Source organism: Undibacter mobilis (genome assembly GCF_003367195.1).
In the GTDB taxonomy this organism is placed as follows: Bacteria; Pseudomonadota; Alphaproteobacteria; order Rhizobiales; family Xanthobacteraceae; genus Pseudolabrys; species Pseudolabrys mobilis.
In genome coordinates this window covers 510,581-565,834 of sequence record NZ_QRGO01000002.1, presented here as the reverse complement: position 1 = coordinate 565,834, position 55,254 = coordinate 510,581, and the positions used below count along the sequence as shown (strand labels likewise).

Here is a 55,254-nt window from a genome sequence, read left to right as displayed (position 1 = left end):
TTAACGATTATCGCGGCGGCGGTCGCTCGTCGGCGCGCGAGACCGCGGCGCGTGTCGCCGCCGGCGCCATCGCCCGCAAGATCGTGCCGGGCCTCGTGGTGCGCGGCGCGCTGGTGCAAATGGGCCCGCACAAGATCGATCGCTCGCGCTGGGACTGGGCCGAGGTCGACAAAAATCCGTTCTTCTGCCCTGACCCGGTGCAGGCGAAATTCTACGAAGAGTACCTCGATGGCGTGCGCAAGTCGGGTTCGTCGATCGGCGCGGTGATCGAGATTGTCGCCGAAGGCGTGCCTTCGGGGCTGGGCGCGCCGATCTACGCCAAGCTCGATGGCGATATTGCCGGCGCGCTGATGGGCATCAATGCCGTCAAGGGCGTCGAGATCGGTGACGGCTTTGCCGTGGCGGAATTGTCGGGCGAGGACAATGCGGACGAGATGCGGATGGGGAACGACGGCAAGCCGCTGTTCCTGTCGAACCATGCCGGCGGCGTGCTCGGCGGCATATCGACCGGGCAGGCGATCGTTGCCCGTTTCGCCGTCAAGCCGACCTCGTCGATCCTGACGCCGCGCAAGACCGTGGATCGCTACGGCACCAACACCGAACTGTTTACCAAGGGCCGTCATGACCCTTGCGTCGGTATTCGAGCCGTGCCGATCGGCGAGGCCATGGTGGCATGTGTCATCGCCGATCACTATCTGATGCATCGCGGCCAGGTCGGCGAAAGCCTGCCGTGGCCGTTCGAAAAGAGATGACGAAAGCAGATATGCGAAAATTCTCGATGTCTGAGCCCGGAGTCCTGTTCAAAGGTCCGGATATGGAAAATTTTTCAATTCGTCGTGATTCAATCCACTTTGAGCGGCTTGAGTTAGCTGTCCGACATGCGGTGGAAAATCTTACGGGCGACGAAAAATATGGTGCGTTTATTCGTATCGGCAATGAAGATATCCGTTTCCCTGAAATCGACGATCTCTATAGAAATTTGAAGCCCGAGCTTTAGTTCTATCTGAGGTGGCTTGGAGTCTTATGTTAAACACCCACAGCAAAGTTGAAGCGGCGATCAAGGCCTTCGCCAAGGGCGAGCTCGTCGTCGTCACCGACGACGACGATCGCGAGAACGAGGGCGACCTGTTCGTTGCCGCCTCGCTCTGCACGCCGGAGAAGATGGCCTTCATCATCCGCCACACGTCCGGCATCGTCTGCGCCACCATCACCGCGGCCGACGCGCAGCGCCTGCATCTCGATCCGATGGTCGCCAAGAACGACGCGCCGCTCGGCACCGCCTTCACCGTTACGGTCGATCTCAAGCACGGCATGACCACCGGCATCTCGGCGGAGGAACGCACCAACACCGTGCGAGCGCTCGCCAACGACAATATCGGCGCCGCCGATTTCGTCCGCCCCGGCCATGTGTTTCCGCTGGTTGCGCGCGAGGGTGGCGTGCTGATGCGCACCGGCCATACCGAAGCCTGCACCGATCTGTGCAAGCTCGCCGGCCTGCCGCCGGTCGGCGTGCTGTCCGAATTGATGAATGACGACGGCACCGTGATGCGCGGGCCGCAAGTCACGGCCTTTGCCGAGAAGCACAAGCTGATCCAGATCTCCGTCGCCGATCTCATTGCCTATCGCCAGGCGCGCGAGAAACTGGTGACGCGGGTCGGCGAGTTCTCGCTCGAATCAGAGATCGGCCCGCTTAAAGGCTATGCCTTCGTTACGCCGTTTGATGAAGTGCATCACATGGCCTTCGTCTACGGCGATATCGGCAATGGCAAGGAAGTGCCGGCGCGATTGCACCGCGCCGACGTGATCGGCGACGTGTTCGGCGGCGGCAAATCGATCCGCGCCTCGCTCAAGCGCTTCAAGGCGGCCGGCCGTGGCGTCATCGTTTATCTGCGCGACGGCACCGCCGGTGTGCCGGTTGCGGCGATACCGAAAGGTGAGGCCACTGGCACCGAAACCGCCCGCTCGCAGCAGTGGCGCGATGTCGGCGTCGGCGCCCAGATCCTCAAAGACCTCGGCATCTCCTCGATCCGGCTGATGACCTCCAGCCAGCGCACCTATGTCGGTTTGGGCGGTTTCGGCATTGAGATCGCCGGAACGGACGTGCTGGAAAGCTGAGACTTCCGTCCAAGTCGGTCTTTCTTCCGCCCCGGCGGCGTGTCAGCATGGCTGTCCTGTGCATCGACGCAGGAGGGCGGCATGAGGCGGTCTCGTCTTTACGGCGCTGTCGGAGGCGGACTTTGCGCCGCCCTGTGCGCCGCCTATGCGCTGGTCGCTTATGCCGCGCCGCATCCGCGCTTCGCCGATCTCAGCCCCTCCGCCATACCGGTTGATGTCGAGCTCGTGCTCGCCGTCGATATTTCATATTCGATGGACCCGGACGAGCAGGCGCTGCAGCGCGAGGGTTACATCCAAGCATTGACCTCGCGCGAATTCCTCACCGCCATCCGCGAGGGCGGCCACGGCAAGATTGCCGTCACGTATGTCGAATGGGCCGGGCCGTCGACCCAGCATGTCGTCATGCCGTGGCGGCTGATCGACGGACCGGAAGCGGCCGATGCGGTCGCCGCCGAGATTGCCCGCCAGCCGACCCGCCGGGCATCGCGCACCTCGATTTCCGGGGCGCTGAAGTTCGCGCGCACTTTGTTCGATACCAGCGGCTATCGCGGCGCACGCCGGGTCATCGACGTATCCGGCGATGGCGCCAACAATTCCGGGCCCTTGGTGGTGCCGACCCGCGACGCGATCGTCGCCGAGGGCATCACCATCAACGGCCTGCCGATCCTGCTCAAGCGGCTCAACTACGCGACCATGGATATCGAGGATCTCGACATCTACTACGAGGACTGTGTTATCGGCGGCCCCGGCGCCTTCGTCATTCCGATCCGCGAGCGCGACAAGTTCATCGAAGCGACGCGCCAGAAATTGATACTCGAGATTGCCGGCCGTCAGCCGGAGGCGAAGGTCATTCCTGCGAGCGCCGACAAGCCGCGCGTTTCCTGCACCATCGGCGAGAAAATCTGGCGCGAGCGCTGGGGTGAAGGAATGGATTTCAGGTAGTTGTCATCACCGAGCCGCGCCGAAGGCCCGGCCATGACATTTATTTCTCGAACCGTCCCACCATCTCGGCATGATGCGAGTGGCGGAACTGGTCGACCGGCGTGACGCTGGCGAGCTTGTAGCCGCCGTCGATGAGAATGCGCGCGTCGCGGGCGAAGGTCGTGGCGTCGCACGACACCGCGATGACCAGCGGCACTTTGCTTGATGCGATTTCGTGGGCCTGGCGCTCCGCGCCCTGGCGCGGTGGGTCGAATACGACGGCGTCGAAGCCCTTGAACTCCATCGCTACCATCGGATTGCGGAACAGATCGCGCGCGCGTGCTTCGACCGGCTTCAAGCCCGGCGCGCTGTTGATGCCGCGTTCCAGCGACTTGATCGCGGCCGCCTCACTGTCCACCGCCAGGACGCGCGCCGTCTCGCCGAGGCGTAGCGCGAAAGTGCCGATGCCACTGAACAGATCGGCGATCCGCTTCGCCTTGCCGGCGTGTTTGACGACGAGTGCGGCGAGCGCCGCTTCGCCCGCGGCGGTTGCTTGCAGAAAGGCGCCGGGCGGCAGCGGCACGTTGGCGCGGCCGATCTTCAGCGTCGGTTCAATGCGCTGCAGCACCAGTTCGCCGTGGCGGGTGATGCGGGCGAGTGAGTATTTGTCGGCGAGTTTCGCCAGTTCGGACAATCGCGCCGACGGCAGCGGGCCGGACCCGCGCACGTCGATATCGAGGCCGCGGTCGCTTGCCGTGGCATGGATATCGATCGGTTTGTTGACAGGCTTCAGGATGTCGGCGATGGCCCACGAGATCGGCACGATGCCGGCCAGTCCGGGCGCGAGAACAGGGCATTCGTCGATGGCGACGATGTGGTGAGCGCGCGGCGCGGCAAAGCCGACCTCGAGCACGTTGCCGTCGCCGCGGCGCGCATGCAGCACGGCGCGGCGGCGGCCGTCGCCATGGGCGTCGACGATCGGATCGACCGGAGCGATGATGCCGGCGTGCGCCAGCGCCTCGGCGACGAGGCCGCGTTTCCAGAGGAGGTATTCGGCATGCGACCAGTGCTGCATGGCGCAGCCGCCGCAGACGCCAAAATGCTTGCAGATCGGCTGGGCGCGTTCGTGGCTGGCCTTGTCCACGCGCAGCAGGCGGCGCCGGTCGGGATGGCCGGCGACCGGTTCGACCGTCACCGTTTCGCCCGGCAGCGTATACGGCACATAGACCGCGCCCGCCGCGGTGTCGGCCAGGCCGTCGCCGCGATGGCCCAGGCGGGTGATGGTGAGCTGCTCGGTCATGGGATGGGACTTAGCTTGCTTATCCCGTCCCTGAAAGGGGCGATCAGCCGTGGGCGTGGCCCGGCGCGTCCGGCATGTAGCCGCGCGCGGTCAGGGCGTTGAAGCGCCAGACCAGAAGCACGGCATAGAAAGCGAGGCCTACGGTAAAGCCGACCCAGATGCCGATCGCTCCGAGGCCGGCCGGAAAGGCCAGCGTGTAGGACGTGCCGAAGCCGATGATCCAGAAGCTCAACGTTGCGAAAAGCAGCGGTACGCGGGTGTCGTTGAGCCCACGCAGCGCGCCGGCAGCAATTGTCTGCACGCCGTCGGCGATGAAGAAGGTCGAACCGGCGGCGAGCAAGGTTGCGGCCAGGGCCAAAGTGGCATCGGCCTCGGCATGGCCGCCGTCGAGGAAGGCCAGCGGCAGGACGTGGCGCGTCGCGAGGATGAGCACCACCATCGCCGCCATGAAGGCGGCGCCGAGTGCGATGGCGGCAAAACCGGCACGCCGCGTTTCCACAGAATCGCGGCGGCCGACCGCATGGCCGACGCGCACGGTGGCCGCCATCGAGATGCCGAACGGCGCCATGAACATGATTGAAGCAACTTGCAGCGCGATCTGATGCGCGGCGAGTGCAATCGTTCCGATCCAGCCCATCAGGATCGCAGCGGCGGCGAACAATCCGTATTCGAGCAGGAACGCGCCGGCGATCGGCCCGCCGATCGTGAGCAGCTTGCCGGTGAGCGGCCAATCCATGCGCCAGAAGCGACCGAGCACCTGATACTTGCGGAAGGGCCGCTGCGTGTAGGCGACCCACAGCGCCGCAGCGCACATGCCGATATTGACGATGGTCGTGGCGATGCCGGCGCCGAGCATCTCGAAGCGCGGCATACCGAACTCGCCATAGATCAGCGCATAAGCGAACAACAGATTGGCCGGGACCGCGGCCATCGTGATCCACAGCGCCGGCTCCGGCCGGTTGACCGCGCCCATGAAGCCGCGCAGCGCGATGAACCACCAGCCGGGGACCAGGCACCAGCACAGGCCGGTCAGATATTGGCCGGCGAGCCGCGCGGCCTGCGGGTCCTGACCGAGTGCCAGCAGAAAATCTTCGCCGAAGAGCATTGCCACCGTCATCGGCGCGCCGATCATCAACGCGGTCCACAGGCCGACGCGCAATGCGCGGCGCACCATGCGCGGCTCGCGCGCGCCATAGGCCTGCGCCGCCAGCGGCGACACGGCCGACATCACGCCCATGCCGAACACGAAGCCGACGAACAGAATCAAATGCGCCAGCGCGGCGCCGGCGATCGCCACATCGCCGAGGCGGCCGATCAGCATCAGGTCGCTGGTCATCATCGCCACCTGGCCGAGCTGCGTTAGCGCGATCGGCAGCGCGAGCTTCACCGTGGCGCGCAATTCGATCCGCCACGGCAGGGCCCCCGCCGGCGCTTCAACGCCGGTGGCGTAGTCTGGTTGTCCTGTCGTCATGGCGGGGACCGTAAACTTTGATGTGGCGCAATAAAGGCTGCGTTTGGCCGCAGGCCGAGTTTGGTCATGTTGCGTGGCGTCAAGGTCACAGGTCGATGACGCAAAGCGATGACAGTTATCGCCGATGTTTATGAAAACGTCGCGCCGATGAGATATTCGACATTGCCGTCGCCGCCTTCGATCGGGGAGGGGACGACGCCGAGGACGCGGCCGCCCAGCGCGGCGACCAGCGCGGCGATCTCGGCGCAGATGCCCTGGCGCACGGCCTCGTCGCGAACGATGCCTTTCTTGATATGAGCGCGGCCGGCCTCGAACTGCGGCTTGATCAGTGCGATCATTTGCATGGGCCGGGCGGCGCGCTCTAGCGCGGCGGGCAGCACCAGCTTGAGCGAGATGAAACTGACGTCGCAGACGACGAAGTCCGGTGCGGGATCGAGCGTTGCCGCATCGAGCGTGCGGATATCGGTCTGCTCGAGCGAGACGATGCGCGGGTTGCCGCGCAGGCTGTTGTGCAGCTGCGCGGTGCCGACATCGACGGCGTAAACGCGCCGCGCGTCGCGCTCGAGCAGCACCTCACTGAAGCCGCCGGTCGAGGCACCGACGTCGAGACAGACGCGGTCCTTCGGGTCGAACTTGAAATGATCGAGCGCGGCGACGAGCTTGAGCGCGCCGCGCGAAACATAGGGATGGGCGGGGCTGGCTTCGATCTGCGCGTCGGTGGCCACTTCTTCGGCCGCTTTGGCGATCACCTTGCCGTTGGCGCGCACCAGTCCCGCCGCAATGGCGTCCTGCGCCTTGGCGCGGCTGTCGAACAACCCGCGCGTCACGAGCAGACGGTCGATGCGGGCTTTGCCAGGCATGATGCCGGCTTACGCCAGCTTCACCGTCTCGGCGGTCGCGTCCTTGCCGAGCGCTTCGAACACCTTGGTGACAATGCCTTTGGCGTCGAGGCCGGCCAGCGCATACATCGCCGCCGGCGTGTCCTGGTCGATGAAGACGTCAGGCAGCACCATGGCGCGGAATTTGAGACCGGCGTCAAAGGCGCCGTGCTCGGCGAGCGCCTGCATGACGAAGGAGCCGAAGCCGCCGACCGAGCCTTCCTCGACCGTCACCAGCACCTCATGCTCGCGCGCAAGCCGCAGCACGAGGTCGAGATCGAGCGGCTTGGCAAAGCGCGCATCGGCGACCGTGGTGGACAAGCCGTGCGCGGCGAGTTCGTCGGCGGCCTTCAGCGCTTCGCCGAGCCGCGTGCCGTAAGACAGCAGCGCCACCTTGTGGCCCTCGCGCAGCACGCGGCCCTTGCCGATTTCGAGCGGCATCGCCGCAGCCGGAATGATCGCGCCGGTGCCTTCGCCGCGCGGATAGCGCACGGCGGAAGGGCGGTCGTCGATGGCCGCGCAGGTCGCCACCATGTTGGTCAGTTCGGCTTCGTCGGCGGCCGCCATCAACACGAAATTCGGCAGGCAGCCGAGGAAGGCGGTGTCGAAGGCGCCGGCATGGGTCGGGCCGTCGGCGCCGACGAGGCCGGCGCGGTCGATGGCGAAACGCACCGGCAGCTTCTGGATGGCGACGTCATGCACCACCTGATCATAGGCGCGCTGCAGGAAGGTCGAGTAGATCGCGCAGAACGGCTTGAAGCCTTCGGTGGCCAGACCCGCCGCGAAGGTGACCGCATGCTGCTCGGCAATGCCGACATCGAAAGTGCGCGCCGGAAATTCCTGCTGGAACAGATCGAGCCCGGTGCCGGACGGCATGGCCGCCGTGATGGCGACGATCTTGTCGTCCTTGCGGGCTTCCTTGATCAGCGCGTCGGCGAACACCCGCGTATATTGCGGCGCGCCGCCCTTGGATTTGGCCTGCGCGCCGGTGGCGACATCGAACTTGACCACGCCGTGATATTTGTCGGCGGAGGTTTCCGCCGGGCCGTAACCCTTGCCCTTCTGCGTCACGACATGAACGAGGATCGGGCCGATTTCGGCGTCGCGCACATTGCGCAGGATCGGCAGCAGATGATCGAGGTTATGGCCGTCGATCGGTCCGCAGTAATAGAAGCCCATCTCCTCGAACAAGGTGCCGCCCATCACATAGCCGCGCGCGTGCTCCACGGCGCGGGTGATGGCGCGGTCCCAGCTCTTCGGCAGATGCTTGGTGAGCTGCTTGCCGACGTCGCGCAGCTTCAGATAGGTCGCGCCGGAGCCGAGGCGGGCGAGATAGGCCGACATGGCGCCGACCGGCGGCGCGATCGACATGTCGTTGTCGTTGAGGATGACGATCAGCCGCTCGTTGCGTGCGCCGGCATTGTTCATGGCCTCGTAGGCCATGCCCGCCGACATGGCGCCGTCGCCGATCACGCAGATGACGTTGTTCTTGTCGCCCTTCAAATCGCGCGCCACCGCCATGCCGAGGCCGGCCGAGATCGAGGTCGAGGAATGCGCGGCGCCGAACGGGTCGTATTCGCTTTCGGCTCGCTTGGTGAAGCCCGACAGGCCGCCGGCCTGTCTGAGCGTCCTAATGCGGTCGCGCCGGCCGGTGAGAATCTTGTGCGGATAGGCCTGGTGGCCGACGTCCCAGATCAGGCGATCGGCCGGCGTATCGAACACGGCGTGGATCGCGACCGTGAGCTCGACGACACCCAGGCCCGCGCCGAGATGGCCGCCGGTCTTGGCCACGGCATCGATGGTCTCCGTGCGCAATTCGTCGGCGAGCTGCTTGAGCTGCTCGGCGGAGAAATTGCGCAGGTCGGCCGGGATGTGGACGCGGTCGAGCAGCGGGGTCTTGGATGGCTCAGACAAAATGGACTCCGGTCGCAAACCGGCAGGCGGTCGCGCACAAGGCCGGCAAGGGCTGGCTTACACCATATTGACCGAACAGGGCAATTCGCCGCGCCCGGGCCTGGGCGCGAGGCCTGATCTGGGCTTAATCCACGTCCAGCGGAACGGTTCCGGCGGGCTTGCCGGAGGCGTCGAGGGTGATCTTCTCGACCCGGGCCTCGGCCTGGCGCAGCAGCTCCTCGCAGCGGGCCTTGAGGACCTCGCCGCGCTCGTAAATCGCTACCGACTCCTCGAGCGGAACCTTGCCTTCTTCCAGCCGCTTCACGATCGATTCGAGTTCCTCGATCGCGCGCTCGAAGGTCAGTTTCTTGACGTCGGTGTTGGAGGCTTCGGCCATGCTCGCAAATCCCGGTTTCGGCGGCATCCTAGAGATCGAGGCCGCCTGAGGATAGTGCGGGGAGCTGGGGTTATTCACATACCTCGTCATTCCGGGGCGCACCGAAGGTGCGAACCCGGAATCCATACTTCGCAGCACAGGGGATATGGATTCCGCGCTCGCGGCCTTTCGGCCGCGCCCCGGAATGACTGGGTTTGATGGCAGGGGAGGGTGAAGTAAGAAGTCCGCATGCCAAATCTGAAAGACAAAATCATCCTCATCACCGGCGCGGCCGGGGCCGTCGGCTCTACCGTCGTCGCTGCCGTGCGCGCGCAGGGCGCTCTCGCGATCGCCACGGACCTCAAAGGTGCGGACCTCGCGCTCGACGTCACCGCGGAAGCTGACTGGCAGCGCGTTGTCGCCGAGATCAGCGAGCGCCACGGCGCGATTGACGGGCTGGTGAATGCCGCCGGCATCGTCGCCATCGGCAGCGTCGAGAAGCTCGACTTCGCGACATGGCGGCGTGTCCTGTCGATCAATCTCGACGGCACTTTTCTCGGCTGCAAATACGTCTTTCCGTTGCTGAAGGAACGCGGCGGCTCGATCGTCAATCTGTCGTCGGTGTCGGGGCTGGTCGGCGGGCACAATCTTGCCGCCTACAACGCTTCGAAAGGTGGCGTGTCGCTGCTGACGAAATCCGTGGCGCTGCTCGGCGCGCGCAACAAGCCACCGATCCGCTGCAATGCCGTGTGCCCGTCGTTCCTCGAAGGTCCGATGGTCGACAACATCGCCCGCACCGCGCGCGATCCGGCCAGTGCCATGGAGAAGATGAGCGCGGAGATTCCGCTCGGCCGCATGGGCCAGCCAAGCGAAGTTGCGGCCTTGTGCGTCTATCTGTTGTCGGACCAGGCGGCGTTCATCACCGGCGCGGATCTGCCGATCGATGGCGGGCTGACGGCCAAATAGCGACGAACAAGTCATTCCGGGGCGCACCGAAGGTGCGAACCCGGAATCCAGACCGGATAGAATGCGTATCTGGATTCCGGGTTCGCTCGCTGCGCGAGCGCCCCGGAATGACGAGTGCTACCCCCGCATCAACGCGGTGACATGCGCGGCGACGGAACGCGCCAGGCCCTGAAGATCGTAGCCGCCTTCAAGCAGCGACACGACACGGCCTTGTGCCGTCTCGTCGGCGATTTCCATCAGCTTCTTCGTCACCCACGCATAATCCGCCTCGACCAGATTGAGGTTGGCGAGCGGGTCGCGTGTATGCGCATCGAAGCCGGCCGAGATGATGACGAGGTCCGGCGAGAAGCGGCGCAGCCGCGGCAGGATCACGGTCTCGAGCGCCTCGCGGAACTGCTCGCCGCCGTCGCCGGCGCGCAACGGCGCATTGACGATGGTGTCGAATTCGCCGCGTTCGCCGATGGCGCCGGTGCCGGGATAAAGCGGCATTTCGTGCGTCGAGGTATAGAGCACCGATTTGTCGGCCCAGAAGATATCCTGCGTGCCGTTGCCGTGATGCACGTCGAAGTCGATAATGGCGGCCCGCTCGATGCCATGCTTTTGCTGCGCGTAGCGCGCCGCGATTGCGGCATTGTTGAAGAAGCAGAAGCCCATCGGCTTGGCCGTCTCGGCGTGATGGCCGGGCGGGCGCGTGGCGACAAAGGCATTGGCCGCCTTGCCGGTCATCACCTCATCGACCGCCAGCACCGCCCCGCCGGCGCAGCGCAGCGCCGCCTCGAACGAGCCCGGCGACATCGAGGTGTCGGCGTCGATGCGCACCATGCCTTCGGAGGGCGAGGCTTCGCGGACCGCCTCGAAATAGTCGAGCGGGTGGGCGAGGCTGACAATGTCGCCATCGGCCATCGGCGCCTGTTCGCGCGCCAGGTTCTGAAACTGTTCGGCGGCAAGCGCTTCCTCGACCGCGCGCATGCGCTCCGGCCGTTCCGGGTGGCCGGACGGCACGACATGATCGACACAGGCGGGATGGGAAATGAGGAGCGTGGTCATTGGCCGAATCTAGTAGCTTGGAAGCCGAGATGAAAGTGCTCAATCGTTGATCGGCCTCATGGTGAGGAGCGCTGTGTAACAGTCTCGAACCATGTGGCCGCCCCTTCCTTCGAGACGCCCGCCATAGCGCGTCGAAGACGCGCGTAAATGCGCTGATGGCGGGCCCCTCAGGATGAGGCGGAGGGGCGCTACGTTTTCATCGCCTTCAAACTCACCCCCGCCGGCGGCGGCATGTCGTCCGGTACGAAGAAATCGACCTGCAAGGGCTGGCTCGGGTTCACCCGATATTGATCGAAGTCGCTGATGCCTTCGGCGGCGAGGAAGGTGTCGTCGATCAGGAAGTGGCCGGTGAACGTCTTGGGTTTCTGGAAGACGCGCCAGGCCGCCTCGGCGAGAATGTCCGGCTTGCGCGACATGTTGATCAGCGCATCGCCGCCCAGCAGGTTCCTCACCGCCGCGGTGGCGATGGTGGTGCGCGGCCACAGCGCGTTGACCGCGATCTTGCCGTGCTGTTCGCCGGCGAGACCGAGCACAACGAGGCTCATGCCGAATTTGGCCATCGAATAGGCGGTGTGCGGCGCGAACCATTTGGTCGCCATGTCGAGCGGCGGCGACAGCATCAATATGTGCGGGTTCGCCGATTTTTGAAGATGGGGCAGGGCATATTTCGACACCATGAAGGTGCCGCGCGCATTGATCTGGTGCATCAGGTCAAAGCGCTTCATGTCGGTCGCGGCGACCGGCGTCAGCGAAATGGCGCTGGCATTGTTGACGACGATGTCGAGGCCGCCGAAAGTCGCCGCGGTCTTGTCGAGCGCCTCTTTGACCTGCGCTTCTTCGCGCACATCGACGATCAGCGGCAGCGCCTTGCCGCCCGCCTTCTCGATATCGTCAGCCGCCGAATAGATCGTGCCTTCGAGCTTGGGGTGCGGTTCGGTGGTTTTGGCGGCGATGGCAATGTTGGCGCCGTCGCGTGCGGCGCGCAGCGCGATCGCGAGGCCGATGCCGCGCGACGCGCCGGTGATGAACAGGGTTTTGCCCTTGAGGGACATGGTGCAGCCTCCCAGCCGTTATTCTTTGCATTGATCGGCCTCATGGTGAGGAGGCGCGAAGCGCCGTCTCGAACCATATGGCCGCCCCATCCTTCGAGACGCGCACTTTGTGCGCTCCTCAGGATGAGGGCGGATCGTTACGCCAACGCCGCTTCCGCGTCGGTAATGCTCTGCGCGCCTTCGGTGACGTTGCGCTCGAGTCCGGTGGCCTGAACCGCGATATTCTCGGCGAAGAACCGCGCCAGCGCCGTGCGCGATGCGCTGTCATCGTTCTCGCGCAGCGCGATCAACGCCTGCTCGGCCAGCATGCAGCCGCCGGCGGCGGTGCCGAACAGCCGGAGATAGGGCGTCGCGCCGGCCAGCGTGGTTTCGGAAGTCTTTTGCGACAGGAGCCATTGCGTCGCGCGTTCGAGGCTGTCGATGGCTTCGTTCAGGCGTGCCGCCGTTTCACCGAATGCCGGATTGTTGCTTGCCTGCACGGCCGTCACGATATCCCGCAACTCATTCATATAGAGGCGGACCGTATTGCCGCCTTCGAGCGGCACCTTGCGGGTGACGAGATCGATCGCCTGGATGCCGTTGGTACCTTCGTAGATCGCGGCGATACGCGCGTCGCGATAGTGCTGCGCGGCGCCGGTTTCCTCGATGAACCCCATGCCGCCATGCACCTGAACGCCGAGCGAGGCGACCTCGATGCCTATATCGGTCGAGAAGGCTTTCGCCACGGGCGTGAGCAGCGAGCAGCGCGCCAGCGCTTTCTCCCGCGCCGCGGGGTCCTTGGCGCGGATCGAGCGATCGAGCGCGACGCCGGTGGCGTAAGAGATGGCGCGGGCCGCGCCGGTCAGCGAGCGCATCGTCAGCAGCATGCGCTTGACATCGGGATAGTCGATGATGGCCTTGCCCATCTGCTTGCGGTCGCGCGCATAGGCCCAGGCTTGCTGCAACGCACGATCGGCAATGGCGACGCCCTGAAGCCCGACCGCGAGCCGCGCCCGGTTCATCATCGTGAACATGCAGAGCATGCCCTTGTGCTCTTCGCCGATCAGCCAGCCGGTGGCGCCGCCCTTGTCGCCATAGACCATGGTGCAGGTCGGCGAGGCGTGAATGCCCATCTTGTGTTCGAGCGAATGCGCGCGCACATCGTTGCGCGAGCCGTCCGGCATGAATTTCGGGACGAGGAAAAGCGAGATGCCCTTGGTGCCGGCCGGCGCGTCGGGCAGGCGGGCGAGCACGAAGTGGATGATGTTGTCGGTGAGGTCGTGTTCGCCGTAGGTGATGAAGATCTTGGAACCGGTGATGCGATAGCTGCCATCGGGCGCGCGCTCGGCCTTGGTGCGCAGCGCGCCGACATCGGAGCCGGCCTGCGGCTCGGTGAGCTGCATCGTGCCCATCCATTCGCCGCTGATCAGCTTTTCGAGATATGTCTGCTTGAGGTGGTCGCTGCCATAGGCGTGCAGCGCATCGACCGCGGCCATGGTCAGCACCGGGCCGATGCCGAAGGCCATCGACGCCGCGTTCCACATTTCGATGCAGGCGGCGTTGACGGCGTGCGGCAGTTCCTGGCCGCCGAAATCGGCGGGCGAGGCGAGGCCGTTCCAGCCGGCGGCGGCCCAGGCGGTGTAGGCCGCCTTCCAGCCGGGCGGCGTGGTGACGTTGCCGTCCTTGAACGGCGTGCCGAACTTGTCGCCGACGGCGTTGAGCGGGGCGATCACGTCGGAGGCGAATTTGCCGGCTTCTTCCAGCACGGAGTCGACGGTGGCCTCGTCGAGGTCGCCGTAGAGGCCCTCGGTCAGGGCGGCTTTGAGGCCGGCGGCGTGTTTGAGGGCGAAGGCGATGTCGGCGACGGGGGCGCGGTATGTCATGGCGGCAATCTAGCCGGGCCGGGGGGCGGGCGGAAGCGGGACGAAGAATCCTTGAGGATCAACGGGCTAGAGCATGTTGCGGATACCGGGCGGCATCGCTATGGTCCGCCCGTCCTGCCGGGTCCATGACGATTCATGACCGAGGGTCATGTGTTGGGGCGTAGCCAAGCGGTAAGGCAGCGGATTTTGATTCCGCCATTCGGAGGTTCGATCCCTCCCGCCCCAGCCAGCTTTAAGCTTTGAAAATCCGCGCCTTCTGGCCTTGACCGATTTTCCATTCTGAACGTCTTCCGACGCCTCATTCTGAACGGATGTCACCGTTTCGTTTGCCGATGTCTCTGCCATCCGGTGAGCGTGCCGCTTGTGAGTCGCTGAGAGCATCCGCTTCGCGGTGCGCTTGGCGTAACCTTGGCAGCTCTGGGTCTTGTACGTGCTGACGTTGGTGACATCTTTGCCGACCTCAGCGCAGAACTTGTGCCCCCAAAGCTGCATCGGCGCATTTTTGGCCAGCATGCTCTTGATGTTCTCGTGTGACGGCACCCGCAATCTGCGAACCTCGGCGGGACGGACATGCTGCTGAGCGATATTTCATTCCGTGCGGCCAAAGGCACGCTGCGCGCGCGGCCGGGCCGTTGCGCCTGAAAGCATGTGGTTGGCGATTTTCTCCGCGATCATCATCGTCGGCGCATTGATGTTGCCCGCCGTGATGACCGGCATGATCGAAGCGTCAACGACGCGCAAACCCTCTATCCCATGCACGCGGCCCCAGCCGTCAACGACCGAACTGTCATCGTTGCCCATGCGGCAGGTGCCGCAGGGATGATGCGTCGATTTGGCGGTCGCCCGGATGAAACGGTCGAGGTCGGAGTCGGTCACGTTTGACGGGCCTGGCGACAGTTCCTCTCCGGACACCGCCGCCATGGGCGCTTCGTCCAGAATTCGCCGGAGCGTTACAAGGCCTTGGCGCAACGAATGGATATCATCCGGTTCCTTCAGGTAGTTGAACCGTATAAGGGGCGGGGAAAGCGGATTGCGATCCCGCAGCATGACCGTCCCGCGGCTTTTCGGCTGCAGGAGCATCACGGCGATCTGATAGCCGTGGCCTTTACCCATCCGGCTTCCGTCGGTCGACGTCAGCATGGGGATGAAACAGTACTGAATGTCAGGTCGCTGGAGCTCGGGCGACGTGCGGACATAGGCCGCTACCTCAAAGTGATTGGTCGCACCCGGGCCGCCGCTCGACAAAAGCCAACGCAGGCCGAGCAGCAGTTTCCTGTGGGGCGCAAGCAGAGGCGACGCAGAAATCGGCGCGACGCATTCTTTCATCAGGCTGACGTCAACGTGATCCTGAAGATTCTGGCCGACACCGGGGAGGTCATGAACCGGCTCGACGCCTGTCTCGCGTAGGTGATCAGACGGACCGATACCAGACAGCATCAGCAATTGCGGCGAATTGATTGTGCCGGCGCTCAGGACGATCTCGTTGGCATAAATCGTGGATGTGCCGCGCGCGGTTGAAATCTCGACACCAATAGCCCGGCCGCGCGACAAGACAATTCTTGTGACCAGAGCGGCCGTACGGACTTCGAGATTGGGGTGCCTCCGCAGCGGAGCCAGAAATGCAGTCGCAGCCGACGCCCGTTCGCCGTGGTCGATCGTCTGGTCCATGGGACCAACGCCATCGGGTTTGGTCGCGTTGATATCCTTGACCTGGGGGAATCCGGCGCTAACGCACGCCTGCACAAAGAGCTCGTTCAGCGCACACGAATATTCTGGCGCAATGACCGAGAGAGGGCCGTTATTGCCTCTCGGGCCCTTAGGCTCGGAGAAACGCTCCAGCGATTTGAAGTGGGGCAGGCAATTCGCATAGCTCCACTGAGCGCCGGCCACCGTGGCCCAGCCGTCAAAGTCAGCCGGATGTCCCCGAACGAAGGCCATTGCATTGATGGACGAACAGCCACCAAGCAAACGTCCGCGCTCGCACGCAATCCGTCTGTTGTCGAGATAGGGCTCGGGTTCAGTGCTGTAGCCCCAGAGAAAACGTGAGTTGCTGCTGACGGACGCGAAGCCCGCAGGCATTCGGATGAGCGGGCTTTGTTCCTGCCGGCCTGCCTCCAGCAGCAGAACACGCCGGCCCGAACGAGCGGAGAGACGGTTTGCAACGACGCATCCCGCCGACCCGCCGCCAATGATAATGCTGTCGTAAGTCTCGGTCGCCATCTACGGGAGAAACCTAACCGGCTGACTGAGGTTCGGCCGCCGGATTTTCCGGCGCCGCTTCCTGCGTGTCCGCCGGATACGCCATTGTCTCAGTGGCTTGCCATTTCAGCCAGACTTCGCTGCCGGGGGCGATCCTCGTCACCGCATCGAGGCGGCCGGTTCGAACGGTCATAGGGCCGGCCTCGGTGCGAACGACGATGCGCGTGGTCGCTCCGAGAAAGTCGATATGCTCGACGGTGCCGGCCAGATTGTTGTCGAATGTGGCATCCGACGCCGTGTCGATGGCGATCGCCTCAGGACGCACCATCACAGAGGCCGGCGTACCGCCGGATTGCTGGCGGTGTGCCGCCCGCAAGGCAATGCCGGGCGCGGTCTTCGGTCGGAGTATCACATTCGATCCGTCCGATCGCTCAAGGCTAACGTCCAGGAAGTTCGATTCACCAAAAAAGCCGGCGACGAAGCGATTTGAGGGCGACAGATAAATCTCCGATGGCGTCCCGACCTGTTGAATGCGTCCATGGGCCATGATCGCGATGCGATCCGACATCGACAGCGCTTCCTCCTGGTCGTGGGTCACATAGAGGATCGTAACGCCAAGCTGCCGGTGTATTCGCCGGATTTCGGTTTGCAGCTGCTCCCTGAGCTGGCGGTCAAGCGCGCCGAGCGGCTCATCCATCAGCAGGACGCGAGGCGCGAACACCAGCGCTCGCGCCAGCGCGATGCGCTGTTGCTGGCCGCCGGACAGCTGCGATATGCGCCGCTGGCCGTAGCCCTGCAGCGAAACCAGGTCGAGCACCCGACCGACTTCGGTCTCAATCTTCGCCTTGGCGACGCCGCGCATTTTCAGGGGAAAGGCGATGTTGTCGAACACGTTCAGATGCGGAAACAGGGCATAGTTCTGAAAAACGACACCGAGATTGCGCTTCTCGGGCTCCAGCGCCGTGACATCGCGGCCGGAGATGATGATCGCACCTTCATCGGGATCGACGAAACCGGCAACGGTCATCAGTGTCGTCGATTTGCCGGAGCCGCTGAGGCCGAGCAGCGTCACGAATTCTCCGTCAGCCACATCGAGAGACACGCGATCGACGACGGCATTGCCGGCATAGCGCTTGGTCAGATTGCGAATTTGGATCGTTTTTTCGGTCGATGTCATAAGGTGCCATTTATGCGCTTGCGTCGTGAGGGCGCGGATGCCGCGTGAAAAAATTAACGGCTTCGGACCCACCGTAATAAAATCATCAGCAGGCAAGAAATTGCGAGTAGAACGGTAGAGGCGGCCGCGACGACGGGGCTGAGCTCGAAGCGGATGCCACTCCACATCTGCACCGGCAACGTCACCGCGCCGACGCCGGAGATGAACAGCGCGATCACAATGTCGTCGAAGCTGATCAGAAATGCGAATAGCGCACCGGCAGCGACTCCGGGCATCAGTTGAGGAAGCACGACGAGCCGGAACGCCTTGAGGGGCGTTGCGCCGAGGCTTCTCGCCGCTTGCTCGATGCGGTGATCGACTTTGCGCATAATCGCAGCGACGTTGATCACGACGAACGGCAGCGCAAGAACGGTATGGGCCACCACCAGGCCGGGAATGGTGCCGATTAGATTTGCCCGCGCGAGCAGGCCGTACATGGCTACTGCGATAACGATTGAAGGCACGATAATCGGCAGCAGCACGATGACATTGACAGGTTGCAGTAGCGATCCTCTCAAGCGCGCCATGCCCAGCGCCACAAGAGTGCCGATCGGCGTCGCCAGCAATGTCGTCAGGCTCGCGGTGATGAAACTGTTCTTCATGGCCGAGCGCCAGGCATCGGAAATGAAGAGTTCCTCGTACCACCGCAGCGAGAAGCCCTGCGGCGGAAACACCACGAAATCGGTGCGCGTGATGGACAGCGGCGCGACGGCCAGCGTCGGCATGACCAGATACACGCAGACAAGCAGCGTAAAGCTCGACAGCAAGGCCGAGGGGATCGGCGACGGCTTCATCGCGCGCTCCAGACCTGCCCGAGTCCGAACCAGCGATCGGCAACCCAATATATGATCAGCGTCGTCGCCAGCAGCAACGTTGCAAGCGCCGACGCGAAGCCGAGATTGAGGGTGCTGTTGATGCTGAATTCGATCAACTGGGCCAGGAACGTATCTTCGGGGCCGCCGAGCAGCGCCGGGACAATGAAAGAGCCGAGGCTGAGCGTGAAGACCAGCACCAGCCCGGCCTGTATTCCGGTTTTGACCGAGGGGATGTAGACGTAAAAGAACGCTTTGATCGGCGAGGCGCCGAGACTGCGCGCGGCTCTCACATGCGTGCGGTCTGCCCGGCTCATGACCGCGGCGATCGGCAGGATCATATAGGGAAGCAAGATCTGCGTTTGTCCGATGAGGACGCCGGCGGTGTTGTAGAGCAGCTTCACCGAAAAGCCGATGCCGAGCATTTCGAGCGCATGGCTGATAACGCCGTTCGGATTGAGAAGCACCATCCAGCTAAAGCCGCGAACGAGCAGGTTCGTCCAGAACGACAAGAATATGCAAAGCAGGATGGCTGCCTTGGCGAGCCCGCTGGCCTGGGTCAGTCGGTAAGCGACGGGAAAGCCGAGCGCCAGGCACAACAGGGCCGTCGCGGCGCTGATCAGGACCGTCCGGAGCAAAACGAGCATGTAAACCGGCGCGCCGGCAATACGCTCATACTGGGTAAACGGACCTGCGCTGCCGCTGAAGCTGCCGGCGACGAGGGAGGCCAGGGGAAAGGCCAGCACCACCGTCAGAAGGGCCAGGCCGGGAAGCAGCAACAGCAAGGCTGTCGCCGACTTGCCCCGGCCTGTTCCAGTACCGTCGGCGATCACCCGAGCTTCCACGCGTCGAACTTCTCGCTCACCATTGCGAGATTCTCGCTCCACCATTTCTCATTGCGGAGCACGGCGCCCTTCATGTGCGGGCCGCCCGACAGCATGTTCTGCCGCTCGACTGGAATGAGATCCATCGCCTTCGGCACAACGGGGCCGTAGGTGTAGATCTTGGCGACTTCGGCCTGAGCCTCCGGCGTGAGCGTATAAGCGAGCAGTTTTTGTGCAGCCGAGGCGTTCGGTGCACCTTTGAGGATCGAAAGCGACGTCCACGACATGATCGACGCGCCAAATCCCAGGTTAACCGGGGCGCCGTTGTTCTTGATGCTCAGGGCGCGGCCGTCGGGAAGCATGCCGACGGTGCACTGGCCGTCCGACAGATACTGCTGGCCTTGCGCATTGGTGGCGTAGAACTGGATATCCTGACGAATGGTCGAGAGCTTCTTGAGCGCGCGCGGGACATCGATAGGATACAGCGCATTCGGCGCGACACCATCGGCCAGAAGCGCGGCCTCGATAACGGTCGCAATCTGCGTGCCGTCGAAGGTGCGCTTGCCGGGATACGTCTTGGTATCGAACATATCGGCCCAGGACTTCGGCGCCGGGTTGAGTTTGGTGCTGTAGGTCATCACATCCGAGAACAGCACCTGCGGGATGGAGTAGGGCGTGATCATGTCGGGGTTGGCGACGACGCTCTTGTCCACCACGGCGTAGTCGATCGGCGTCAGCAGGCCCTTCTTCTCGCCGATGAAGGGGAAGCTGGAAAGGCTTTCGACAACGTCCCATTCGGTTCGGCCGGACGTCACCATCGCTTCGATCTTGCCGTAGGTGTTGCCACTGACGGTCTTGACGGCGATGCCGGTTTTGGCCCGGAACGGCTCGAACCAGGCCTTGCGCATGGCGGCTTCCCAGGACCCGCCCCAGGTGGCGAACACCACTTCAGTGTCAGCGGCCCGCAGAACGGTGGGCGCGGCCAGAGTCCCGCCCAGGGCGGCGGCCCCGGCGAGCAGCGTGCGCCGCGAAATGCCGTTCTTAGTCACGTTGCTGGAGTTACGCATGGAAGCCCCTCGTTGGTTGGTTTTGCTGAATTTGCATCGAAGGCTGGCGTGCCCGGAAACGACCGTCGGCTCCGACAAGAGCGCGCGACAGATGCTGCGGGAGATCGTGACGTGTTAGTAAACTAACGTATACAACTAGGGTACAATTGAAACCTAACTTGTCAAGGCGCGGGCGCGACATATCGCCCTTTGCACACGCTCAGTGTCGTTTCGAACGCAATTAGTTTGTTGCAAGAGCTGTGCCGTGGTGCCGCGATTGAATCGATCGACAAGCACGGACATCCGCCTGCATCGGCGCGACGCATTTCGGAATGCCGTGCGTGCCGGCGATGCTCTTCCTGACTGAAGCGTCGCGATCACGTCATTCGTTCCCGGAGCCGACAGGCGTTTTCGGCGCCAAAGCGGGGAGGGAGATATTGTATGACGGTAGGATTGACCGGTCGTGGCGGGGCTCCTATTCTTTTGACAACCGCCGTGATCCCACAGTGCAAGCGCCGCCACATGACGGGCGTCCTCGCCTGATGGGTCCCGCTATGCGCGGTGGGCGGCAAGACGACACGCTGTCAGCATAAATGAAACGGATTGGATTGGGATGAGCAACGACCAGCCGCTGGCTCTGCAACTCGCCAGCTTTGCGAACGAGACCAAAACCTCCGTTATTCCGTCCGAGGCGCTCGAGCGCGCGAAAATGAGTCTGGCGAGTACGGTCGCGAGCGCGGCGATGGGGCAAAGTATTTCGTCAGCCCGCATCATCCGCGACCTCGATCTGCGAAACGGCGGCGTGCCGGACGCGACGCTCTGGTTCGTCGGCACGAAGCTGCCGGCGGTAGCGGCCGCGCGCGTCAATGCCGTGGCGAGCGATGCCGCCGCGAGCGACGACAGCGACCTGCGCAGCATCGCGCATATTGGCACGATCGTTTCGGCCACGTCGGTCGCGCTCGGCGAGAAGCTCGGCACGTCCGGGATCGACATGCTGGCCGCGATGGTGGTCGGCTACGAAATCGCCGGCCGCATTGATGAGGCGCTGACGCCTGGACGCATGCAGCGCGGCTTTCATGGCTCGGTCTCGACGGTGTTCGGCGGCACGGTCGCAGCCGGCCGTCTTCTCGGGCTCACCACGTTGCAGATGGGACATGCCATCGCGCTGGCGGCGACCTCGATCGGCGGCATGGCGATATCGGCCGACACCAGTTGCGGCCGCGAGTATCACGCCGGTTGTTCGGCGGCGGCCGGACTGCAGGCTGCGTTGGCCGCGCAGGCGGGCTTCGAGGGCGAGCTTGGCGTTCTCGACAAGCCGCGCGGTTTTCTCTCCGCCATGGGCGGTCAGGCGCTTGAGGACATCACGCGCGATCTCGGGGCCTCGTGGGATATCGTCACCGATATGGCGATCAAGTTGATGCCGGGCGCGCATCCGTTCCATGCCACGGCGGAGGCGGCGTCGGATGCCGCGCGCCTTGGCAAGGTCGATCCGCGCGACGTCGACAAGATCATGATCTCGTCGTCCGTGCAGTGGACCAAGTTCAAGGGCGACCCGCATCCGCGCAATCTCGTCGACGCGGCGCACAGCCTTTACTATTTCGTTGCGGCTTCGATTGCCGACGGTCGCTTCAGTTGGGAGCACATGACGGCAGAGAAGATGGCGGATCCTGTCATCGCCGCTCTGCAAGATAAAGTGACGTTCGACCCCAACCCGGCGCCGTTGCCAGATCGTTTCCCGCATCGTCATGGCGGCACCGTCATTATCACCATGAAGAATGGTCAGGAATTCCGCAGCACCTGCAAGGCGCCGCGCGGCTCCGGTCCGCGCGGAGTCGAATGGAGCGATGTCGAGGACAAATATCGTGCGCTGGTGCCGCTATCGGGGCTTTCCGGCAACCGGATTGACACCAGCCTGGCCCTGATCCGCAACTTCGAGCAGGGCAGTCCGTCGGCGCAGCTTACGTCGCTGATCAGCTTGGCCTGACGTCAGGCTCTTGCCGCGGCGGCCTGCTTCGCCGCACGTTTCGGCTTGGCAGGTGCGGGCTCCGGCTGCGTATAGAGCAATTCGATAGCGGCCTTGGCAGCGTTGTGGACATGATGCTCCGCGAGCGCGCGGGCCTTCTTGCCGTCCTTGGCGTCGAGCGCTTCCATCATGGCGGACAGTTCGGCCATGCTGACAGCCGAGCGCCCTGGCGCGCGCAGCGACGTGGCTCGCAACAGCATGATGCGCGCGTTGAGCAGCCGCAGCGTATCGCCGAGCGCCTGGTTGCCCGTGCCATCGACCAGGCAATCATAGAAATGATTTTTGGCGCGCAGGCGCGCCAGCGGGTCGGTGTCCTTGAACGACCGCTTCAGCTTGCGGAAGGCTTCGTGCAGCGCCGCGCGCTGATCATTGTCGGCGAATTGGGCGAACAACTGACAGGCAAGCCCTTCGAGTTCGGCGCGCACCTGATAGACACCCTCGGCTTGCTCGGCCGACAACCGCGCGACGCTCGGGCCGCGGTTCGGCACCACCTCGATCAGGCCTTCGGATTCGAGTTGGCGCAGAGCCTCGCGCACCAGTGTGCGGCTGACGCCGGTCATCTCGCACAGTTCGCGTTCGGTGAGCCGTTCGCCTGCGGTGAAACGGCCAAGCGCAATGGCGTAGCGGATGCTCTCCGTAACGCTTTGGCGCAGCGGCGCGGCGATCTTCTCGACCCGGAAGTCGGGCTTGGCAGAAGGCGCGATCACAGGCCATTTCCTCCAACTATGCGGTCCGGCGAACCGAATCCTTACATCTTTACAACGGAAAAGCGAAAACAGGAATGGTGTCCTCAGGCGTCATCGGGCCTGCCAGCCGCCGTCCATCGGCAGCGTTGCCCCGGTAATGTCTTTGGCGGCCGGGCTGCACAGAAACACGGCGAGGACGCCGACATTCGCGGGGTTGACGAAACGCTCGGTCGGATGGCGGGCCGCCGCGTAGCGACGTTCTGCTTCGGCTGCGATGATGCCTTCGCCGGCTGCCTGTTCGTGAACGCGCGCCAGAAGAGCGGGCGTTGGCACCGCGCCGGGCGATATGGCGTTGCAGGTGATGCCGGTGAGGGCGGTCTCTATGGCGACCGCCCGGGTCATGCCGAGCAGAGCGGTTTTGGAGGTGACATAGTCGATACGATTTTCGGCTCCGCGTGCGCCGAAAATTGACGACATGTTGATGATGCGCCCCCAGCCCTTGGCGCGCATGCCAGGCACCGCGAGGCGGATGCAATGGAAGGCCGCCGAGACATTGACCGCCATCGAGCGATCCCAATCCTCCGTCCTGAACTGGTCGACGGGCGAAAAGTGCCTCACCACGGCATTGTTGACGACAATGTCCACTGTGCCGAACCGGGCCTGGGCGTTCCCGAACATGCGTTCGATGGCGGCGACGTCAGTCAGGTCGGCGCCGTCAAAAACAACGTTACGGCCGGTATCAGAGGACAAGCGGTGGGCGGCGGCGTCGCCGGTAGCCCTGTCCGCCAGGGCGTTCAAAACAATGCTGGCGCCAGCCTCGGCGAGCGCCTGGGCGATGGCGTAGCCGAGGCCGCCGATCGAGCCGGTGACGAGCGCGCAGCGACCTTCAAGCATGGTGTAAATTCCTCAAACTGCTATTCGTTTTTGCATCGGGCCCGCGCGGGATGAGGTCCTTGACCGTCCGTGGTCATTATTTTACATACCGTACTACTATCAGACAATATCGGCCACCCCGGGTGTTCCGCGACAGGAAACGATCCCCGAGCAGAGCCGGCGGTCAAGACAGTGGAGGAGCAACCGATATCCCGTGTCTTCGCCGGTGGCGGCTTGCCCCAGCGTGAAGGCCGGCAGTTTTTCCTCAAATGCTGACCGTTGTACTGAGCGACGCCCCTGGCGGCGCCATCCAGTGCGTTTGAACACCCCAGCAATCGTGAACTCTCAACCAACAGGAAGCGAATATGAGCAGCGAGATGGAGAAAGCGGCGAAAGTGATGTTTGACGAAGGCCTCAAGCACCGCCGCGAAGTGCTCGGCCCGGAATATGTCGACTCGTCGATCGCCAATGCCAACGATTTCATGATGGCGTTTCAGCACATCACGACCGAATGGTGCTGGGGTTACGGCTGGTCGCGCCCGGGCCTGCCGCGCAAGACGCGCAGCCTGCTCAATCTGGCCATGCTCACCGCGCTCAACCGCGGCCCGGAAATCAAGCTGCATGTGCGCGGCGCGATCAACAACGGTGTCACCGTCGAAGAAATTCAGGAGACGCTGCTGCACGCCACGATCTATTGCGGCATTCCTGCCGGCCTCGACGCCTTCAAGATCGCCAACGAAGTCTTGAAGGAAATGGGTAAGGTGTCGGCGACGCCGGCGAAGAAGCCCTAAACCTGACCCTCGGTCATGAATCAGGAAAGCACATACTGATGTCTGCAAAGCAGGAACTGGGGTTCATCGGCGTCGGCCGCATGGGCATCCATATGGCCGGACGGCTGCTTGAGGCCGGCTACGGCGTTACCGTGTTCGATCTCAACGAAACCAACGTCGCCCGTCTCGTGCAACGCGGCGCCAAGCGCGCGGCCTCGCCCGCCGAGGTGGCCTCCACCGCCGAAACGGTGCTCGCCAGCCTGCCGACTCCGGACATCGTCAAGGCGGTGGCGGCGGAAGTCGCCACCGGCTCGAAGGTGAAGACGTTCATCGACCTGTCCACCACCGGTCCGGTGGCGGCCAAGGAAGTCGCGGCCGTGCTCGCGGCCAAGGGCATCGCCGCGGTCGACGCGCCGGTGAGCGGCGGCCCGAGCGGCGCCGAGAAGGGCACCGTCGCCGTGATGGTTGCCTGTCCGAAGGACCTGGCGGAAACGCTGCGGCCGGTTGTCGAGGTCATCGGCAAGATGTTCTGGGTCGGCGCCGAGCCGGGTCAGGGCCAGGCGATGAAGCTCGTCAACAACATCCTCTCCGCCACCGCCGTCGCCATGACGTCCGAAGCGCTCGCGATGGGCGCCAAGGCCGGCCTCGACGCCGACACCATGATCGCCGTCATCAACTCCGGCAGCGGCCGCAACACGGCGACCGAGGACAAGTTCCCACGCTGCGTGCTGAACCGGCGCTTCGACTTCGGTTTCGCCATCGGCCTGATGCACAAGGACGCCAAGCTTGCGGTCCAGTTCGCCGAGTCTCTCGGCGTGCCGATGATCGTCGGCAATGCGGTGAACCAGTTGCTGTCGATCACGGAGTCGATCGAAGGCTTCAACGGCGACCTGACCACGACGGCCCGCACCGTCGAGAAATGGGCCGGCGTCGAGATCAAGGGCAAGGCGGCAAAGTAAGGCAGCGAAGTAACGGCGGCGACATCAGCGCGCCGCCGCGCTGCGGCCATTCAGGAGGCTCCGATGACCGACAAGATCCTGTCGCGCAAGGATGGCGCGGTCGGCCACCTGATCTTCAACAACCCGGAGCGACACAATGCGGTGTCGCTCGATATGTGGGAGGCGACCGAGGCGGTGGTCGCCGACTTCAAGGCCGATCGCAACATCCGCGCCATGGTCGTGTCCGGTGCCGGCGGCAAGGCCTTCGTTTCCGGCGCGGATATCTCGCGGTTCGAGAAGGACCGTTCGACCGAAGAAGCGGTCAAGCGCTACAGCGTCATTGTCGAGCGCGCTTACGCGGCGTTCTATGATTTCCCCAAGCCGACCATTGCCATGATCCGCGGCTATTGCATCGGCGGCGGCATGGCGCTGGCGATGTGCTGCGACATGCGCATCTGCAGCGACAATTCCAAGTTCGGCATTCCGGCGGCGAAGCTCGGCCTCGGCTACGGCTTCAAGGGCATCAAACGGCTGGTCGATGTCGTCGGGCCGTCTTTCGCCAAGGAAATCTTTTATACTGCGCGCCAGTTCACGGCCGAGGAGGCCGAGCGCATGGGGCTGGTCAACCGCGTCGTGCCGTCCGAAACGCTTGAGCAATACGTGGCCGACTACACCGCCACCATGGCCGCCAATGCGCCGCTCACGGTGGACTCGGTGAAGTTCATCATCGGCGAAGTGGTGAAACCGGACAGCGAGCGCGATCTGGCAGCCTGCGAGGCCATGGTGCAGGCCTGCTTTGCCAGCGAGGACTATAAAGAAGGTCGCAAGGCCTTCATGGAAAAGCGCAAGCCGAACTTCACCGGCGCGTAGTGGCCGCGGCAGCGGCCGATCACATTATCGAGGATAACGATGCTCGACCGACCCAACGTGACCCAGCAGCTTGCCCAGTTCGTCGCCGATACGCGGCGCGAGGACATTCCCGCCGACGTCATGCACCAGGCCAAGCGCTCGGTGATGAACTTCTTTGCCGTGGCTCTCGCCGGTTGCCGGACCCAGCCGATCGAGGTTGCGCTTGCGACGCTGGCGCCGTTCTCCGGTGGCCGGCAGGCGACGTTGGCCGGCCGCAGCGAGCGCATCGATGCGCTGAGCGCCGCTTTTCTCAACGCCGCCGGCGCCAATGTCTACGACTTCTGCGACACCCACACCCGCACCGTGATCCACCCGACGGCACCGGTCGTGCCGCCGCTGCTGGCCCTGGCCGAATTGCACCCCGTCAGCGGCCCGGATCTGCTGTTCGGCACCGTGATCGGCAACGAGATCGAGACACGGATCGGTCTCGCGGTGTCGCCAAAGCACTATTCGATGGGCTGGCACATCACCTCGACCTGCGGCGTGCTCGGCGCTGCGGCCGCTGTCGGCAAGCTGATCGGTCTCGATGCGCAACATATCGTCTGGGCGCTGGGTTCGGCGGCGACGCAGTCGTCCGGTCTTTGTGAATGCCTCGGCACCGCTTCCAAGAGCGCCAGCGTCGGCAATGCCGCCCGCAACGGCCTGTTGTCGGCGCTGCTGGCGGAGAAGGGCTTTGACGGTCCGCCGGAGCCGCTCGCCGGCGTGCAGGGCCTCTACAACGCCATGGGTGTGCCGCCCGACCTGTCGTTCCTCACCGAAGGCTGGGGCAAGACCTGGCAGATCATGGAGACGTCGTACAAGCCTTATCCTTGCGGCTTTGTCATCAATCCGGTGCTCGATTGCGTGCTCGACTGGCGAAGCAACAATAGTGGCACCGACGTTGCCAAGGTCGTGGTCCGCGGCAATCCGCTGCTCGCCGACCGCACCGATCGGCCGGTGGTCACGAGCGGACGCCTGTCGCAGGTCAGCGTGCAACATGCCGTCGCCGCCGCGCTCGTGCGCGGCAAGGCCGGCCCCGAGGAGTTCAGCGACGAATGCGTGGCCGATCCCAAGGTCGCGGCGTTGCGCGGCAAGGTCGAAGTGGTGCGCGATCCATCCTTTGCGACCATCGCCGCGGCCGTGGACATCGTGACGACCGACGGCAAGGTGCATCACCTGTCGACGCAGGCGGCGCGCGGCAGCGAAGCCAACCCCATGAGCGACGAGGCGCTGGAGTTGAAGCTGCGCAACGCCGCGGCGGCGTGGAATCCGACGCACGACATTGCGCCGCTCATCGACGCCATCTGGTCACTCGACACCAGCGCCGACGTTGCCGGGCTTTGTGCGATGACCGTGCCGAAGAGGTGAGGGCGTCACCAGCGATTGACGGGCAACACCATCATCTCCGCGACCTGGACATGCGGCGGCTGCTCGAGCGCGAACATGATGGAGCGGGCGATATCCTCGGGATCGAGCGCCATCTTGAACTGGTCGAAATAGGCTTTCGTCATCGCCTCGTCGCCGCGATAGCGGGTCTTGATGATGCCGGTACGCGCCAGCCCGGGCATGATTTCGGTAACGCGGATCGCGGTCTCGGCCAGTTCCGCACGAATGATCTCCGTCAGCATGTGGATGCCGGCCTTGCTGGCGTTGTAGGGCGCCATGTCCGGCACGATGCGCACGGCCGCGACCGAGCTCATATTGACGACGTCGCCTTTGTTGCGGCGGACCATGTCGGGCAGGATGGCGCGGGTGACGCGCATCAGGCCATTGAGATTGGTGTCGACAATGGCGGCCCAGTCGTCGGCGGAGCCGACATCGAAGCGCTTGCGGCCGCCGATATCATGGCCGGCATTGTTGATGAGTACGTCGATCGGCTGGAAGTCCGCAGGCACCAGGTCGAGGATGCGCGCGGTGCGGTCCGGGTCGGTGACGTCGAGCAGCAGCGGCATTGCCGCGCTGCCGAGTTCGGCGGCGAGCGGCTTGAGCTTCTCGGCGTCGCGGTCGGCGAGGATGACGCGATAGCCGCCGGTGACCAGCGCCCGCGCGATCGCCGTGCCCATGCCGCCGGCCGCGCCGGTCAGGAATGCATTGCCCTTGCTGGGCCGGTTCGTGCCGGTCATGGTCGTCTCCCCCTTGGCGCGAGCGTTGTCCTCGCTGCGTGGCAAACATTGTCGCAGTTTCCGCGCCCTCATCTGCCGACGAAAATGTGCTATCTGATATGTCAATTTCGGCAGGCAGGTCGTCCGCCGGAAAATGCCGGGCGCGCGGTTTCATGGACATAAAGCAGCTCAAGGTGTTCTCGACGGCGGCGGCGTGCGGCAGTTTCTCGCGCGCGTCGGTGGCGTTGTCGATCGCCCAGCCGGCCTTGAGCCGTTACGTGAAATCGCTGGAGACCGAACTCGGCGTCAAACTGTTCTACCGCAATGGCCGCGGCATCATCCTCACCGAGGCCGGCAAGCTGCTCGATCAGTATGCCAAGGGCATTCTCGAACAGGCCTCGCGCGCGGCGTCCGAGATCGCGGCGCTGCAACTGAGCCCGCATGGCAGCGTTGCCATCGGCATGCCGCCGTCGGTCGGGTCGGTGCTGACGGTGCCGCTGGTCGAGCGTTATCGCGAGCAGTATCCGCAGATCGCGATGCGCGTCGTCGAAGGTTTCAGCGGCCATGTGCTGGAGTGGCTGCTGACCGGCAAGATCGACGTCGCGGTGCTCTACAACGCGCCGGCGATGAGCAACGTGCTGTCGGAGCCGCTGCTCAAGGATGAACTGGTGCTGCTTGGCGCGGCGAAAGACCCCAACAAGCTGCCGGCCGGGCAGGTGCAGGCCAAGGTGCTGGCCGACATTCCGATGATCCTGCCGAGCCGGCCGCATGGCCTGCGGCTTCTTATCGACCAGGTGTTCGGCAAGGCCGGCATCGAGCCGAACATCGTCATCGAAATCGACGCCATGCCGTCCACGCTCAATCTGGTCGAGAAGGGCGTGGGCTATACCGTGCTGTCCTATTCGACCGTCCACCATCTGGTGAAGGCGGGGCGCATCAAGTGCTTCCCGATCGTGCGGCCGCAGCTGACGCGGCAGCTTCTGCTTTCGACGTCGAGCCAGCGACCGATGACGATGGCGACGCGGGCGCTGACCAAGATCGTGGCGGCGCAAGTGCGCGAACTGGTGCGCGACGGCCGCTGGCATCCGCGCTGAATCAGGTTGGCTTCCGCTCATAAAAAAGGACGGCGGCCCCAGGGCCGCCGTCCTCGTTTTCAGGCGCGATGGCCTGATGTCGTTTAGTGCTGCATGCCCCAGCGCCGGATCGTCATCTTCTCCGCGGTGAGGAAGATCACGTTCTCGACGAACAGGCCGAGCAGGATCACCGTCAGCAGGCCGGCGAACACCGAGGGGATTTCCAGCGAGTTCTTGCTCTGGAAAATGAACCAGCCGAGGCCGCCGCCGCCGGAATTGGCGCCGAACACCAGTTCAGCCGCGATCAGCGTGCGCCAGGCGAAGGCCCAGCCGATCTTGAGGCCGGTGAGAATGCTCGGGAACGCGCCGGGAATGAGAATGCGGATCACGTAACCGATATTGGACAGGCCGTAGTTCTGTCCGACCATGCGCCAGGTCGGGCTCACGCCGCGGAAGCCGGAATGGGTGTTGAGCGCCACCGACCACAGCACGGCATGGATGAGCACGAAGACGATGCCGCCGGTGCCGAGGCCGAACCAGATCATGGCCAGCGGCAACAGGGCGATCGAGGGCAGGGGATTGAACATCGCCGTCAGCACTTCGAGCAGATCGGCGCCGATCCGCGTCGCACTGGCGAAGGCCGTGAGCAGGCCGGCGAGCAAGAGGCCGGCGGCATAGCCCTGGAACAGGATCGTCATCGAGAACCAGGTCGCGGCCGGCAGTTCGCCGGTAACGATCGAACGCCAGAATGCGAGCACGGTGGCGCTGAAGGTCGGGAACAGCAGTTCGTTGCCGAGCCAGCGTGCATAGCCTTCCCACAGCAAGGCGAGCACGGTCAGAACCAAAGCCTTGCGCAGGGCGCCCTGGTTGGCCAGCCGCTGACCGAGCGACAAAGGCCGCTGCACGACGCCGATGCCGGCGGTGCTGACCTGGTAGATGACCTCGGGACGGACGTGAAGAACGGATTGGGCGTCAGCCATGGGACGCACTCCTTTCGCCGATATTCTGTTCAAACAGCAGATGCTCGATGCGCTCGGACAGCGGTCTGCCGTCGGCGCCGATATCGTCGGTGCCGTTGCTGTTGATCTCACCCTTGACCTGACCCGGATGCGCCGAGAGCAGGAGGATGCGGTTGCCGACGCGCACGGCTTCGGTGATCGAATGGGTTACGAACAGCACCGTGAACTTGGTGTCGTCCCACAATTGCAGCAGCTCTTCCTGCATCTTGGCGCGCGTCAGCGCGTCGAGCGCGGCGAAGGGCTCGTCCATCAGCAGGATTTCCGGCTCCATGGCCATGCCGCGGGCAATCGCGACGCGCTGCTTCATGCCGCCCGACAAGGTATGCGGATGATTGTCGGCGAACTTGGAGAGGCCGACCATGTTGATGTAGTGCAGCGCGCGTTGCTCGGCTTCCCTGCCGCCCATCTTGCCGCTCGCGGTGAGCGCGAAGGCGACGTTCTGCTTCACCGTTTTCCACGGCAACAGCTGGTCGAATTCCTGGAACACCAGGACGCGGTCCGGCCCCGGCTTGGTGATAACCGTATCGTTGAGGCGAATCTCGCCTTCGACCGGACGGATGAAACCGCCGACCGCCTTCAGCAAGGTCGACTTGCCGCAGCCCGACGGGCCGAGGATGACGTAGCGGTCCGAACGGTAGATATCGAAACTGACCCGATAGGTCGCGGTGACCAGATGGTCACGGGTCTGGTATTGCAGGGTAACGCCCTTGACCGCGAGAAGCGGGGCGACGCCATTACTCATATTGAAGAAGCTCCTAATGATGGGGCCAGTGGCGGTGCCCCGGGCGCCGCCACTGGCCGAATGATGTCAGATAGCTGGCTTAGTTGCCGCCGCCAATGCCCTTCACGTCGAAGAACAGGTCGTCGAGCTTGGCGGGCTTGTTCTTGAGCGTGCCGATCGCGTGCATGAAGTCGGCGTACTTCATGACGCCTTCCGGCATCGTGGTGTACTTGGTGTCCTTGTCGTCGAGCATGGCGGCGAGTTCGCTCACCTCCCAGCCCTTGCCGCCCATCGACTCGAGCAGCACTTCGGCTGCAGCCTTCTTGTCATTCTTGATGATGTCGAAAGAGGCCTTGAGTGCCGCAACGAAGGCCGCGTAGCCCTTCGGATTTTCGTCGCGGAACTTCTTGGTCGTCGAGATCATGGTGAAGGTCTGCGGGCCGCCCATCACGTCGTTGGTGTTCTGGATGGTGCGGGCGCCTTCCTTCAGTTCACGCTGGTGGAACGGCGCCGAGGCGTAGTGCGCGGTGACCTGCTTGTTGCCGGACAGAATGGCGATCACGGCATCCGGGTGGGTCATCGACACGGTGTACTTGTCGTACTTGAAGGTGGCGTCCGCGCCTTCCTTCTGCCGCGCGTACATCTGCATGATGATCGACGGGATCGACACCTTGATCGCGGTCACCGCGATCTTGTCGTCGGCCTTGAGATCCTCGATCTTGGTGAGGTGTTCGGCCTTGGTGTTGAGATACATCGGGATCGTGCTCATCGCCGCCACGCCCATGACGTCGCCGCGGCCCTTGGTGCGGTCCCACAGGATCAGGAACGCCGGCGGGCCGGCCGAGATGAAGTCGGCCGAGCCGGAGAGCAGCGCGTCGTTCATCACCGACGGGCCGCCGATATTGGCGTAGTTCACCGTGAGCTTGAGGCCGAGCTTCTCGGCTTCCTTCTCGACGAGCTGATACTTCTTCATGACGTGCAGCGGCAGGAAGCCAAAGCCGCCGGCGCCGAGCGGCACGCGCAGCTCGCTTTTCTCGGCCTGGGCCGGGGCGGGCATGAGCGCCGATGTCAGCGTCATGGCGCCGATCGCGAGGCAGGCAATAGTCTTTTTCATGTCGGTCTCCTTACGTTTCCAGTGTCTATACTATGATACCGAAGCTACTAAATTCTCCTGAATAATCAGGACGCAACTGTCGCGGTTCTCGGCTTCGGGTCGGCGTCGAGCCGCGCCGCCCAGCCTTCCATGTTGGGGCGTGCGGCGGGGTAGATGTCGAGCACGATCGGATCGTGACCGGGCACCACATGGTCCTTCGATGTCGCCAGCGCCTCGACCTTGTCGTAACCGGCGAGCACGTCGGCGACGTTGTAGGTGATGGGGAAGACGCGCCGCTGGTCGAGATGGGCGTAGAAATGCGCGACATCGGATGCGAGCACGACCCAGCCGCGCCGGGTCTTCACGCGCGTCGCCTGCAGTCCCTTGGAATGACCGCCGATCAGATGCACCGACAGGCCGGGTGCAATCTCCGCCGCGCCGTCGTGAAACACGACGCGGTCGGTAAAGATCTTGTTCACCATTGCGGTGACGTCGACCGCCTCGAAGGGCATGCGCATCATGGTGTGGCACATGCAGCGCCCGGTCGCATAGGCCATCTCGCAATCCTGCAAGTGGTAGCGCGCATTCGGGAACAGGTCGTGATTGCCGGCATGGTCGTAATGCATGTGCGAGATGATGACGTCCTTCACCGACGCCGGATCGACACCGAGCGCACGCAGGCCGTCGCCGACCGGCTTCGAGATCTGGCGCTTGCGCGCATCCGCCCGCATCTGGTCGAAGCCGGTGTCGAGAATGACGGTGCGATCCTTGCCGACAATGGCCCAGACGAAATAGTCGAGCGGCATCGGCACGTCATGGGTGTCACCGCCGATGAAATTGTCGGGCGACTTGCGTTCGTGCCGGCCGTATTTGACGGCATAGATCTCGTAGATGTCGTCGCTCATGACATTCTCCCGTGGCCCGACGTCACTTCTTGCCGTCGATCTCGTTGAAGACCTCGCGCGCTATGCGGAATGAGTCAACCGCCACCGGCACGCCGGCGTAGATGGCAATTTGCATGAAGACTTCGCGAATTTCCTCGCGCGTCATGCCGTTCCTGAGGGCGCCCTTGATGTGGGTCTTCAGTTCGTGCGGGCGGTTCATCACCGACAGCATAGCGAGGTTGATCATGCTGCGGGACTTCAGCGGCAAACCGTCGCGCCCCCAAACATAGCCCCAGCAGTATTCCGTCAGAAGTTCCTGCAGCGGCATGTTGAAGTCGTCGGCATTCTTGAACGCATTGTCGACGAATTCGGCGCCGATGACCGATTTGCGGATTTCAAGGCCGCGGTCGAAGATTTCCTTGCTCATGATCGGGTCTCCATTCCTTCTGTGATGCCTTACGCCGCGACGTGATCGAGCGCGCCGATGAGATAGGGGCGGAAGTCGGGGTAGTTTTCGATCATGGGGAAGTGGCCCATGCCCTTCATCATCGTATAGCGCGAGCCCTTGATCGAAGCGGCAACCTGTTCTGTCATGGCCGGCGTGCAGGAATAGTCGAACTCGCCGGTGAGCAGCGCCACCTTGCAGCGTGTCGTGTCGATGGTCTTGATGTCTTCGCGGGCATCCCAGTCGTTGCTGTAGAAGTGCACGTCGCCCTGATACACGCCGGGGCCGGACTGGCTGTAGTACCACCAGTTCTCGCGCCGGTTCTGTTCCGGACTGGTCGGCGCGTTAAGGCCGTAGGTGTAGCTCGCGCACAGTTCGCCGCCATGAATGGCCGGATGGTGCAGGAACTCGTTGTAGCGGCCCGGGGCATAAGCCGAGCTTTCCAGCCCGACGATGCCGCGGATTTCATTCTGGTAGTCGGCCGCCACCTTGAGGACGATGGCGCCGCCCATCGAGCAGCCCATCACGATCGGCCGGTCGAGGCCGAGCGCGGTCCACACCGCGCGAATGATCTGCATGTACAGCGCGGTGGTCAGTCGCGGCTTCTTCAGCCACCATTTGTCGGGCGGCGTCGAGCGACCATGATAGGGCATGTCGAAGGCGACGACGCGGAAGCGGTCGGTCAGTTCCTTGTCGTTCATGACGTGGCGGAACTGCCGGCTGTCATTGCCGGCGGTGTGCAGGCAGAGCAGGGGAATGCCTTGGCCGGCTTCCTCGACGAACAGGCGATGCTTCTCGCCGGCGATGTCGACGGTGATGTAACGGCCGACGATGGGCTCAAAATCAGCCATTGGGGGCTCCCGTCTCGCGCATGATGTTCATCATGCGATGAAGTGCGCGTGCGTTCTGCATGGCGATCAGGCTGTCGCCTTCGATGACGAATTCCGGCACGCGCATCAGCATGGCAAAGAAGTCGTGATAGAGCGGCGGCGGGTTGGGGCTGAGGAACTTGCGCCAGACCTCGACCGGTGCGCGGAAGCCGAACGGCGCGCGCACATCGAAACGTGGGGAGGCTATGATCTTGACGATCTTGCCCTTGTCGACGACGAGCGCATGGCGGGCATCGCCGAAGGTCAGCGTGAAGGTCGTGCTCAGCCAGTCGCCGATCACGCCCATTTCGGCATCGGCATTGACGCGCTGGGCGTAGCGGTCGAGCCACGATGCTCCGGGAAATTCACTCATCGGCAGTCCATTCTTCCGTATCGGCCTCGAAAACGCGAGCCTGCTTTAAACGGGTTATCCGGCGGCCACCCGCGAGGGCGACCGCCGGATGTTGTCTTGACCCAGCCGTTACTTCTTCGGCCAGTTCGCCTTGGCCATCGCCAGTTCCGGCGGGTAGATCGTCACCGGCACCGCGTTCTGCCACTGGATGATGGTGAGGCCGGCGCCTTCGCGCCGCCCGTCAGGTCCGAACTTGATCTTGCCCGACGGATAGAACTTCGACGGTCCGCCATCCATGGTGCGGAGCGCTTCGGCAACGGACTCACGATCGGCCTTGCCGGCCTTTTCGAGCGCGTCGCGCATCACCAGGATGTCGGCATAGGTGGAGATCGCGTTCTGCGTCATCCACGGCTCGTTATACTTCTTCTTGAGTTCGGCGATGATGTCTTCATGGCCCTTCGAGCCCCAGCTGCCGACGGCGCCGATCATGCCATCGAGCAGTTCGGGCGACATGGTCTTGAGCATGTCGGGCTCGAACATCGCAATGCCGAAGGCGATGGTCGGGATCCGCCCCTTGCCGAGACCGAATTCGTTCATTTTCTCCAGCACGAGTTTCGCGTCGGAGATCACGGTCGGCAGGAAGAAGAACAGGTCCGGCCGGGTGGTGCGGATCTTCTGCACCAGCGGTGTCGCGTCGGCGAGCGGCGGGGTGAAGGTCTCGTCGACGACGAGTTGCAGGCCGTATTCCTTCAGCAGCTTCTCGCGCATCGGCTTCACCGACGAGATCGAGGCGGCGGTGTTGTCGGTGACGATGGCGACGGTCTTCGGGTTGGCGCCGGCGGCCTTGGCGGTCGCCAGGATGACCGGCAGCGACTGGACGGCTTGCGAGCCGGAAGTCGCCGAGGTCTGGAAGATGTATTTGAAGCCGCGCTCGGTGATCATGTCCGAGTAGGACAGCGTGAGTACGGGGAGCTTGGCGCGCTCGGTCACTTCGGTCACGGCCAGCGTGAACGAGGACAGATAGGCGCCGGTCGCAGCGACGAGATCGGGCTCATCGGCCACCATGCGCTGGGCGGCGTTCTTGGCCTTTTCGGTGCTGTCGCCGCTGTCGAGGACAACGAGCTTGAGCTTGGCGCCGCCGAGCGACTTGATGCCGCCTTCGGCGTTGACCTTCTCGACCGCCATTTCGGCGCCCATGCGCATGACCTGTCCCGGGCGCGCATAAAGCCCGGACAGTGGCGCGATGAGGCCGACTTTCACTTCCTTGGGCTGCTGGGCCTGTACCGTGCCTGTCGGCAGGGCAAGGGCCATGGCCACGGCGGCCGGCAGCAACGCACCTAAACCTAGACTCAATCGTTTTCCGCTTCGCATGTTCGTTCTCCTCCGCGTTTTCCGCATTGTTGCGGGTTATTGCCTCACATTCCGAGGTAAGCGGCGCGGACGCGATCATCCGCGCGTAACGTTGCATTGTTGCCTTCGAGCACGACGCGGCCGGCCTCGAGCACGTAGCCGTGGTCGGCCGACTCGAGCGCTTCGGCGACGCGCTGTTCGACCAGAAGAATGGTGAGCTTGGTCTGCTGCCGGATTTCGATCAGCTTGTCGAAGATGAAGTCGGCGATGGCCGGGGCAAGGCCCATCGACGGCTCATCCAGCATCAAAAGCTTGGGCGAGGAGGCGAGGCCGCGGCCGATGGCCAGCATCTGCTGTTCGCCGCCGGACAAAGTGCCGGCAAGCTGATCGCTGCGCTCCTTGAGCACCGGGAACAGCGTGTAAATCTGCTCGATGTTGTTCTTCCACTGCGCCTGTCCGGCCGGCGTGAAGGAGCCCATTTCGAGATTCTCGAACACGCTCAGAGATGGAAACACCTGACGCCCCTCCGGCACATGCGCGATGCCGAGATGCGGCCGCTTGGCGGCCGGCACCGAGAGCAGGTTGGTGCCTTCGAACGTAATCGATCCCGACATCGGTTTGACGACGCCGGAGATGGTCTTGAACAGCGTCGACTTGCCGGCGCCGTTCGGGCCGACCACCGAGACGAACTCGCCGGTGCCGACATGAACCGACACGCCGTCGAGAACCGGGACCGACGAGTAGCCCGCGATGATGCTTTCGATTTTCAGCATGCGGCTTGTCCGTGATTGGCGCTCCACTTGGCGCCGAGATAGGCCTCGATCACCTGCGGATTGCGTGTCACCGCTTCCGGTTCGCCTTCGACCAGGACGGCGCCGTGATCGAGCACGACGAAGCGATCGACCAGTTTCACCATCGCTTTCATGGTGTGTTCGATGATGACGATGGTGACGCCTTCGGCGGCGAGCTTGCGCACGACGTCGACGACTTCATCCGCCTCGCCGGCGCCGAGGCCGGCCAGCGTTTCGTCGAGCAGCAGGAGGCGCGGTTGCCCGGCGAGGGCGCGCGCCAGTTCCATCAGCCGCAGTTCCTTGGTGGTGAGCTGGGAGGCGACGCGGTCGGCCACGTGCTCGAGGCCGACGCGCATGATGGCGTCATGAGCGAGGTGGCGCGCTTCGTCGTCGGTCGCGGCGCGGACATAAGCGCCGACGACGACATTGTCGGCGACCGACAGGCGCGCGAATGGCCGCATGATCTGGAAGGTGCGGCCGACGCCGATCTCGCAGATCTGGTGCGGCGTCCAGCCGACGACGTTGCGGCCGTCGACCAGCACTTCGCCGGTGTCGGGATGGAGAAAGCCGTTGAGCAGGTTGAACGCCGTGGTCTTGCCGGCGCCGTTCGGGCCGATGATGCCGAGGATCGAACCGCGCCGGACGTCGAAGCTGACGTTCTGCACGGCCTTGAGGCCGCCAAAGCTCTTGGAGAGGCCGCGCACCGAAAGAATGATGTCGTCGGACGAAGGACGGGCGGCCTTCTGTTCGGGGGCGGCCTGCGGCGGCGCGGCCGTGGCCCGGGCAGCGGCGAGTTCGCTGTGCCGGCTGCGCGCAAACAGCTGCGGCCAGCGGCGTTGGATGAACTCGCGCGCCTTCCAGTAGATGCCTTCCGGCGCCACAAGAATAACGATGACAATGGCGAGGCCGAAGATGACGCCCTGAATGCCGGGGAAGCGCGCGCCGAGTTGCGCGTGCAGGATTTCCGAGAGCGGAATGAGGATCGCCGAGCCGATCACCGGGCCCCAGACCGTGCCGATGCCGCCGAACATGGTGACGGTGAGCGCCTGCGCCGAGACCAGCATGCCGAACACCGACAGCGGCGTGACGACCAGCAGCACCACGGCGTAGAACGCGCCCACCGCGCTGGCGATGGCGCCGCTGATGGCGATGGCGCGCAGCTTCCACAGCAGCGTGTTGATGCCGGCTGCCTCGGCGGCCGCCTCGTTCTGCTTGATGGCGAGCAGCGCCATGCCGAAGCGCGAACGTTCGATGACGCGCGAGATCAGCACGATGGCGACGACCATGGCGAGGGCGAGCCACGTATAAATGCGCGGATCGTGGAACTGCATGTAAGCGGCGGCGTTCTCGCGCTTGATCGGCAGCGTGACCTCCTGGTAGCCGAGCCACTCGAACACGTAGAGAATGGCAAGCGGGTAGGCGAGCATCGACAGCGCGAAATAGTGGCTGCGCAGGCGGAACGTCGGCAGACCGATCAGCACGCCGGAGATGCCGCCGAACACCGAGGCGATCGGGATCAGCAGCCACGGCGACAGGTCGAAATGCATGGCGCCGAGCGCGGTGGTGTAGGCGCCGAGGCCGAAGAACGAGGCGTGGCCGAACGAGATCAGGCCGGTGTAGCCGCTGAGGATGTTCCAGGACAGGCCGAAGCTCGCCCACACCAGAACCAGCGTCAGCATCAACTGGTAGTACGAGTTGGTGACGAAGATCGACAGCACCGCATAAGCCGCGGCGAAGGCGATGATCGCGAGATAGGGACGGATCGCGTTCATCGCTTCAGGTCCTCTCCGAAACGCGGCCGAAGAAGCCTTGCGGACGCAGGAACACGATGAGCAGGAAGGCGACGAAGATCGCGGTGTTCTGAAGCTGCGTCGGCAGGACCAGCGTCGAGAGCTGCTGCACGAGGCCGATGGTCATGCCGCCCCAGAACGCACCGATGATGCTGCCGAGACCGCCCAGCACCACGCCGGCATACATGACGATGACGAATTCGAGGCCGACATGCGGCTGGAACGGATAGTTGGTGGCGAGCAGACCGCCGGCGATGGCGGTGATGGCGGTGCCGAGCGCGAAGGCGATGCGGTGGGCGTAGTCGACGTCGATGCCCATATAGGTCGCCGCGGTCGGATTGTCGGCGGCGGCGCGCAGCGATTTGCCGAGGCGCGTGCGCCCGATCATCATGGCGAGCGCGATAATCACCAGCCCGGAGAGCAAGGCGGCGATGGCGCGCGCCTTGTTGACGAAGATCTCGACGAGATCGCCCCACAGCGGGCCGACGATCCAGGCGCTGCTCGACAGCGGCGTGCGCACCGAGACCTGGATCGACCCGAAGACGATCTGGCTGGCGTTCTGCAGGATCAGCGCGATGCCGAGCGTCAGAATGAGCTGCGCGTAATGGCCTTCGCCTTCGAGCTGCGCCGTATTGGAGCCGGACACGCGCGAAATGAGCGTGCGGTGAATGAAATAGCCGACCATGAACAGGATCGGCGCGGCGATCATCACGGCGACATAGGGGCCGACGACATTGCCGAACAAAGTCTGCACGCCGAGAGCGACGAACAGATAATACGTCGCGTACATGCCGAGCATCATGAAATCGCCCTGGGCGAAGTTGATGACGCGCATGACGCCGAAGATCATGGCGAGGCCGACGCACATCAGCCCGTAAATGGCGCCGAGCAGGATGCCGGCCATCAGCGATTGCAGAAAATTCTCGGCGAGAATGGGAAAGGTCATTGGCCGTTCACCGTGGACAGGCGAAAGGCGGCGTGCGTGATGGCGGCATGATCGCCAGCATGATCGCCAGCATGGGCGCGTCGGGCGAGAGTGCTCCTCGCTCGTATCTGTACGGTGTCCCGGCGGCCCATCGTAATCCTCCCCATCGTTGGCTTTTGTTGTTGTCGCCGGACCTCCCACAGTCCGGTCTCAGGCTTCGTCGAGCGATCTGACGCGTCACTCCAGTTGGCCAAAACGGCAGGCCAGGTTTCAGGTCTTTTTGCTGCGGATTTCGACGCCGGCCCATTCCTCGATCACCTTTGCGATCGACGTGAAATCGGAGTCGGGTCCGTATTTGGCGTTGGTGACGGCCAGCATCTGGCGAATGACGGCACCGGCGACCATCGGCACGCCTAGCGCTTCGGCTTCGTCGACGCAGAGCCGCACATCCTTGTAGGAGAGGGCGGTGGCGAAGCCGTAGTCGAATGTGCCGGTCAGGATCGATTTCGGGAACTTGTCCTGCGTCGCGCTGTTGCGGCCGCTGCCGGCATTGATGATGTCGATCATCACCTGAGGATCGAGACCGGCCTTGACGCCCATCGCCAGGGCCTCCGACGACAGCACGATCGCCGCTGCGGCGAGCAGATTGTTGCCGAGCTTGGCAACCTGGGCGAGGCCGGGCTTTTCGCCCGTAAAGAATGTCTTGCCGAACACTTTCAGAATGGGATCGATGGCGTCGGCGATCGCTTTGGGTCCCGACACCATCACGGCCAGCGTGCCTTTTTCGGCACCGGGCACGCCCCCGGAAACCGGAGCGTCGATCCAGTTGATCTGCCGATCGCCCAGCGCTTTCGCGATCGCGGTGGCGGCGCTCGGGCCACTGGTCGACAGGTCGATTACGGTCTTGACCGCGTTACCCTGGCTTACGCCGTTGGGGCCGAGCACAACCGAGGTTACGATCGGCGGCGTCGGCAGGCTGAGAAGGACGATATCTGCCGCAGACGCGACTTCCGCCGCCGATTTCGCCAGCTTGGCGCCGCGTGCGACCAGAGGTGCCGTCGATGCCGGGTTGGAATCGTAGACACACAGGCGGTAGCCGGCGTCGAGAAGCCGTCCCGCCATGGGCCCGCCCATTCGGCCGACCCCAATAAATCCGAGAAGTTGCCCGGTCATTGTGTCCTCCCGGCCGGCACGCGACAGACCGTCGCCAGACCAGCTTTTGTATTATTATATTATTGTAACGCCAAGCCGACGGCGAAAGCGACATGCAAGTTCCGCATATCAGAATTTCACAATCTGGTTTGAGGCCTGCTTTGCTTGCGATTGCGCCGATGGTCTAAGCAAAAGCCAAACAACAGGTCCGGCGCCCCACAGGCCGGGCAAAAATGTCGCATGCGCGCGCATGACGACTGCACCCCCGAGGAAACCTGCCAATGCCGTCCGCTCTGCCCGAATTCGAGCTCTATGCCATCCGCTACGCCACGCGGCCGGCGCAGCGCCGCGATCATTTCATCGGCGGCGATCCGCATGAAGGCCCGATGCCGATGGACTATTTCCTCTGGGCCGCCGTTTCGGCAGACAAAACCTATGTCATCGATTGCGGCTTCACCGCCGAAGTCGCCGCCAAACGCCAGCGCACCTTCCTGCGCGATCCGATCGACGGTCTCAAGCTGATCGGCATCGATGCCGATGACGTTACCGACGTCATCCTCACGCATCTGCACTACGACCACGTCGGCAATTTTCACCGTTTCCCGAAGGCGCGCTTCCATCTGCAGGAGCCGGAAATCCATTACGCCACCGGCCACTACATGGCCTATCCGCGGCTGTCGCATTCCTTCGAGGTCGAGGATGTCTGCGGCATCGTTCGGTTGAATTTCGCGCAGCGCGTCGCTTGGCACTTCGGCTCCAAGGAACTGACGCCCGGCATTTCACTGCATGTGGTCGGCGGCCATTCGGCCGGTTTGCAGTTCGTGCGCGTCCACACCAAACGCGGCTGGGTCGTGCTCGCCTCCGACGTCTCGCATTTCTACGAGAACATGGAGAGCCGCCGGCCTTACACGACGTCGTTTCATGTCGGCGAGATGCTCGACGGCTTCGAGGCGTTGTTCGCGGAAGCGCCGACGCCGGCGCATGTCGTGCCCGGCCACGATCCTCTGGTGATGAAGCGCTACCCGGCGCCGAGCCAGGACCTCGAGGGCATCGTCGTGCGGCTTGACGTGATGCCGAAGGAGGCGGGTTAGACCAGCTCCCGCGTCACGTCGTCGAACAGTTCGTCGACCGACATCAGGCGCGGGATGACCTGCTGTTCGTATGAATAGCGGATGATGGTTTCGAGCGCCTTGCGGTTGGCCTCGACGCCGAACGGCACCGGATCGATGCCGCCTTTCGTGCTGTCGGAGTATTGCGCCTTGCTCTCTTTCAGCACGCGGAAAATCTCGCGCACCACATCGGGCCGCGTTTGTGCGAGTTCACTGCGCACCACGAACAGATGGTTGATCGGCACCATGCCGTTCTTCTTCGACCACTCTTCCGCAGCTCTGTGCGGATCGGGAAAGAGCGGCGCGACGCGCGGCTCGTCGGGCAGGTCGCCGCCGAGAATGGCGCCGTCGAGTTCGCCGTCGACCAGCATCTTCTCGACGTTGGAGCCGGCCGGCAGGCGCACGCAGTTTGACGGGTCTTTATATTCGGCGAGATGGCCGTCGTCGGTAGTGCACCACGTCACCTTGCCCAAGTCGACGCCGTATTCGTCCTTGAGGATGCCGCGCACCCAGACGCCCGTGGTTACGGAGTAGGAGCGGGTGCCGAAGCGCTTGCCCTCGATGTCCTTGGGCGTCAGCGCCCCGCGCGCCACATTATAATGAATGGTGTGGTGCTGGCCGCGCGCCATGACCACGGCGGGCAGCAGCGTCAGCGGCTTGCCGTAAATTTTGGCCTGCAGGAAGGTGACGATGGCCAGTTCGCCGGCGTCGAACTTGCCCTCGCGCACCATCGGCTTGAAGCCCTGGTTGGCGACCTTCGGCCCGGTGAAATTGAAGCGCACCCGATCGGACGTCACCGCACCGGCTTTCAGCGCGCGCGTCACCGGATAATCGGCGAGGTTGGTATCGAGGGTGACGGGGCCTGAGGCGGGGTAGGGCATAATGGTGTCGGTCCGAAGCTGGTCGTCGTATTACGCCGCTGTCGCGCTTGGCGTCAAACTTGCATACAATTCGTGCAGTGCTCTGTACCCGAAGGTTCGCCATGGCCGACAAACTCGACGACTTCATCGATGCCGCAGCCGGGGCGCTCGACCTGCCGCTCGAGCCGGCCTGGAAACCGGCCGTAAAGGCCAATCTCGAGGTGTCGCTGCGCCACGCCGCGGCCTTTGCCGATTTCCCGCTGCCGGACGAAGCCGAGCCGGCGCCGATCTTCAAGGCGTGAGCGGGAGCACAGTCATATGAGTGACGATGTCACCTGGTCGTCGGCTGCGGATATCGCGGCTGCCGTTCAATCCGGAAAAGTCAGTGCGCTGGAGGTGACCGAGCAGATGCTTGGCGTCATCGACAAGCGCAATCGGGTGCTCAATGCCTTCACGGCGGTGACCGACGAACGCGCGCGCGCGAGGGCCAAGGCGATCGATGCCTCGCCCGATAAAGCGAAGCTGTCGCTTGCTGGCGTGCCCTTCGCGGTGAAGAACCTGTTCGACATCGAGGGCCTGCCGACGCTCGCCGGCTCGAAGATCAACCGCGCGCGGACGCCGGCGCCGCGTGACGCCGTATTGATGGAGCGGCTGGAAGCCGCCGGCGCGGTGCTGGTTGGTGCGCTCAACATGGGCGAATACGCCTACGACTTCACCGGCGAGAATGTGCATGACGGTCCCTCGCGCAATCCGCACGATCCCGAGCGCATGACCGGCGGCTCGTCCGGCGGTTCGGGCAGCGCGGTCGGCGGCGGCATGGTGCCGCTCGCGCTCGGCTCCGACACCAACGGTTCCATTCGCGTGCCATCGTCGCTATGCGGCATCTTCGGCCTGAAGCCGACTTATGGGCGGCTCACGCGCACGCGCTCGTTTCCATTCGTCGCCAGCCTCGATCATCTCGGGCCCTTCGCCCGCACGGTGCGCGATCTGGCGTTGAGCTATGACACCATGCAGGGCTTCGACGCCGAAGATGCGGCTTGCGTCGATCGCCCGCTAGAATCGACGACGCCGTTTCTGGAGCAGGGGCTCGATGGCCTGCGCGTCGCGGTGGCTGGCGGCTATTTCCGCAAAGGCGCATCGCCCGAGGCGTTGAGCGCGCTCGACGCCGTGGCGAAAGCGCTGAATGCGCGCGAGGTGGAAATTCCGGAAGCCAATCGCGCGCGCTCGGCGGCTTACGTTATCACCACGACCGAAGGTGCGGCGCTGCATCTCGAGCGCCTGCGTCGCCAGGCGAATGATTTCGATCCGGCGGTGCGCGACCGTCTCATTGCCGGCGCCATGATTCCATCGACGCTGGTCGTCAAGGCGCAGAATTTCCGCCGCTGGTATCGCGACGCGGTGCTCGCTCTGTTCAAGGACTGCGACGCGATCCTGGCGCCGGCGACGCCGGTGACCGCGCCTAAAATTGGCCAGGTGAATTTCACCCTCGACGGCATCGAAATGCCGGTGCGCGCCAATATGGGCCTCTACACGCAGCCGATATCGTTCATCGGCCTGCCGGTGGTGGCGGTACCGGTGCCGCTCAAGCCGCTGCCGATCGGCGTGCAGATCATCGCCGCGCCGTGGCGCGAGGATGTGGCGCTGCGCATTGCCCAGGCGCTGGAGACGATGGGTGTCGTGGCGGCACCGCGGCCCGCTCTATAATTGCTCTGAAGGAACGAAGATGCCCGACATTGATATCCCCGAAGTCGTCGCCGAGGTGCGCAAGGCGTTCGAGGATTATGAGAAAGCGCTGGTGAACAACGAGGTCGACAAGCTCGACGAACTGTTCCGCGACGATGCCCGCACCATCCGCTACGGGGCCGGCGAAATTCTCTACGGTTATGCCGAGATCAAGGCGTTCCGTGCCGCGCGCTCGCCGGTCGGGCTGGGGCGGACCCTGGCCCGGACTGTGATCACCACCTATGGCCGCGACTTTGCCACGGCTTCGACGCTCTATGAGCGGCCGTCGGCGCCGGGCAAGATCGGCCGGCAGATGCAGACCTGGGTGAGGTTCCCCGAAGGCTGGCGGGTTGTGGCCGCGCATGTCAGCCTGATCGACGCGCCGAAAAACTAGGACCTTCACAAACAACGAGATTTTTGCGATCCCGGGTCTGCAGCGCACCGCGAAGGCGCGCTGCGCCCGGGAAGGTGACTGCTCTGCCGCGCGCGGGCTAAAATACCGGGCAGGGCCTTGATGCCTTAAAGGAAGCTGCCATGCCCATCGATCTGGCTGAGGTGAACTGGCTCTATGTCATCATCCTCGCGTTCTTCGTCTTCATCGCCAGCCTGATTGGCAATGTGCTGTCGTGGCAGAGCCGGACCACCGCGGCCGGCATGACGGCGATCCTGTTCGCCGTGGTTTTCATCGCCTGGAGCTACTATCCGCACGGCCTGCCGCTGCCGACGCGGCTCGGCGCCACGGTGGTGCCCGTCGCTGCGCCGCCTCCGCCGGCCACGCCCGCGGCCCCGGCAGCACCGGTTCGCCCCGCCAACCCGGTCCGTGACATCACCCCGCCGCGCAATCCGGTCACCGACGTGACGCCGCCGCGTAACCCCGTGACCGACGTGACGCCGCAGCGATAGTGCCGGTTCGCGAGAGCGGTTCGCCCTGCCGAAACGCCGTCGCGAACGGGCGGACATGACCTTTCGCTCCTGCGAAAGTCCGGCTAGAAACAGCCCAGCTACAAGAACTGGAACCCGGGTGAAACGGCAGGGACAGAATGAAGAAAGTGTATCCTGATGCGAAGTCGGCGCTCGCCGGCGTCGTTAAAGACGGCATGATGGTGATGGCCGGTGGCTTCGGCCTGTGCGGTATGCCGACGGACCTGATCGTGGCGCTGCGGGACAGTGGCGTGAAAAACCTGACCTGCGTGTCGAACAATGCCGGTATCGACGGCGCGGGCCTCGGCCTGCTGCTCGAGACGCGGCAGATCAAGAAGATGATCGCGTCCTATGTCGGCGAGAACAAACTGTTCGCGCAGCAATATCTCGCGGGCGAATTGGAAATCGAATTCAATCCGCAGGGCACTCTGGCCGAGCGCATGCGCGCCGGCGGCGCTGGCATTGCCGGTTTCTACACCAAGACCGGCGTTGGCACCGAGATCGCCAAGGGCAAGGAAGAAAAGGTGTTCAACGGCGAGCGCTACATCCTCGAGACCGGCCTCGTTGCCGATATTTCGCTGGTCCACGCCTGGAAGGGCGACACCGAGGGCAACCTTGTCTACCGCAAGACCGCGCGCAACTTTAATCCGATGATGGCGACCGCGGGCCGCATCACGGTGGCGGAGGTCGAGCACCTCGTGGAACCGGGCGAACTCGACGGCGACGAAATCCATACGCCGGGCGTGTTCGTGCAACGCATCATCAAGAGCACTTCCGAAAAGCGCATCGAAGTGCGCACCACGCGCAAGCGCGTGATGGCCTAAGGAGCACGAGCGATGGCATGGACCCGCGATCAAATGGCCGAACGCGCCGCCAAGGAGTTGCGCGACGGCTTCTACGTCAATCTCGGCATCGGCATTCCGACGCTGGTGTCGAACTACATTCCCGATGGCATGTCGGTGCAGCTGCAGAGCGAGAACGGCATGCTCGGCTTCGGCCCGTTTCCCTATGAGGGCGACGAGGACCCGGACCTGATCAACGCCGGCAAGCAGACCGTGACCGAACTGCCGACCACCAGCTACTTCTCGTCGGCGGACAGTTTCGCGATGATCCGCGGCGGCCACATCGACCTCGCACTATTGGGCGCGATGCAGGTGGCCGAGAACGGCGACCTCGCCAACTGGATGATCCCCGGCAAGATGGTCAAGGGCATGGGCGGCGCCATGGATCTCGTTGCCGGCGTCAAGAAGGTGGTCGTGATCATGGAGCATACGGCGAAGGATGCGCCGAAGCTGCTGCACAAATGCGACCTGCCGCTGACCGGCTCGCGCGTCGTCGACATGGTGATCACCGATCTCGGTGTCTTCACCATCGACAAGAAGGGCGACGGCGGCATGACGCTGATCGAACTGGCGCCGGGCGTCACGCTCGACGAGATCACCCAGAAGACCGAAGCCAAGTTCAAGGTCGACCCGAAGCTGAAGCACTAGGCTTTCGGCCTCGGCGCGAAATGCAAAATGCCCGGCAAGAGCCGGGCATTTTTTATGGCGTCAGTCTAATCAGCCGCTTGCCGAGGTTCTCGCCGCGATAGAGTTCGGCAATGGCGCCCGGCGCGTGCTCGATGCCTTCGGCAATATCCTCGCGGTATTTGAGCTTGCCGTCGCGGACCCATTGCGCCAGCCGCGTCGCGGCCTCCTCGTAGCGGTGCGCATAGTCGAACACGATCAGCCCGGCCATGCGCCCGCGCTTGACCAGGATGTGGCGCTCGATGCGCGGGCCGCTCGGCCACGGGTCCCATGACGACACCGAGGCGGTGCCGCAAATGACGATGCGAGCGCCGACATTGATGTGCTGGATGACCGCGTCGCTGATCGCGCCGGACGTGTTGTCGTAGTAGACATCGACGCCGCGTGGGCAGGCGGCTTTCAGCGCAGCGTCAAGATCGCCGCTCTTGTAGTCGATGGCCGCGTCATAGCCGAAGGCGTCCTTGCACAAGGCGACCTTGGTGGCGCCGCCCGCAATGCCGACGGTGCGGCAGCCCATCAGTTTGGCGATCTGTCCGACCGCGGAACCGACCGAGCCGGCGGCCGTGGATACGACCACGGTATCGCCGGGCTTCGGCAGGCCGAGATCGAGCAGGCCGAAATAGGCGGTGAGGCCGTTGAGGCCGAGCACGCCGAGCGACAGCGACAAGGGCAGGTCGGTTTCCTTCACCTTGCGTGTGATGTTGGTGCCGTCCGACAGTGCGTAGTCTTGCCAGCCGAGCATGCCCATCAACTTGTCACCCTCGGCGAAGCCGGGATGACGCGACTTGACCACGGTGCCGGCGGCAAACGCACGCATGACTTCGCCGATGCCGACCGGCGTCGAATAATTGGCGACCGCCGACACCCAGCCGCGCATGGCCGGCTCGACCGAGAGGAATTCGTTGCGGACGAGGAACTGGCGGTCGCCGGGCTCGGGGACCGGCGCGCTGGCGAGTTCGAAGTGCTCGGCCTGCGGGATGCCATCGGGGCGGGATTTGAGAAGGATTTGTTTGTTCGCGGACATTGGTTTCTTTCCTTCTGTCATGGCCGGGCTTGACCCGGCCATCCCGCTTATATGGGCACTGTGCGCCCCTAAGCGGGATCACCGGGACAAGCCCGGTGATGACAAGAATTAAGCTGTGCGAGGCTTGGCTAACTCCGATTTCTCCCGCGGCACGTAAGCGCCGGCACCGAGTGTGCCGACCAACTCACCATCCCGCACCACAAACTTGCCGCGCACCATCGTGGAAATCGGCCAGCCCGTCACCTTGATGCCTTCGTAGGGCGTGTAGTCGGTGCCGCCATGCATCAGGCTCTGCGAGATCGTCACTTCGCGCTTGGGGTCCCACAACGCGATGTCGGCATCGGCGCCGACGGCAATCGTGCCTTTCTTCGGATACAGGCCGTAGGTGCGGGCGTGATTGGTCGCGGTCAGCGCCACGAACTCGTTCAACGAGATGCGACCCTTGCCGACGCCTTCCGAGAACAGGATCGGCAGCCGCGTCTCGACGCCGGGAATGCCGTTCGGCACCCAGCGGAAGCTGGTCTTGCCCTTTGGCGCCAGCTTGCCCTGCGGATCGTCGTAGCGGAACGGGCAGTGGTCGGACGAGAACAGCGAGAAGATGCCTTGCTGCAAGCCTTCCCAGCAGGCGATCTGGCTTTCCTTGTCGCGCGGCGGCGGCGAGCAGACATATTTGGCGCCCTCCATGTTGAGGCCGTCCATGTCCTTCTCGGTCAGCATCAGATATTGCGGGCAGGTCTCGCCATAGATCTTGAGGCCGCGGCGCCGGGCGCGCGCGATTTCGTCGCGCGCCTGACCGTTCGAGACATGCACGATCATCATCGGCACGTCGATCAATTCAGCGAGCGAGATGGCGCGATGCGTGGCTTCACGCTCGACCGCGATCGGCCGCGACGTGCCGTGATATTTCGTCTCGGTCTTGCCGGCCTGTTCGAGGCGGTCGGTGAGGAAACGGATGGCGTCGTAGTTCTCGGCGTGCACCATCATCATGGCGCCGGTCTCGCGCGCCACGGTCATGACCTTGAGCATTTCCATGTCGGAGAGGGCGAGGCCCTCATAGGTCATGAACACCTTGAACGAGGTGTAGCCATCATGAACGAGGGCGGGGAGTTCCTGGCCGAGCACGGCGTCGGAGGCGTCGGCAATGATGAGATGGAATGAGACGTCGATGTAGCACTGGCCATCGGCCTTCTTGTGATACGCCTTCACGACCTCCCGCAGGCTCTCGCCCTTCTGCTGCATGGCGAAGGGCAGCACCATGGTGTTGCCGCCGAAAGCCGCCGAGCGTGTTGCCGAGGCAAAATCGTCGGCCATGACGATGCCGGGGCCGGAAGGCTGGGAAATATGCACATGGCTGTCGATACCGCCGGGCAGCACCAGCAGGCCGGTCGCATCGACGATCTCCGCGGCGGTGCCCAGGTTCGCCCCGAGGGCGGTAATCCGACCGCCGGCAATGCCGACCTCGCAACTGAAGGTATCGGAGGCGGTGGCCACGGTGCCGCCGCGGATGATGGTGTCGAACGTCATGGGCCCTTCGGTATGTTCATCGCGGAAGATCGTAGTATCTCAGACTTTTGCTGCAGTTGCGATATGGTCGCGCCGCTGCTTCGTGCCCGCCCGGAGATCCGCCATGGACGATATTGCCACACTCAATGCTCGCCTTGTCGAGCTGGAGATCGGCCGCGCCCATCAGGACCGCGTCATCGAGGACCTGAATGAGGCGATCACGGCGCAATGGAAGCTCATCGACGAGTTGAAGCGGGATATCGCGCGGCTCACGGCCGAAGTCCGGGAAGCCGCGGTCGCGACCGGTCCGGGCGAGCCGGAGCCGCCGCCGCCGCATTACTGAGCCGCACCGGCGTCCGGCGGGGGTTAGCCATTTGATTTTCGAGGCCGAGCCGGTACAGCATCGGCGCCAATGGCTGCACGGAAACGACGAAGAGACGGGATACGATCATGACCGAGTTCAGGCGCAACGCCTTCAAAGCCGGCCTTCGCGCCAAGAAACTGCAGATCGGATTGTGGCAGAGCCTGTGCAGCAACATCGCCGCCGAGATCTGCTCCGATTCCGGCTTTGACTGGCTGCTGCTCGACACCGAGCATTCGCCGAACGAAATTCCCGATCTGTTGTCGCAATTGCAGGCGATCGAGAAGGGCACCGCGACCGGTATCATCCGTCCGGCCTGGAACGATGCCGTGCTGATCAAGCGCTGCCTCGATATCGGCGCGCAGACCTTGCTCATTCCTTATGTGCAGTCGGTCGAGGAGGCGAAGGCCGCTGTAGCCGCCACGCGTTATCCGCCGCACGGCATTCGCGGTGTGTCGGTCGCCGCGCGCGCCAGCCGCTATGGCCGCGTACCCGGTTATCTGACGAAGGCGAACGAGGAAATCTGTGTGCTGGTGCAGGTCGAGACGCGGCAGTCGCTCGATGCCATCGAAGGCATTGCGGCCGTTGAAGGCGTCGACGGTGTGTTCATCGGTCCGTCGGATCTGGCGGCGTCGCTTGGCCACCTCGGCAATCCGCAGCACGCCGACGTGCAGGCGGCGATGAAGGAGGCGGTGGAACGTTTGACCAAGGTGGGCAAGCCGGCCGGCATTCTCACCGGCAACGAGGAAGAGGCGCGCCGCTACATCGACTGGGGTTACCTGTTCGTCGCGGTCGGTTCGGATGTGGGGCTGCTCGCCAAGAGTGCGGACACGCTGGCCCGGAAGTTCAAGCCCGCGTGAACGGGTGTCGTCCTGTCCTCGCGAGGGGGTGGGGTGCTGCATTATACTTACGTCGAATTTTGCACCAATGTTTACAGCCGCGTGACAGCGCCTGCCTCTCCTTGAGGCAGTTTAGCGTTCAAATGCTATTTGCAACTGCGAGATAATGAAATACCAATAGACCCCAAGGCCCTTGCCGGGAGCGTCGCTGTTCCCGAGAATGAGGGCGAGGGGAAATGTCTCATGAGTGCGGAATTGATCCTCGAAACCGAGGGTCTGACGAAGGAATTTGCTGGTTTCACCGCGGTGGGAGGAGTTGACCTGCGTGTTAAACGCGGCAGCATCCACGCGCTGATCGGGCCCAACGGCGCCGGCAAGACCACCTGCTTCAATTTGCTCACCAAGTTCCTGGCGCCGACCAGTGGCCGCATCGTCTTCAAGGGCGCGGACATTACGGCGCTGGCGCCGGCCGATGTCGCCCAGCTCGGTCTGGTGCGCTCGTTCCAGATTTCCGCCGTGTTCCCGCATATGACGGTGCTGGAAAATGTCCGCATCGCGCTGCAGCGGCGCCTGCGCGGCGCATCGATGGATTTCTGGCGCTCCCGGTCGGTGCTCGACGCGTATAACGACAAGGCGCTGGCGCTGATCGCCGATGTCGGCCTGGCCGACTACGCGCAGTGGAACGCGGTGGAACTGCCGTACGGCCGCAAGCGCGCGCTCGAAATCGCGACCACGCTGGCGCTCGATCCGGAGATGCTGCTGCTCGACGAGCCGACCGCCGGCATGGGGCACGAGGACATTGCGCGCATCGCCGAACTGATCAAGCGCGTCGCCAGCACGCGCACGGTGCTGATGGTCGAGCACAATCTGTCCGTCGTCGCCGATTTGTCCGACACCATCACCGTTCTCACGCGCGGCCGCGTGCTCGCCGAGGGCAACTACGAGACGGTATCTAACAATCCCGATGTGCGCGAAGCCTATATGGGGGTCGGCCATGCTTGATCGGACCGCTCCCCTTCTGCAGGTGAAAGATCTGCAAGCCTGGTATGGCGAGTCGCATATTCTGCACGGCGTCTCGTTCGACGTGCGCGAAGGCGAGGTGGTGACGCTGCTCGGCCGCAACGGCGCGGGCAAGACCACGACCATGAAGTCGATCATGGGCATTGTCGGCCAGCGCGCCGGCTCGGTGCAGTTCGAGGGCCAGGAACTGATCGACAAGGCGTCGAACCAGATCGCCCGGACCGGCATCGCCTTCTGTCCCGAAGAGCGCGGCATCTTCGCCAGCCTCAGCGTCGAGGAAAACCTGACGCTGCCGCCGGTGGTGCGGCCGGGCGGGCTGTCGCTGGAACAGATTTTCGAATTGTTTCCGAACCTGAAGGAGCGGCTCGGCTCCAGCCAGGGCACCAAGCTGTCGGGCGGCGAGCAGCAGATGCTAGCGATCGGCCGCATCCTTCGCACCGGCGCGCGGCTGCTGCTGCTCGACGAGCCGACCGAAGGCCTGGCGCCGGTCATCATCCAGCAGATCGGCAAGACCATCCGCGCGCTCAAGCAGCAGGGCTTCACCATCCTGCTGGTCGAGCAGAACTTCCGTTTCGCCTCGACCGTGGCCGATCGCTACTACGTCATGGAACATGGTCGCGTCATCGACAAGTTCTCCAACGCCGAGCTGGAGGCGAATGTCGACAAGCTGCACGAGTATCTCGGAGTTTAAAAACAAGACCTTCAACGTAAGAAGCGCAATAAAACTGCACCGGAAACGCAAATGTTTGGGAGGGATACGATGAAGAAAACGATTGGCTTGGCGACCCTGGCCGCCCTGCTGCTGGGTGGCACCGCATACGCGCAGCAGATCAACGTCAAGGTCGGCGTTCTGACGGATATGTCGTCGCTCTATGCCGACGACACCGGCATCGGCTCGGTCATCGGCGCCAAACTCGCCGCCGAGGATTTCATGAAGACCAATCCGAACGTGAAGGTCGAGGTGGTCAGCGCCGATCACCAGAACAAGGCCGACGTCGGCTCCAACATCGCCAACCAGTGGTACGACCGCGACGGCGTCGACATGATCGCCGACGTGCCGAATTCGGGCGTCGCGCTGGCCATCGCCGAAGTGACCAAGAACAAAAACAAGGTCTTCGTCGGATCGGGTCCCGCGTCGTCGGATCTCACCGGACCGAAGTGCTCGCCGAACACCATTCACTGGACTTACGACACCTGGATGCTGGCCAACGGCACCGGCAAGGCCATGGTGAAGACCGGCGGCGATACCTGGTTCTTCCTGACCTCGGATTACGCCTTCGGTCATGCGCTCGAGCGCGATACCGCGGCGGTGGTCGAGGCGAGCGGCGGCAAGGTGCTCGGCAAGGTGCGCCACCCGATCAACACCAACGACTTCTCGTCGTTCCTGCTGCAGGCGCAGGCGTCGAAGGCCAAGGTGATCGGTCTGGCCAATGCCGGTGGCGACACCATCAACGCCATCAAGCAGGGCGCCGAATTCGGCATCGTTGCGGGCGGGCAGAAGTTCGCCGGCCTTCTCATCTTCGCGCCGGACGTCGCCGCGCTGGGGCTGAAGACCGCGCAGGGCCTGACCTTCACCGAGACCTGGTACTGGGATCTCAACGAAGACACCCGGGCCTGGACCAAGCGGTGGGACAAGGAGCGTAACTCGCCCGGCAAGCTGCCGAGCATGAACATGGCCGGCGTCTATTCCGGCACGCTGCACTATCTCAAGGCGGTGGCCGCTGTCGGCAGCGCCAAGGATGGCAAGGCCGTTGCCGACAAGATGAAGCAGCTGCCGGCCGAAGACACGATCTATGGCAAGAGCGTCGTCCGCGAGGACGGCCGTGTGCTGCATCCGGCCTATCTCTTCGAGGTGAAGAAGCCCGAAGAGTCGAAATATGCCGGCGACCTCTATCACCTGCGCGCGACCATCCCGATGGAAGAAGCCTTCCGTCCGCTCAAGGATGGCAACTGCCCGCTGGTGAAGGGCTAAGCGAAAACGGCGCCCCGTTGGGGGCAGCGGGGCGCCGACGCTGGCCTGTTACTGAACTTGCGTGCGTCGATCTGAACGAAGCTTGAAATGTGCCGAACGGCACCGAATGGAGAATGGGAATGCAAGTAGTGAAGCGGACTTTTGCCCTGGCGGCTCTCACCGCCGCTCTCGCCTGCGGTACCGCGCAGGCTCAGCAACTCAACGTCAAGATCGGCGTGCTCACCGACATGTCGTCGCTCTACGCCGATCTCGCCGGTCCCGGCTCGGTCGAAGCGGTCAAGCTGGCGGTCGAAGACTTCAACAAGACCAATCCGAATGTGAAGGTCGAGATCATCAGCGCCGACCATCAGAACAAGGCCGACATCGGCACCAGCGTCGCCAATCAGTGGCTCGACCGCGACGGCGTCGATGTCATCATCGACACGCCGAATTCGGGCGTCGCTCTGGCCGTTAACGAAGTCGTTCGCGCCAAGAACAAGGTGTTCATCAACTCCGGCGCCGCGTCGTCGGATCTCACCGGCGCCAAGTGCTCGCCGAACACGGTGCATTGGACCTACGATACCTGGATGCTCGCCAATGGCACCGGCAAGGCCATCGTCAAGACCGGCGGCGATACCTGGTTCTTCCTGACCGCAGACTACGCCTTCGGCCATGCGCTCGAGCGCGATACCGCGGCGGTCGTCACCGCGAATGGCGGTAAGGTGGTCGGCCAGGTGCGCCATCCGCTCAACTCGAGTGATTTCTCGTCGTTCCTGCTGCAGGCTCAGTCGTCGAAAGCCAAGATCATCGGCCTTGCCAATGCCGGCGGTGACACGGTCAACACGATCAAGCAGGCGGCCGAATTCGGCATTGTTGCGGGCGGCCAGTCGCTGGCCGGTCTTCTCGTCTTCGCCAGTGACGTCAACGCCCTTGGTCTGCAGGCGGCGCAGGGTCTGGTCCTGACCAACACCTTCTACTGGGATGCCAACGATCAGACGCGCGCGTGGACACAACGCTGGCAGAAGGCGCGTCCGGGCAAGATTCCGACCATGGTGCAGGCCGGCGTCTATGCCGGAACGCTGCACTATCTGAAGGCGGTCGCGGCGCTCAAGAGCAAGGATGACGGCAAGGCGGTGGTCGCCGAGATGAAGAAGCTGCCGACCGACGACGTTCTGTTCGGCAAGGGCAGCATTCGTGCCGACGGCCGCAAGATTCACCCGGCTTATCTCTACGAAGTGAAAAAGCCGTCGGAATCGAAGGGCCCTGGCGACATCTACAAGCTGCGCGCCACCATCCCGGCGGATGAAGCATTCCGTCCGCTCAAGGACGGCGGCTGTTCGCTGGCGAGCGGCTGATCGTCTTTATCCCTCTCCCGAAGGGGGAGGGCGGCGAGTAACAGCGAGCCGGGTGGGGCTCCTTGCTGATCCCCACCCGTCTCATCGCTTCGCGATGATCCACCTTCCCCTCGCGGGGGAGGGATAGAAGAGAGAGAGCATGTTCACGATCTTCGGAATTCCATCGGCGGCCTTGTTCGGACAGTTGTTGATCGGCCTGATCAATGGCTCGTTCTATGCGTTGCTGAGCCTTGGGCTTGCCGTCATCTTCGGCATGCTCAACATCATCAATTTCGCGCACGGCGCTCAGTACATGCTCGGCGCGGTCGCCGCGTTCCTGATGCTGAACTTTCTCGGCATCA

Annotated in this window: 56 protein-coding genes and 1 tRNA gene (2 of these 57 only partly in view); 26 read left to right on the top strand and 31 right to left on the bottom strand. The window is 63.8% G+C overall.

What is annotated here, in order from left to right; translation table 11 throughout:
* From aroC to DXH78_RS16880, 4 genes are all read left to right on the top strand, one after another.
* Positions 1-752, top strand: the 3' portion of a protein-coding gene (gene aroC, locus DXH78_RS16895; RefSeq protein ID WP_115518387.1) for a chorismate synthase. Its footprint begins 367 nt before the window's first position; 752 of the gene's 1,119 nt are visible here — the last part of the coding sequence; its start codon lies beyond the left edge, outside the window; it ends in the stop codon at positions 750-752.
* Positions 749-997 (top strand): hypothetical protein, encoded by a 249-nt coding sequence (locus DXH78_RS16890; RefSeq protein ID WP_115518386.1) that lies wholly within the window; start codon positions 749-751, stop codon positions 995-997. Before aroC ends, DXH78_RS16890 begins: the two co-directional genes overlap by 4 nt.
* 26 nt (positions 998-1,023) lie before the next feature.
* The gene (gene ribB, locus DXH78_RS16885; protein ID WP_115518385.1) at positions 1,024-2,115 is read left to right on the top strand and encodes a 3,4-dihydroxy-2-butanone-4-phosphate synthase; all 1,092 of its coding nucleotides are present in this window, start codon (positions 1,024-1,026) and stop codon (positions 2,113-2,115) included.
* Between the two features lie 81 nt (positions 2,116-2,196).
* Positions 2,197-3,057: a DUF1194 domain-containing protein gene (locus tag DXH78_RS16880; protein ID WP_115518384.1), complete on the top strand. Its 861-nt coding sequence runs from the start codon at positions 2,197-2,199 to the stop codon at positions 3,055-3,057.
* Between the two features lie 40 nt (positions 3,058-3,097).
* Here the strand turns inward: DXH78_RS16880 and DXH78_RS16875 are convergent, their stop codons facing one another.
* The 5 genes from DXH78_RS16875 to DXH78_RS16855 all read right to left on the bottom strand — a co-directional run bounded on the left by DXH78_RS16875 (position 3,098) and on the right by DXH78_RS16855 (position 8,975).
* Entirely contained in the window at positions 3,098-4,336 is a 1,239-nt protein-coding gene (locus DXH78_RS16875) for a class I SAM-dependent RNA methyltransferase (protein ID WP_115518383.1), read from the bottom strand.
* A gap of 43 nt (positions 4,337-4,379) precedes the next feature.
* On the bottom strand, positions 4,380-5,807 hold the full coding sequence (locus DXH78_RS16870) for an MATE family efflux transporter (RefSeq protein ID WP_115518382.1): 1,428 nt from the start codon (positions 5,805-5,807) through the stop codon (positions 4,380-4,382).
* Positions 5,808-5,935: 128 nt separating this feature from the next.
* Positions 5,936-6,667, bottom strand: coding sequence for a TlyA family RNA methyltransferase (locus DXH78_RS16865; RefSeq protein WP_115518381.1), 732 nt, complete (start codon positions 6,665-6,667; stop codon positions 5,936-5,938).
* A 9-nt stretch (positions 6,668-6,676) separates the two neighbouring features.
* Positions 6,677-8,599, bottom strand: coding sequence for a 1-deoxy-D-xylulose-5-phosphate synthase (gene dxs, locus DXH78_RS16860; RefSeq protein ID WP_115518380.1), 1,923 nt, complete (start codon positions 8,597-8,599; stop codon positions 6,677-6,679).
* 124 nt (positions 8,600-8,723) lie between these two features.
* Entirely contained in the window at positions 8,724-8,975 is a 252-nt protein-coding gene (locus tag DXH78_RS16855; RefSeq protein ID WP_115518379.1) for an exodeoxyribonuclease VII small subunit, read from the bottom strand.
* A gap of 228 nt (positions 8,976-9,203) precedes the next feature.
* Here DXH78_RS16855 and DXH78_RS16850 point away from each other — a divergent pair, with 228 nt between their 5' ends.
* Entirely contained in the window at positions 9,204-9,920 is a 717-nt protein-coding gene (locus DXH78_RS16850; protein WP_115518378.1) for an SDR family NAD(P)-dependent oxidoreductase, read from the top strand.
* 117 nt (positions 9,921-10,037) lie between these two features.
* Here the strand turns inward: DXH78_RS16850 and DXH78_RS16845 are convergent, their stop codons facing one another.
* From DXH78_RS16845 to DXH78_RS16835, 3 genes are all read right to left on the bottom strand, one after another.
* Positions 10,038-10,967, bottom strand: coding sequence for a histone deacetylase family protein (locus DXH78_RS16845; RefSeq protein ID WP_115518377.1), 930 nt, complete (start codon positions 10,965-10,967; stop codon positions 10,038-10,040).
* 188 nt (positions 10,968-11,155) lie between these two features.
* Positions 11,156-12,019, bottom strand: coding sequence for an SDR family oxidoreductase (locus DXH78_RS16840; RefSeq protein ID WP_115518376.1), 864 nt, complete (start codon positions 12,017-12,019; stop codon positions 11,156-11,158).
* 137 nt (positions 12,020-12,156) lie between these two features.
* Complete coding sequence (locus DXH78_RS16835) at positions 12,157-13,881, bottom strand: acyl-CoA dehydrogenase family protein (protein ID WP_115518375.1); 1,725 nt, start codon at positions 13,879-13,881, stop codon at positions 12,157-12,159.
* 154 nt (positions 13,882-14,035) lie between these two features.
* On the opposite strand from DXH78_RS16835, the gene DXH78_RS16830 reads away from it, so the two are divergent.
* Positions 14,036-14,110, top strand: a tRNA-Gln gene (locus DXH78_RS16830).
* 359 nt (positions 14,111-14,469) lie between these two features.
* Here DXH78_RS16830 and DXH78_RS16825 read toward each other — a convergent pair.
* Genes DXH78_RS16825 through DXH78_RS16805 form a run of 5 tightly spaced genes read right to left on the bottom strand, consistent with a single transcriptional unit; the run spans position 14,470 to position 19,999 of the window.
* The gene (locus DXH78_RS16825; RefSeq protein WP_115518374.1) at positions 14,470-16,101 is read right to left on the bottom strand and encodes a choline dehydrogenase; all 1,632 of its coding nucleotides are present in this window, start codon (positions 16,099-16,101) and stop codon (positions 14,470-14,472) included.
* A gap of 13 nt (positions 16,102-16,114) precedes the next feature.
* Positions 16,115-17,422 (bottom strand): ABC transporter ATP-binding protein, encoded by a 1,308-nt coding sequence (locus DXH78_RS16820; RefSeq protein WP_210209604.1) that lies wholly within the window; start codon positions 17,420-17,422, stop codon positions 16,115-16,117.
* On the bottom strand, positions 17,311-18,090 hold the full coding sequence (locus DXH78_RS16815; protein ID WP_115518372.1) for an ABC transporter permease: 780 nt from the start codon (positions 18,088-18,090) through the stop codon (positions 17,311-17,313). Before DXH78_RS16815 ends, DXH78_RS16820 begins: the two co-directional genes overlap by 112 nt.
* Positions 18,087-18,998 carry an ABC transporter permease gene (locus DXH78_RS16810; protein ID WP_115518371.1) on the bottom strand — a complete coding sequence of 304 codons (912 nt, stop codon included), beginning with the start codon at positions 18,996-18,998 and terminating at the stop codon, positions 18,087-18,089. Before DXH78_RS16810 ends, DXH78_RS16815 begins: the two co-directional genes overlap by 4 nt.
* Positions 18,938-19,999 carry an ABC transporter substrate-binding protein gene (locus DXH78_RS16805; RefSeq protein WP_115518370.1) on the bottom strand — a complete coding sequence of 354 codons (1,062 nt, stop codon included), beginning with the start codon at positions 19,997-19,999 and terminating at the stop codon, positions 18,938-18,940. Before DXH78_RS16805 ends, DXH78_RS16810 begins: the two co-directional genes overlap by 61 nt.
* 592 nt (positions 20,000-20,591) lie before the next feature.
* Here DXH78_RS16805 and DXH78_RS16800 point away from each other — a divergent pair.
* Positions 20,592-21,962 carry an MmgE/PrpD family protein gene (locus DXH78_RS16800; protein ID WP_115518369.1) on the top strand — a complete coding sequence of 457 codons (1,371 nt, stop codon included), beginning with the start codon at positions 20,592-20,594 and terminating at the stop codon, positions 21,960-21,962.
* Positions 21,963-21,964: 2 nt separating this feature from the next.
* Here the strand turns inward: DXH78_RS16800 and DXH78_RS16795 are convergent, their stop codons facing one another.
* Together DXH78_RS16795 and DXH78_RS16790 are read right to left on the bottom strand one after the other, a co-directional pair.
* The gene (locus DXH78_RS16795) at positions 21,965-22,708 is read right to left on the bottom strand and encodes a GntR family transcriptional regulator (protein ID WP_115518368.1); all 744 of its coding nucleotides are present in this window, start codon (positions 22,706-22,708) and stop codon (positions 21,965-21,967) included.
* A 90-nt stretch (positions 22,709-22,798) separates the two neighbouring features.
* Positions 22,799-23,581: an SDR family oxidoreductase gene (locus tag DXH78_RS16790; protein ID WP_115518367.1), complete on the bottom strand. Its 783-nt coding sequence runs from the start codon at positions 23,579-23,581 to the stop codon at positions 22,799-22,801.
* A gap of 344 nt (positions 23,582-23,925) precedes the next feature.
* Here DXH78_RS16790 and DXH78_RS16785 point away from each other — a divergent pair, with 344 nt between their 5' ends.
* From DXH78_RS16785 to DXH78_RS16770, 4 genes are read left to right on the top strand one after another with little or no spacing between them, the layout of a single operon-like run.
* Positions 23,926-24,351 carry a carboxymuconolactone decarboxylase family protein gene (locus DXH78_RS16785; protein ID WP_245416910.1) on the top strand — a complete coding sequence of 142 codons (426 nt, stop codon included), beginning with the start codon at positions 23,926-23,928 and terminating at the stop codon, positions 24,349-24,351.
* Between the two features lie 38 nt (positions 24,352-24,389).
* Positions 24,390-25,289, top strand: a complete 900-nt coding sequence (locus tag DXH78_RS16780) for an NAD(P)-dependent oxidoreductase (protein ID WP_115518366.1) — start codon at positions 24,390-24,392, stop codon at positions 25,287-25,289.
* Between the two features lie 48 nt (positions 25,290-25,337).
* On the top strand, positions 25,338-26,138 hold the full coding sequence (locus DXH78_RS16775; protein ID WP_283805644.1) for an enoyl-CoA hydratase: 801 nt from the start codon (positions 25,338-25,340) through the stop codon (positions 26,136-26,138).
* A 39-nt stretch (positions 26,139-26,177) separates the two neighbouring features.
* Complete coding sequence (locus tag DXH78_RS16770) at positions 26,178-27,524, top strand: MmgE/PrpD family protein (protein WP_115518364.1); 1,347 nt, start codon at positions 26,178-26,180, stop codon at positions 27,522-27,524.
* Between the two features lie 5 nt (positions 27,525-27,529).
* On the opposite strand, the gene DXH78_RS16765 is transcribed toward DXH78_RS16770, so the two are convergent.
* A complete protein-coding gene (locus DXH78_RS16765) occupies positions 27,530-28,279 on the bottom strand; it encodes an SDR family oxidoreductase (protein ID WP_115518363.1) in 750 nt (249 codons plus the stop codon).
* A 152-nt stretch (positions 28,280-28,431) separates the two neighbouring features.
* On the opposite strand from DXH78_RS16765, the gene DXH78_RS16760 reads away from it, so the two are divergent.
* Complete coding sequence (locus tag DXH78_RS16760; protein ID WP_115518362.1) at positions 28,432-29,352, top strand: LysR substrate-binding domain-containing protein; 921 nt, start codon at positions 28,432-28,434, stop codon at positions 29,350-29,352.
* A gap of 83 nt (positions 29,353-29,435) precedes the next feature.
* On the opposite strand, the gene DXH78_RS16755 is transcribed toward DXH78_RS16760, so the two are convergent.
* The 12 genes from DXH78_RS16755 to DXH78_RS16700 all read right to left on the bottom strand — a co-directional run bounded on the left by DXH78_RS16755 (position 29,436) and on the right by DXH78_RS16700 (position 40,743).
* Positions 29,436-30,311, bottom strand: coding sequence for an ABC transporter permease (locus tag DXH78_RS16755; RefSeq protein ID WP_115518361.1), 876 nt, complete (start codon positions 30,309-30,311; stop codon positions 29,436-29,438).
* Positions 30,304-31,092, bottom strand: coding sequence for an ABC transporter ATP-binding protein (locus DXH78_RS16750; RefSeq protein WP_115518360.1), 789 nt, complete (start codon positions 31,090-31,092; stop codon positions 30,304-30,306). Before DXH78_RS16750 ends, DXH78_RS16755 begins: the two co-directional genes overlap by 8 nt.
* Positions 31,093-31,171: 79 nt before the next feature.
* A complete protein-coding gene (locus DXH78_RS16745; protein ID WP_115518359.1) occupies positions 31,172-32,185 on the bottom strand; it encodes an ABC transporter substrate-binding protein in 1,014 nt (337 codons plus the stop codon).
* Between the two features lie 65 nt (positions 32,186-32,250).
* Positions 32,251-33,069 (bottom strand): N-acyl homoserine lactonase family protein, encoded by an 819-nt coding sequence (locus tag DXH78_RS16740; RefSeq protein WP_115518358.1) that lies wholly within the window; start codon positions 33,067-33,069, stop codon positions 32,251-32,253.
* Between the two features lie 22 nt (positions 33,070-33,091).
* Positions 33,092-33,475, bottom strand: a complete 384-nt coding sequence (locus tag DXH78_RS16735) for a carboxymuconolactone decarboxylase family protein (protein ID WP_115518357.1) — start codon at positions 33,473-33,475, stop codon at positions 33,092-33,094.
* A 29-nt stretch (positions 33,476-33,504) separates the two neighbouring features.
* Positions 33,505-34,344, bottom strand: a complete 840-nt coding sequence (locus tag DXH78_RS16730) for an alpha/beta fold hydrolase (RefSeq protein WP_115518356.1) — start codon at positions 34,342-34,344, stop codon at positions 33,505-33,507.
* Positions 34,337-34,735: a hypothetical protein gene (locus tag DXH78_RS16725; protein ID WP_115518355.1), complete on the bottom strand. Its 399-nt coding sequence runs from the start codon at positions 34,733-34,735 to the stop codon at positions 34,337-34,339. Before DXH78_RS16725 ends, DXH78_RS16730 begins: the two co-directional genes overlap by 8 nt.
* Before the next feature lie 108 nt (positions 34,736-34,843).
* A complete protein-coding gene (locus DXH78_RS16720) occupies positions 34,844-36,025 on the bottom strand; it encodes an ABC transporter substrate-binding protein (protein ID WP_245416931.1) in 1,182 nt (393 codons plus the stop codon).
* 104 nt (positions 36,026-36,129) lie between these two features.
* Positions 36,130-36,837 carry an ABC transporter ATP-binding protein gene (locus tag DXH78_RS16715; protein WP_115518353.1) on the bottom strand — a complete coding sequence of 236 codons (708 nt, stop codon included), beginning with the start codon at positions 36,835-36,837 and terminating at the stop codon, positions 36,130-36,132.
* On the bottom strand, positions 36,831-38,627 hold the full coding sequence (locus DXH78_RS16710) for a branched-chain amino acid ABC transporter ATP-binding protein/permease (protein ID WP_115518352.1): 1,797 nt from the start codon (positions 38,625-38,627) through the stop codon (positions 36,831-36,833). Before DXH78_RS16710 ends, DXH78_RS16715 begins: the two co-directional genes overlap by 7 nt.
* 4 nt (positions 38,628-38,631) lie before the next feature.
* A complete protein-coding gene (locus DXH78_RS16705; protein ID WP_115518351.1) occupies positions 38,632-39,591 on the bottom strand; it encodes a branched-chain amino acid ABC transporter permease in 960 nt (319 codons plus the stop codon).
* A gap of 249 nt (positions 39,592-39,840) precedes the next feature.
* Entirely contained in the window at positions 39,841-40,743 is a 903-nt protein-coding gene (locus DXH78_RS16700) for an NAD(P)-dependent oxidoreductase (RefSeq protein WP_115518350.1), read from the bottom strand.
* Between the two features lie 260 nt (positions 40,744-41,003).
* Between DXH78_RS16700 and DXH78_RS16695 the strand changes: the two genes are divergently transcribed.
* The gene (locus DXH78_RS16695; RefSeq protein ID WP_115518349.1) at positions 41,004-41,813 is read left to right on the top strand and encodes an N-acyl homoserine lactonase family protein; all 810 of its coding nucleotides are present in this window, start codon (positions 41,004-41,006) and stop codon (positions 41,811-41,813) included.
* Here DXH78_RS16695 and DXH78_RS16690 read toward each other — a convergent pair.
* Positions 41,810-42,712, bottom strand: a complete 903-nt coding sequence (locus DXH78_RS16690; protein ID WP_115518348.1) for a substrate-binding domain-containing protein — start codon at positions 42,710-42,712, stop codon at positions 41,810-41,812. The two genes, DXH78_RS16695 and DXH78_RS16690, sit on opposite strands and share 4 nt — an antisense overlap.
* Before the next feature lie 101 nt (positions 42,713-42,813).
* On the opposite strand from DXH78_RS16690, the gene DXH78_RS16685 reads away from it, so the two are divergent.
* The 6 genes from DXH78_RS16685 (at position 42,814) to DXH78_RS16660 (ending at position 46,824) form a co-directional block, all read left to right on the top strand.
* On the top strand, positions 42,814-42,993 hold the full coding sequence (locus DXH78_RS16685) for a DUF4089 domain-containing protein (protein WP_115518347.1): 180 nt from the start codon (positions 42,814-42,816) through the stop codon (positions 42,991-42,993).
* Positions 42,994-43,009: 16 nt separating this feature from the next.
* The gene (locus DXH78_RS16680; protein ID WP_115518346.1) at positions 43,010-44,395 is read left to right on the top strand and encodes an AtzE family amidohydrolase; all 1,386 of its coding nucleotides are present in this window, start codon (positions 43,010-43,012) and stop codon (positions 44,393-44,395) included.
* 19 nt (positions 44,396-44,414) lie between these two features.
* Positions 44,415-44,807, top strand: a complete 393-nt coding sequence (gene hpxZ, locus DXH78_RS16675) for an oxalurate catabolism protein HpxZ (RefSeq protein ID WP_115518345.1) — start codon at positions 44,415-44,417, stop codon at positions 44,805-44,807.
* 140 nt (positions 44,808-44,947) lie between these two features.
* The gene (locus DXH78_RS16670) at positions 44,948-45,316 is read left to right on the top strand and encodes a hypothetical protein (RefSeq protein WP_115518344.1); all 369 of its coding nucleotides are present in this window, start codon (positions 44,948-44,950) and stop codon (positions 45,314-45,316) included.
* A gap of 137 nt (positions 45,317-45,453) precedes the next feature.
* A complete protein-coding gene (locus tag DXH78_RS16665) occupies positions 45,454-46,158 on the top strand; it encodes a CoA transferase subunit A (RefSeq protein ID WP_115518343.1) in 705 nt (234 codons plus the stop codon).
* Positions 46,159-46,170: 12 nt separating this feature from the next.
* Positions 46,171-46,824: a CoA transferase subunit B gene (locus DXH78_RS16660; protein ID WP_115518342.1), complete on the top strand. Its 654-nt coding sequence runs from the start codon at positions 46,171-46,173 to the stop codon at positions 46,822-46,824.
* A gap of 52 nt (positions 46,825-46,876) precedes the next feature.
* On the opposite strand, the gene DXH78_RS16655 is transcribed toward DXH78_RS16660, so the two are convergent.
* The gene (locus tag DXH78_RS16655; protein ID WP_115518341.1) at positions 46,877-47,884 is read right to left on the bottom strand and encodes an NADP-dependent oxidoreductase; all 1,008 of its coding nucleotides are present in this window, start codon (positions 47,882-47,884) and stop codon (positions 46,877-46,879) included.
* A 108-nt stretch (positions 47,885-47,992) separates the two neighbouring features.
* Entirely contained in the window at positions 47,993-49,408 is a 1,416-nt protein-coding gene (gene hydA, locus DXH78_RS16650; RefSeq protein WP_115518340.1) for a dihydropyrimidinase, read from the bottom strand.
* A gap of 103 nt (positions 49,409-49,511) precedes the next feature.
* Between hydA and DXH78_RS16645 the strand changes: the two genes are divergently transcribed.
* The 7 genes from DXH78_RS16645 to DXH78_RS16615 all read left to right on the top strand — a co-directional run.
* Positions 49,512-49,730: a SlyX family protein gene (locus tag DXH78_RS16645; protein WP_115518339.1), complete on the top strand. Its 219-nt coding sequence runs from the start codon at positions 49,512-49,514 to the stop codon at positions 49,728-49,730.
* A gap of 107 nt (positions 49,731-49,837) precedes the next feature.
* On the top strand, positions 49,838-50,608 hold the full coding sequence (locus DXH78_RS16640) for an aldolase/citrate lyase family protein (protein ID WP_115518338.1): 771 nt from the start codon (positions 49,838-49,840) through the stop codon (positions 50,606-50,608).
* Positions 50,609-50,830: 222 nt separating this feature from the next.
* Complete coding sequence (locus DXH78_RS16635; protein ID WP_115518337.1) at positions 50,831-51,589, top strand: ABC transporter ATP-binding protein; 759 nt, start codon at positions 50,831-50,833, stop codon at positions 51,587-51,589.
* A complete protein-coding gene (locus tag DXH78_RS16630; protein WP_347337776.1) occupies positions 51,582-52,298 on the top strand; it encodes an ABC transporter ATP-binding protein in 717 nt (238 codons plus the stop codon). Before DXH78_RS16635 ends, DXH78_RS16630 begins: the two co-directional genes overlap by 8 nt.
* A gap of 69 nt (positions 52,299-52,367) precedes the next feature.
* Positions 52,368-53,579 carry an ABC transporter substrate-binding protein gene (locus tag DXH78_RS16625; protein WP_115518335.1) on the top strand — a complete coding sequence of 404 codons (1,212 nt, stop codon included), beginning with the start codon at positions 52,368-52,370 and terminating at the stop codon, positions 53,577-53,579.
* Positions 53,580-53,698: 119 nt separating this feature from the next.
* The gene (locus DXH78_RS16620) at positions 53,699-54,913 is read left to right on the top strand and encodes an ABC transporter substrate-binding protein (protein WP_115518334.1); all 1,215 of its coding nucleotides are present in this window, start codon (positions 53,699-53,701) and stop codon (positions 54,911-54,913) included.
* Positions 54,914-55,052: 139 nt separating this feature from the next.
* On the top strand, positions 55,053-55,254 hold the start of the coding sequence (locus DXH78_RS16615) for a branched-chain amino acid ABC transporter permease (RefSeq protein ID WP_115518333.1). The gene runs 686 nt beyond the window's last position; 202 of the gene's 888 nt are visible here — the first part of the coding sequence; the start codon lies at positions 55,053-55,055; the stop codon falls past the right edge of the window.

What these genes read in the sequence shown, in the direction of transcription:
- DXH78_RS16755 (WP_115518361.1), bottom strand. Translation starts at nt 30,311, where the DNA reads ATGGCTGACGCCCAATCCGTTCTTCACGTCCGTCCCGAGGTCATCTAC.
- DXH78_RS16625 (WP_115518335.1), top strand. Translation starts at nt 52,368, where the DNA reads ATGAAGAAAACGATTGGCTTGGCGACCCTGGCCGCCCTGCTGCTGGGT.
- DXH78_RS16690 (WP_115518348.1), bottom strand. Translation starts at nt 42,712, where the DNA reads ATGCCCTACCCCGCCTCAGGCCCCGTCACCCTCGATACCAACCTCGCC.
- hydA (WP_115518340.1), bottom strand. Translation starts at nt 49,408, where the DNA reads ATGACGTTCGACACCATCATCCGCGGCGGCACCGTGGCCACCGCCTCC.
- DXH78_RS16620 (WP_115518334.1), top strand. Translation starts at nt 53,699, where the DNA reads ATGCAAGTAGTGAAGCGGACTTTTGCCCTGGCGGCTCTCACCGCCGCT.
- DXH78_RS16740 (WP_115518358.1), bottom strand. Translation starts at nt 33,069, where the DNA reads ATGAGCGACGACATCTACGAGATCTATGCCGTCAAATACGGCCGGCAC.
- DXH78_RS16640 (WP_115518338.1), top strand. Translation starts at nt 49,838, where the DNA reads ATGACCGAGTTCAGGCGCAACGCCTTCAAAGCCGGCCTTCGCGCCAAG.
- DXH78_RS16880 (WP_115518384.1), top strand. Translation starts at nt 2,197, where the DNA reads ATGAGGCGGTCTCGTCTTTACGGCGCTGTCGGAGGCGGACTTTGCGCC.
- DXH78_RS16735 (WP_115518357.1), bottom strand. Translation starts at nt 33,475, where the DNA reads ATGAGCAAGGAAATCTTCGACCGCGGCCTTGAAATCCGCAAATCGGTC.
- DXH78_RS16745 (WP_115518359.1), bottom strand. Translation starts at nt 32,185, where the DNA reads ATGAAAAAGACTATTGCCTGCCTCGCGATCGGCGCCATGACGCTGACA.
- DXH78_RS16670 (WP_115518344.1), top strand. Translation starts at nt 44,948, where the DNA reads ATGCCCATCGATCTGGCTGAGGTGAACTGGCTCTATGTCATCATCCTC.
- DXH78_RS16730 (WP_115518356.1), bottom strand. Translation starts at nt 34,344, where the DNA reads ATGGCTGATTTTGAGCCCATCGTCGGCCGTTACATCACCGTCGACATC.
- DXH78_RS16845 (WP_115518377.1), bottom strand. Translation starts at nt 10,967, where the DNA reads ATGACCACGCTCCTCATTTCCCATCCCGCCTGTGTCGATCATGTCGTG.
- hpxZ (WP_115518345.1), top strand. Translation starts at nt 44,415, where the DNA reads ATGCCCGACATTGATATCCCCGAAGTCGTCGCCGAGGTGCGCAAGGCG.
- DXH78_RS16865 (WP_115518381.1), bottom strand. Translation starts at nt 6,667, where the DNA reads ATGCCTGGCAAAGCCCGCATCGACCGTCTGCTCGTGACGCGCGGGTTG.
- DXH78_RS16630 (WP_347337776.1), top strand. Translation starts at nt 51,582, where the DNA reads ATGCTTGATCGGACCGCTCCCCTTCTGCAGGTGAAAGATCTGCAAGCC.
- DXH78_RS16785 (WP_245416910.1), top strand. Translation starts at nt 23,926, where the DNA reads ATGAGCAGCGAGATGGAGAAAGCGGCGAAAGTGATGTTTGACGAAGGC.
- DXH78_RS16815 (WP_115518372.1), bottom strand. Translation starts at nt 18,090, where the DNA reads ATGAAGCCGTCGCCGATCCCCTCGGCCTTGCTGTCGAGCTTTACGCTG.
- DXH78_RS16890 (WP_115518386.1), top strand. Translation starts at nt 749, where the DNA reads ATGACGAAAGCAGATATGCGAAAATTCTCGATGTCTGAGCCCGGAGTC.
- DXH78_RS16685 (WP_115518347.1), top strand. Translation starts at nt 42,814, where the DNA reads ATGGCCGACAAACTCGACGACTTCATCGATGCCGCAGCCGGGGCGCTC.
- ribB (WP_115518385.1), top strand. Translation starts at nt 1,024, where the DNA reads ATGTTAAACACCCACAGCAAAGTTGAAGCGGCGATCAAGGCCTTCGCC.
- DXH78_RS16875 (WP_115518383.1), bottom strand. Translation starts at nt 4,336, where the DNA reads ATGACCGAGCAGCTCACCATCACCCGCCTGGGCCATCGCGGCGACGGC.
- DXH78_RS16660 (WP_115518342.1), top strand. Translation starts at nt 46,171, where the DNA reads ATGGCATGGACCCGCGATCAAATGGCCGAACGCGCCGCCAAGGAGTTG.
- DXH78_RS16770 (WP_115518364.1), top strand. Translation starts at nt 26,178, where the DNA reads ATGCTCGACCGACCCAACGTGACCCAGCAGCTTGCCCAGTTCGTCGCC.
- DXH78_RS16840 (WP_115518376.1), bottom strand. Translation starts at nt 12,019, where the DNA reads ATGTCCCTCAAGGGCAAAACCCTGTTCATCACCGGCGCGTCGCGCGGC.
- DXH78_RS16635 (WP_115518337.1), top strand. Translation starts at nt 50,831, where the DNA reads ATGAGTGCGGAATTGATCCTCGAAACCGAGGGTCTGACGAAGGAATTT.
- DXH78_RS16870 (WP_115518382.1), bottom strand. Translation starts at nt 5,807, where the DNA reads ATGACGACAGGACAACCAGACTACGCCACCGGCGTTGAAGCGCCGGCG.
- DXH78_RS16710 (WP_115518352.1), bottom strand. Translation starts at nt 38,627, where the DNA reads ATGAACGCGATCCGTCCCTATCTCGCGATCATCGCCTTCGCCGCGGCT.
- DXH78_RS16750 (WP_115518360.1), bottom strand. Translation starts at nt 31,092, where the DNA reads ATGAGTAATGGCGTCGCCCCGCTTCTCGCGGTCAAGGGCGTTACCCTG.
- DXH78_RS16715 (WP_115518353.1), bottom strand. Translation starts at nt 36,837, where the DNA reads ATGCTGAAAATCGAAAGCATCATCGCGGGCTACTCGTCGGTCCCGGTT.
- DXH78_RS16725 (WP_115518355.1), bottom strand. Translation starts at nt 34,735, where the DNA reads ATGAGTGAATTTCCCGGAGCATCGTGGCTCGACCGCTACGCCCAGCGC.
- DXH78_RS16765 (WP_115518363.1), bottom strand. Translation starts at nt 28,279, where the DNA reads ATGACCGGCACGAACCGGCCCAGCAAGGGCAATGCATTCCTGACCGGC.
- DXH78_RS16855 (WP_115518379.1), bottom strand. Translation starts at nt 8,975, where the DNA reads ATGGCCGAAGCCTCCAACACCGACGTCAAGAAACTGACCTTCGAGCGC.
- DXH78_RS16810 (WP_115518371.1), bottom strand. Translation starts at nt 18,998, where the DNA reads ATGGTGGAGCGAGAATCTCGCAATGGTGAGCGAGAAGTTCGACGCGTG.
- DXH78_RS16760 (WP_115518362.1), top strand. Translation starts at nt 28,432, where the DNA reads ATGGACATAAAGCAGCTCAAGGTGTTCTCGACGGCGGCGGCGTGCGGC.
- DXH78_RS16800 (WP_115518369.1), top strand. Translation starts at nt 20,592, where the DNA reads ATGAGCAACGACCAGCCGCTGGCTCTGCAACTCGCCAGCTTTGCGAAC.
- DXH78_RS16695 (WP_115518349.1), top strand. Translation starts at nt 41,004, where the DNA reads ATGCCGTCCGCTCTGCCCGAATTCGAGCTCTATGCCATCCGCTACGCC.
- DXH78_RS16805 (WP_115518370.1), bottom strand. Translation starts at nt 19,999, where the DNA reads ATGCGTAACTCCAGCAACGTGACTAAGAACGGCATTTCGCGGCGCACG.
- DXH78_RS16705 (WP_115518351.1), bottom strand. Translation starts at nt 39,591, where the DNA reads ATGACCTTTCCCATTCTCGCCGAGAATTTTCTGCAATCGCTGATGGCC.
- DXH78_RS16680 (WP_115518346.1), top strand. Translation starts at nt 43,010, where the DNA reads ATGAGTGACGATGTCACCTGGTCGTCGGCTGCGGATATCGCGGCTGCC.
- DXH78_RS16835 (WP_115518375.1), bottom strand. Translation starts at nt 13,881, where the DNA reads ATGACATACCGCGCCCCCGTCGCCGACATCGCCTTCGCCCTCAAACAC.
- DXH78_RS16780 (WP_115518366.1), top strand. Translation starts at nt 24,390, where the DNA reads ATGTCTGCAAAGCAGGAACTGGGGTTCATCGGCGTCGGCCGCATGGGC.
- DXH78_RS16665 (WP_115518343.1), top strand. Translation starts at nt 45,454, where the DNA reads ATGAAGAAAGTGTATCCTGATGCGAAGTCGGCGCTCGCCGGCGTCGTT.
- DXH78_RS16645 (WP_115518339.1), top strand. Translation starts at nt 49,512, where the DNA reads ATGGACGATATTGCCACACTCAATGCTCGCCTTGTCGAGCTGGAGATC.
- DXH78_RS16850 (WP_115518378.1), top strand. Translation starts at nt 9,204, where the DNA reads ATGCCAAATCTGAAAGACAAAATCATCCTCATCACCGGCGCGGCCGGG.
- DXH78_RS16825 (WP_115518374.1), bottom strand. Translation starts at nt 16,101, where the DNA reads ATGGCGACCGAGACTTACGACAGCATTATCATTGGCGGCGGGTCGGCG.
- DXH78_RS16655 (WP_115518341.1), bottom strand. Translation starts at nt 47,884, where the DNA reads ATGTCCGCGAACAAACAAATCCTTCTCAAATCCCGCCCCGATGGCATC.
- DXH78_RS16720 (WP_245416931.1), bottom strand. Translation starts at nt 36,025, where the DNA reads ATGGCCCTTGCCCTGCCGACAGGCACGGTACAGGCCCAGCAGCCCAAG.
- DXH78_RS16700 (WP_115518350.1), bottom strand. Translation starts at nt 40,743, where the DNA reads ATGACCGGGCAACTTCTCGGATTTATTGGGGTCGGCCGAATGGGCGGG.
- DXH78_RS16790 (WP_115518367.1), bottom strand. Translation starts at nt 23,581, where the DNA reads ATGCTTGAAGGTCGCTGCGCGCTCGTCACCGGCTCGATCGGCGGCCTC.